The organism is Ruegeria sp. AG1 (assembly GCF_056541705.1).
This window is the reverse complement of sequence record NZ_JBQFYU010000015.1, coordinates 1-56,789: the sequence shown is the minus strand read 5'-3', so window position 1 is coordinate 56,789 and position 56,789 is coordinate 1. Positions and strand designations below refer to the sequence as shown.

Below are 56,789 nucleotides of genomic sequence, written 5' to 3'. Positions count from 1 at the left end.
GACGATGCCAAAGACCTCATCTGAGGCGAACCAATGGCCCAGCCTGCCAAAGCCGGTTACGACTTCATCCGAAATGTACAGAATGTCGTTTGCCCTGCAAATTTCGAGCGTGCGCTTGTGATAACCCGGAGGTGGAACGATCACGCCACCGGAACACAGGATCGGTTCCGCGATAAAGGCGGCAACACGGTCGGCGCCTACCTCAGCAATCAGGTTCTCAAGGTCAGCAACTTTGGCGTCGCACCAGGCTTCAACGCTAGTCCCTTCTGGCCGGTGGTAGGGATTCACGTCGGGCAGAAAACGCACCAGATCCTGAGCTTTTTCAAAGCTTGTTTCGAAACGTTCTTTTCCAGTGACAGTCGCGGCGAGAAAGGTTGATCCGTGGTAGCCTTTTTCCCGACCGATCACGATCCTCTTCTCCGGTCGGCCAAGCCGTTTGTTCATGAAAAGCGCGGTCCGCAGTGCGGTGTCAACGGCCGTAGACCCACCGGTCGTGAAGTGCACCTTGTTCAGATCGCCTGGTGTACGTTCCGCGATCATTCGCGCCAAAACCGCCGCGGGTTCGGTCGTAAACGACCACGGCGACGCATAGGGCATCTTCATAACCTGTTGGGAAATGGTATCGGCCATCTCTTGACGCCCGTATCCGATCTGTGTGCACCACATTCCGCCAGGGCCATCAATATATCGCTTCCCTGCAGCATCCCAGAGGTAGATACCATCCGCTGTATTTACTCGCATGTACTCGTCGGACCCAAAGCCGTCGGTTCCGGCCCAAGGATGTAGGTGATGGTCGCGATCCCAAGCGACAAGGTCGCCGTCGGTTGGTGTATTACCTAGGGTGTTCACGTCTGCTTCTCCTTTAGGTGCGGGCCGGTGGCGTAGCTCGTGCGCGGGGCGGTGCGAAAAAGGCTTTGGTGACAGGATTGAGGCGCGCCATCCTGGTACGCCATTTGCCTTCTTGCAGAGTGTAAATCTCGGCCTTTAAGCCAGATGACCGGCCAGCATCCGGCATACGGACATGTGCCAACGCGATGTTGCGCTTTGCGGTCGGCGACCAAATCCCGGATGTTATGTGCCCAACTTCTTTTTTGCGTCGATTGTAGATCAACGACCCTTCCGAGGGTTTGAATCCTTCGACATCGAAACGCATGAGGAGGCTTCTTGGTTTCTCTCGCTTGGACAGCAGCTCTCGCCGGCCATTGAAATGACCTTTGTTGAAGTCGACGAGCCGACCCAGACCAAGTTCGAATGGTGTTTGGCCTCGGTGCAACCGTTCGGTCGCATGAACCGGTTGAAAATCCACACCTGCGGTCAGAAAACCGGCTTCGATGCGGGCCAAGTTTACAGCTTCGTATCCAATGGCGCGCAGTCCCTGATGTTCGCCACCTTTCCAAATTGTGTCCCAAAGCGCTTCTGCCTGGTCACAGTCGCACCAGAGCTCGTAACCTAAATCACCGGTAAAACCCGTCCGCGAGATCATAAGATCATGATCAATTTGAGCGAGATCGAATGGCTTTAGCTTGCTGACATCTAAACCAGCGGCTTCCAAAACTGCGTATGAGGTCGGCCCCTGCAACGAAAGTCCAGCAACACTGTGAGTTTCGTCGACGACTGAAACGTCAAAACCCCATGCAGCGTCGAGTAGCCATGTCAGCATTTGTTCCTGACAACAAAGGCGCCAATCGTTGTCGCCAAGGTGGAAAAGAGTCCCGTCATCGATGACCATACCCTCTTCATCACACCAGACCGCGTACCCCACGCGACCAACGTTGATATTTCGGACGTCCCGTGTCACGAGGCGATTGAGCATCGCGGTCGTGTCTGGCCCGGTCAATCGGTATTTGTGCATTGGCGAGATGTCGAACAAGGATGCCTGATTTCGCAGCGCGAAGTACTCGAACTCGACACTGTCCAGAAAACCCGGGGCAGCAAAGCCGGCCCAATCGTACCAATTTTTTGCGCGATTTTGCTCTTCGAGTTTTTTGTGAAACGGCCCGGGTATCAAACCGAGTTTTGGATCGGTAAAGATGCTCATGGCTGAGCCTCCAGCGCCGCCAAGGCCGCATTGCGACCAGCGAGGCCCATGACATCGCCACCGGGATGCGTTGCTGCACCGCATTGGAACAGCCCTTTCGGCCCCATGGAGTATCTGGACATCCCGTTCGCGGGCCGAAGTGTAAGGAGCTGGTCCAAGGACATTTCTGCATGGTGCCAGTGCCCGCCGGGCGCTCCGGTTGCGCTTTCGATTTGATCCGGTGTTATGACCTGCATACCTGCAATTTGATCACCCAAGCCGGGCAGGGCGCGGCTAAGAGTTTCAACTGTAATTTCCGCAAGCTGTTCCTTTGCCTTCTTAGTCCAGCCGCCTTCAAGGTCAGATGGCGCATATTGCACTATCGTTGACAGCCAGCTTGCCCCGTCGGCTGTCTGCATTTTGAAAGCTTCAATCACAGGTGCTTTGGACATTTGACCATACTTAGCCGGATTGAACGCAGCTTCGACGTATTCCACAGAAGGAGCATAGATCAGACGTTCGTGTGCCAATTCGTCACTCAGGCTGGGCAGGGCGGAGCTATCCTTGAGCCGTAGATTGACCTTGGCCGTTGTTCCACGCGCCCGTATATTTCGCACTCGCCGCATCGTTTCGATGTCAAAGGCAGAGGGGCCGGTCATTCGGCTTGTTAGTTTTGGGGCAAGGTTGCTGAGCACATTAGGTGCGGCAATGGTTCGTCCATCGGTTGTTTCCACTCCGGAGACGGCATCGTTGTCCAACAGAATGCGGGATACTTCAGTGTCCGGCATCAGCACGCAACCCGTCTTTCGCGCAGCTTCCACCATCAAATCGGTCAGCGCGGACATACCGCCTGCTGGTCGAGTGATGGTCCCTCCGTGACCCAAACGATAGATCAGATTGAACACAGTGCCCGGAGATCTTGGACCGGTGGCTGTCCCCCAGATTGCATCAGCAGCAAGCATTCCAGCCACCGGTCCTTCCGACAGGTCATCCAGGACAATGTCGTGGACATTGGATAAGACGACCTGCAGGAAACGCCGCATTTCATATTTGCCCAGCTTTTTCAGGCCGATGCCCAGTTTTGCTAGGCGCAAAAACTCATTCAGCCCACCTCGGGAGAGGATGGCTTTTTGACCCCCAGGAGGTGGAGCCTCGGCGAGTTGGCGCAAAAGGTCTCCATACGTAGTCAATTGGCGTGTCAGATCAGACCAGGCATCTGATTCCCGGTGTTTTGTCCCGTCGCGCCAATACACGCCGTCGTTCTTGAAGACGATGTGCCGCCCATCCTCAGACAGAGAGACCGTTGAGACGGGTTTGCCGGACAGGACAGGGTGTCGAAGATCTATGCCGATGTCACTCAATGCCCGCGGGCTCAGGTTATATAGCGAATGTGCAAGGGTCGGACCGCCGTCCACAGAATAAGACGCCATGCCGCCGAACCTGTCGGATTTCTCAATGATACAGACATTCTTGCCGCGTCGACCAAGGAGTGTTCCGGCGATCAGGCCGTTTACACCGCCGCCAATGACAATCGCATCAAATTGGCTCATGCGGCATACCCCTTCATTCGGCCATGCCGTGTTTCTTTCCTGAGAATAGCGCGGGCAGCGTTTGCACCTGGGGCCCCCATAACCCCACCGCCAGGATGGGCGGACGACCCGCACAGATAAAGCCCCTTGATAGGTAAATTGTACTGCGACCAACCTGGGACAGGCCGATTGAAGAAAAGCTGATCAAAAGTTAGTTCGCCTTGGAAAATGTTGCCCTCTGTCAGACCGACCTCGCGCTCAATTTCCAATGGTGAACGAACTTCCATATGAACAACGCGCTCGCGAATGTCGGGACACGCCACAGACATCTGCTCGAGTACAGTTTCTGCCAGCGCGTTGCGCTGTTTGTCGTCCCAATTCTCGGCAGATCTAACGCCGTCGACTACTAAGTCATAAGGCGCATATTGGACGAAAACCGTCATCATGTGGGCACCTGTCGGCGCCATAGTCGGATCAATCTGGCTTGGGATGAGCATGTCGATATAAGGCTTTTCCGACCAGCGTCCGACTTTCCAATCATCATAGGCCTTTTCAAGTTCAAAGAGGCTCTGCGACACATGCAAATCACCCCTGAGGAAGCTGGTGTGCTCGTGTGCTGCAGGGAAATTTGGAAAGCGGTCAAGCGCAATATTGAGCTTTGCCGAGGACCCCCGAATTTTGAAGTTTCGCACCGCCTTGGTGAAATCATCCGGCAACTCGGCCATATCTAAATGGTGCAGAATTGTGCGTTTGATATCCATATTGGAGGCAACGACAGGGGCATGAAAAACCTTGCCGTCCTCCAAAGCTACGCCTTCAACGCGTCCGTCTTTGCTGAGAATTTTCTCAATCCCCGAACCCGTGTGGATGGTACCGCCGTGATCCTTGAAAGAGGCTGCAATGGCATTCGAAATTGCGCCCATCCCTCCACGCGCGAAACCCCATGCTCCGATGCCGCCATCAATGTCACCCATGTAGTGGTGCAGCAGAACGTAGGCTGTTCCGGGAGAATACACCCCGAGGCCGGTGCCGATAATGCCTGAGCCAGCCAAATGGGCCTTGATCAGGTCGTTTTCGAAGTGTTCATCCAGGAAGTCACCAATGGACATTGTCCAGAATTTCAGCGTTTCACCGAGCTCCCGACTACCCAACCCATGTGCTTTTTTTACGAGGTATGCCAGTTCGCCGAGATCGCGCGGATGGAGAGAAGCGGGGTCCGGTGCGTCCCGAAGTAAAAACGGACGTATAAAACGGCATTGCCGCATGATGGCTTGCGAATAGCGGCGATAGGCGTCGGCATCTTTTTCGGAATGACGCGCCATCTCACGCTTCAGTGCGTTGTGATCGGAATAGTAGGCGAAGTAATCCCCATCGCGCGTGAAACTCGCGCCGCCTTCATACGGAATAACCTGAAGTCCGTATTTTGGTAGCTCGAGGTCCCTGGCAATCTCGCGCCGCAGAAGAGAGCAAACGTACGAGCAGTTGGAGTATGTCCAACCCTCGTGTAGCGACCGGCTGACTGCCGCGCCACCGATCCAGTCGTTCTTTTCGACCACCAAAACACGCATGCCAGCGCGCGCCAAATAGGCGGCGGCGGTCATTCCGTTGTGACCAGCGCCGGCCACAATCACATCGTATCTGTTCTCAACCGTCAAATTTCTCCATCCCCTTCTCTCCCGTTTACAGATCGGGAGCGCATTCGTAAAGTTTATTTGAGCGCTCAAATAAATTTCAAGCTATTGACGCATCTTTTTTGCGCGCTGTAGATGGCTGCATTCGTAGGAGGAGCGACAATTGGTCGAAGCTGAGCGGAAACGTCCTCGCAAAGAGAGGAAGGAGAACGCAGATCGTCGTCGCCGGCAGCTGCTGGACGCAGCTTGCCGCTCAATATTGACCCATGGATTGGCAAAAACGACGCTTGCAACAGTCGCGTCTGAGGCGGAGCTTTCTCAGGGTGTCGCAGCGTTTTACTTCAAGTCAAAGCTAGGTCTTCTGACCGAAACTTTGCGTGACCTGTACCAGCGTTACGAAGAGCACTGGACAGCTTCTTTAGAACGAGCAGGGGACAAGCCCGCCGAAAAGATAAGGGCTTTAATAAAAGCTGACTTCCACTCTGATGCGTGTGGTCCCGATGTCTTGCCCCTTTGGTATGCATTTTGGGGCGAGCTTCGATTTCAGCTGCAGTATGACGAAGTTGCCGAGCATTTCGAGACACGTCGAAGAGAGACTTTGAGATTGATCTGGAATGAACTGCTCTCAGCAGACGACGCTATATCAGCAGATCAAATGGCTGAATGGATGGAGACATTGACGGATGGCTATTGGCAACGATTGCATCTAGCTCCGGAAGGCCTGAGCCGAAAGCAGGCGGAGCAAGCTGCCTGGGGATGCCTTGTTCGTTTGGTTCCAGAATTACTTGGAGATACGGCTTAGTCAATTTCGACTGAAAGGCCCCACAATATGACGCGAGTTCGGATATCGCAGCGGCCTCGGCCATCCTGGGGCGCCACCTTAAAAGAGGCGCGTTACCTTGCGCGGCTTGCTTTTCCGATAGTCATTTCTCTTGCTGCTGCTGCTTTGATTGGCGTCGTTGACACAGTGATGGTGGCCTCGTTGGGCACACTTCCTCTGGCGGCGGTCTCAATTACGGCCTCGGTGCTGATCATTTTCTATTCAGCGCTCTACGGCTTTGTGTCCGCAATTGGTGTGCGTATGGCCGAAGCTTTTGGGAAAACAAGTGACCAAGGGTTGGCAGCAGCAACAAACGCCGGGGTTTTTGTTTCCCTAGTCGTGGGGTCAGTTGGCGCTGTTGCAATGATCTGCCTTGAGCCTGCTCTTTCTTGGATTGGGCAGCCGCCTGAAGTGGTCAGTCTAATTGGCGGGTATTGGATTGCGATGAGCCTTCTTTTGGTGCCCTTCACGGTTTTCTACACGCTTAAGGCTCTTTTTGACGCCATGAACCGTCCCTGGATTGGGGTTGGTCTTGCGTTTCTTGCGGTCGGTTTCAACATCCCTTCGAACTATGTTTTGATCCACGGAGTTGGTGGCTGGCCAGGTCTGGGTCTTGTTGGCGCCGGGATTGCAAGTCTGTTGTCTCAGATAATGCCGTTGATAATGGCGCTCGTGATTATACGAGTATGGAAAAGAAAGAGAGGCCTTCTGAGGTCCGCGAGTTTCGACTGGCCCGAGGTCAAAGCGCAGGTCAAAGAAGGGTTCATTATTTCCGTTGGCTACCTAGGGGAGGGGGCCGCTTACGCTGTCGCCGGCCTTATGCTTGGTTGGTTCAGTGCCGCTGCGCTCGCCGCCCATCAAATCGTTTCTGCGGTCAGCGACGTTATCTACATGGTGCCGCTAGGGGTTTCGATTGCGATTTCGATACGTGTCGCTCAGGCACTTGGTGCGGATGAAACAGAACGGCTCAAGCCGATTGTGTTGGCGTCGCTGTTGGTCGTCGTCGGTTGGATGACCGTGGTCGTCACTGTTATTTTGTTTGGCCGTGCCTCTTTGGCAAATAGCCTGTCAGATGACACAGAGGTCGTTTCTCTTGCGATATCAATGTTCCTTGTGATTGCAGCAATGCAGATTGCAGATGGTGTGCAAGGGACAATGCTAGGCGCATTTCGGGGAATGATGGACAATCATGTTCCTGTCGCCATTACCCTGATTGCCTATTGGGTCTTTGCTTTGCCGCTTGGATATGTGCTGGGCTTTTGGCTTGGGTTCGGTCCCAACGGAGTTTGGATCGGATACGGCTCAGGTCTCTCATTGGCCGCTATCGCGTTGACCTATCGCTTCTTCTCCCAAAACCGCTAGGCGGCGCTGTTTGCTGGCCTTCTAAAGGCCCAACTTGTCTAAGAGTTTCAAGCGTAGGATTTCTGCTTCGACCAGAGTCTCTTTCGCAAAGGAGAAAGGCAGTGGTCTGAGGGCGGTGACAGGAAATTCCAGCTCGTCTGATTTGGTTCCAGTCGCCCATTTGGCGAGGACGCGCCCCATTGCCGTAGCGATGGCGACGCCGCGCCCATTGTATCCCAAACCTGTCATAATCCCTGGAGCGAGCTCATGCAGATGTGGATAGTGATCTTTTGTCAAAGCAACAAAGCCACCCCATTCATATTCCCACTGAACTCCGGACAATTGGGGGAAAAGTTCGACAGAGATGCGCTTCAAACGTTCGATTTGTTTGAGAGTGGAGTTGTCGTTGTAGGTGCCGCGACCTCCCATCAGAAAGCGACCTTCCGCGTCTTGCCTGAAGTACAGAAGTAGGCGTCGGGCGTCTGACAAAGCGTTGCCTTCTGTCAGAATTGTTTGGCGTATATTGTCGGACAAAGGTGAGGTAGCAACCTGAACTGACCGAACGGGCAAAACTGACTGAGCCAAGCGCGGATGTAAATCTCCGGAATAGGCGTTAGTGCAAATTAGCACTTTATCTGAGGTGATAGATCCTTTGGGAGTTTCAACACGAAAGCGGCCGGCCTCTGATTTAATCTGATTGGCAGGCGTTTCGCCGAAGATTTGCACGCCATTGCGGCGACCTGCTTCGGCCAGTCCAAGTGCATAATTCAGCGGGTGCAAAACACCACCGCGGCGATCCAGAACGCCGCCAAGGTAAGCTTCGGTCCCGGTCAGTCGCTGCATTTCGTTTTGATCAAGCTGTACCATACCCCCGCCGTGGTTGTCCCAATCCTCAGCTAGTTTGTGTAGTTCACTGAGTGTTTTGTGAGTATGCGCTGCACGCAGCCAGCCTGGGCGTTTTGCGTCGCACTCAATCCCGTGCCGAGTGATTAAGTCGAAAACAAGATCGGCGGCGTCACCAGCCATTCGGATCATTCTGGTTCCCCAGATTTCACCAAATTTGGTTTTGATGCCCGTCGGCTCGTCCTTTAGGCCTACATTGATTTGACCGCCATTGCGTCCAGAAGCTCCCCAGCCCGGATGTTGGGCATCCATCACAACAACATTGACGCCTTGCTCGGCCAGATGAAGTGCCGCCGAAAGCCCAGTGAAACCGGCTCCAATCACGGTCACGTCAGAGTGCTGTTCGCCAACCAGTTGCGGGCATTCTGACGAATAGCATGCTGTTGCTGACCACAGGCTATTTGCAATGACTGGGTTTTCGTTTCGGATCATCTAGTGGCCTCGCGCTTGCCTTGTGAGGGGAACTGCGTAGGTTCGGCTCGTGATACTTGCCGGATAGTATGTGACGAATGCCCAGACTATTGAACCAATTCGAATTGAAACCAACCGTCGAGCTAGACGCGTTCGAGCAGGCGTGGAACGCGTTTGTCGAACACTTGATCAAGACAGATCTGGCCGTGAAAGGGACGCCTTTGTGCAGACGCATCCCCGCTAGTGGTTACGATACTGACGAGCTGCGCGACCACACGCTTATGGCTGTTATAGAGTTCAGGGATCAATCGCAGGCCGATACGGCCTGGGCGGCCATTGAAGATCGAATTGAGCCTTTGGGGGCTTTGCATCGCAGGGTTATTTCTTTGGTGCACGATCCGGTTTTCACTTTTTGGTTGGAACTCTAGGTTTACGATTGCGTGCGTCCGGGCATTTTCAAATCACTCCCCCTTTTCCATTGAATGATTGTTCAATCAATGGCATTTATCTCTCATATGTCAATTGTCCACGCGCTGAAAAAGAACGGCTGTTGGGCGCAGGCAAGACCGATGAAGTGCTTTAGTAGATGGGATGCATTCGGGTGAGACAATCGCCAATCGAAAAAACAAACCCTGAAGGACGGCGGCGTACCGAGTCCAAAGAGGTGAGGCGTCAGCAACTCATCGACGCTACAATCGACTCGATTGCTCAGAACGGAATTGGCGGAACGACCATGTCCACCGTGACCGAGATTGCAGGTTTGTCACTGGGCATTGTCAACTTCCACTTCAAAAGCAAGCAGAACTTGCTGGAAGAAACGTTGCTGTTTCTAGCAAAGGAGCACCACGAACAGTGGTTGGAAGCCTTTGACAATGCAGGATTGTCAGCGCCTGAAAAACTGTTGGCGATCGTCGATGCGCACTTTCACCCCCAGATTTGCACGCCAAAAAAGCTAGCCGTTTGGTTTGCGTTTTTCGGAGAAGCAGGACGGCGCGAAGTCTATCGCAGTCTGATCAATGACATCGATCAGGAGCGGTACGACGTAGCACTGAGACTGTGTTCAGAGATTGCTGAAGACGGTGGGTATGAAGACATGCCGCCAAGGCAAGTCGCCAATATTTTGGAAGCTCTTTACGACGGAATCTGGTTGGAACTTTTGACCTATCCCGAGAATTTTCGGCGTTCTGTCGCCCGGGATCACATCGCCGCCTTTCTTGCCAAGGTCTACCCGGATCATTTTCAAATGCCCGCGTTCAACAACGGTGATTGAAGCAGAATGGCTCTCAGACCGGAAATTCCAGACAAGATCAGCCGGCGCATGGCGCAGCTAAATAAGGACAAATAAATGGACATGGACTCTCGCTACGACATCCTTTTCGAACCAGTCCAAATCGGGCCAGTTACTGCGCCAAACCGGTTTTATCAGGTGCCACACTGTACAGGTATGGGTTGGCAATACCCACGTACGCTTGCTGCTATGCGTAAAGTGAAGGCGCAAGGAGGGTGGGGCGTCATATGCACGGAATACAACTCGATCCACCCATCATCCGACGACCTTCCGCATCCCTACGCGTCGCTTTGGGATGACAGTGATGTTCGGGCGCACGCACTGATGACGGACGCGGTGCACGAATACGGCAGCCTTGCAGGTGCTGAACTATGGTACGGAGGCGCCAACTCGAACAACTTGTTCTCCCGGTTGCCGAGCATGGATGTGGACAGCCGGCCAAACACAAAAGGGCATCCATTTCAGACCCGCGCCATGGACAAGCAGGACATCCGGGATCTACGCCGTTGGCATCGAAAGGCCGCTTTGAGGGCAAGAGACGCTGGATTTGACGTTGTCTATGTTTATGCAACGCATGGATACCTGATCTCGAATTTTTTGCATCCGCGCGTGAACACGCGCGGTGACGAATATGGTGGCAACTTAGAAAATAGGGTGCGTCTCACACGAGAATTGATTCAGGAAACCAAGGAGGCCGTTGGCGACCGGTGCGCCGTGGCCGTTCGGTTCTCGGCTGACGAAGAGATCGGCGAGGATGGCCAGCCAATCTATGGTGAACGACGAGAGATGTTTGAGATGATCTCTGACCTGCCGGATTTGTGGGATATCAACATCGCAGATTATTCGGTTGAGATGGGTGTCTCCCGTTTTACCAAAGAAGCAGCTCTTGAACCCTACATGCATTGGGTCAAGTCGGTAACGGATAAGCCTGTCGTGACCGTTGGTCGCTTCACGTCACCGGATACCATGGTCTCGCAAGTCAGGCGGGGCGTAACCGATTTCATCGGGGCAGCGCGCCCGTCGATTGCTGATCCATACCTTCCAAAGAAGATTGAGGAAGGACGCTTGTTCGCGATCCGCGAGTGTATCGGATGCAATGTTTGTTACGCCAGTGACTCGATAGGGGTACCTATTCGATGCACTCAGAACCCAACAATGGGAGAGGAGTGGCGCAAAGGCTGGCACCCTGAAATCATTCGTAAGAAATCCTCAGATGCGCGCGTCTTGATTGTCGGGGCAGGCGCTGCCGGACTGGAAGCGGCACGGGCACTTGGCGTGCGTGGGTATGATGTCCAATTGGCGGAAGCTACTCGTGAGTTGGGTGGCAGGGTCTCGCGCGAAGCGGCTCTGCCTGGAATGAGCGAGTACATTCGCGTCAAAGATTATCGCGAGCAGCAATTGATGGAGATGCCCAACGTTGAAATCTACCGTGAAAGCCCGCTGACAGTTGACGATATCTTGGCCGTCGATGCTGACCACGTTGCGATCGCGACCGGCGCGACTTGGCGAAAAGAGTATTTTGACGAAGAACGTTTCGCCCCGGTCGCAAAAGGGTCAGCCTTAGGTCGGGTCTTTACTCCCGATGACATCATGGATGGGAATCTTCCCATTGGACCAACGCTCGTTTTTGATGGTGATGGCTACTACATGGCCAGTGTTGTTGCTGAAAAAATCAGAACGCAGGGACATGCCGTCACGCTGGTCACACCGTTTGACAGTGTTTCTGACTGGGCAAGAAATACGTCCGAACGTTGGCGCATCAGAACGCATTTGCTTCGCTTAGGGGTCGAGGTCCTGCCGTCAAAGTCGCTTAAGCAATTTGATGGCGAAATCGCAGAGTTGGAGTGCGCCTATGGCGGTCCAAATGTGAATGTTCCGGTTGCCAACATAGTGATGGTTACTGCTCGGAAGCCAAATGATGGTCTCTACAGGGGATTACTGGGGCGGGCGAGTTCCGAGGATTTGCCGTTCAGCCTTCGTCGCATAGGAGATTGCGACGCTCCGGCGATAATTGCGGCAGCGGTTTATTCAGGCCATCGATACGCGCAGGAATTGGACGAAGCAGTGGATGAGGACATTCCACTTAGACATGATCGTCTGGATGTCGAGCGGCAGCCGATTTGACTTCGCTGGGCGATCTCGGTTGTACGCACTCAAGGGAAAGCAGGAGAAATCACCCATGCCGGAAGGCTTAATCATCCGTCCGCTTGAATTGAAAGACAACGAAGAGTGGCGGCGCTTATGGACGGCATACTTGGATTTCTACGAGACCTCTGTCTCAGAAGAAGTCTACGAGGTTTCGTTCAACAGATTGTTGTCAACAGATGCAGGTGAATACAATTGCCTCATCGCTGAGTTAGAAGGGAAACCGGTTGGACTAGCGCACTACCTTTACCATAGGTTCATGTGGTCGGTGGAGGATACCTGTTATTTGATGGATCTCTTCGCTGATCAGCAGGTTAGAGGAAAAGGTGTTGGTCGAGCTCTAATCGAAACTGTCTTCCAGATCGCCAAGCAGGACGGTGTTCCGACCACCTACTGGACAACTCAAGAATTTAATTATCCCGGTCGAGTTCTGTACGACAAAGTCGCTAAGAGAACGCCATTTATAGTTTATGAAAAAGATGAATAATTGGTAGCGACTTGCCAGAAAAACTCGTCTTAGCGCTGGTCTTGTCAGAAGAACTTGTCTTGAGGCAGGCAGGACGGTTGCGTAGCTTTTGCCAATGACCAAACCTGCCTCTTTCAAGTACTTCAAAACCAGTCCCGAGGTCATCCGCCTTGCGGTGATGCTGTACATCCGTTTCCCGCTCTCGCTTCGAAATGTCGAAGATCTGTTGCACGAGCGAGGCATCGACGTGAGCCACGAAACTGTCCGATATTGGTGGAACAGGTTCGGGCCAATGTTTGCTGCTGAGATTAGACGGAAGCGTGTTCAGCGGTCTTGTCAGAAGAACTTTTCTTGAGCGGGGCGGGCGGTTGCATAGCATTTAGGAATGACCAAAGATGCCACCTTCAAGTACTTCAAAACCAGCCCCGAAATCATCCGCCTGGCGGTGATGCTGTACATCCGATTTCCACTCTCGCTTCGGAATGTCGAAGATCTCCTGCATGAACGTGGGATCGATGTAAGCCATGAGACAGTCCGCTATTGGTGGAATAGGTTCGGCCCGATGTTCGCCGCTGAGATCAGACGGAAGCGTGTGCAGCAACTCCGAACCTTTTCAAAATGGAAGAGGCACGTGGACGAAGTCTTTGTGAAAGTGAATGGCAAACGGCATTATCTTTGGCGCGCTGTGGATGACGAAGGCGAGGTGCTGGAAGCAGTTGTAACGAAGTGCCGTAACAAAGCTGCAGCACTGAAATTTCTCAAGAAATTGATGAAGCGGCACGGCTGCGCCGAAGAGATCGTCACAGATCGCTTCGCTTCCTACAAGGCAGCGCTCAGAGAAATGGGCGCGCTTGAAAAACAACAGACGGGCAGGTGGCTCAACAACCGCGTCGAGAATTCGCACCTCCCATTTCGACGACGCGAACGCGCGATGCAGCGTTTCAGGCGCATGCGAAGTTTACAGAAATTCGCCTCCGTCCATTCCTCTGTCTACAACCACTTCAACCAGGAAAGATCGCTAGCCAGTCGAGACACCTTCAAGCTGACCCGCGCCGCCGCACTTAGCGAGTGGCGTCAACTTTGTTCCGGATAGGTTCGCGGTTTCCGCGGCAAACTGAGACCGGTTCGAATTCGTCTGACAGCACCATTCAAGCTAACACGCACCGCCGCTCTTGCCGAGTGGCGTCAACTTTGTTCCGAATAGGTACGCAATTTACGCGGCAAACAAAGACTGGTTCGAATTCATCTGACAGCACCTTCGCGTCTATTGCAGACACAAAAGCTTGACCCGTCCCGAGCCTAAATCGAGCCACAGTCGTTTTCATGTATTCAATGGAAGGTTTGATGAATACTTGAGGATGTTTCCAGCAGAGCTCTTTCGATGCTTTCTTTTTGTCGCGCAAATCGCGTCGTTGGCACTGGAATTGAGATCGCGTGCAGGTCTCCGACCCAGTCGACGAAAGAAAACCCGATCGCCGACACGCCGGCGGAATGCTCGTCCAAATCATAGGCAAGGCCCTGTTCGCGGACCGTATTCAGTTCGGAAAGGAACTCATCCAAATTCCTTTGGATACCATTCCGTTCCCATTCGTTTTGAATGAGCTTTGTCGCATCTCCTTCATCGAGTTGAGCGAGACAAGCTTTCCCATTTGCAGTGGTGGTCAGCGGAAAAACCTCGCCCACTTGCGAAACGGTCGTCAATCGATAGACACCTGGGACCTGATCTAAGAAAACCATGCCGATACCGCGCATGACGGCGAGGTCTGTGGTTTCCCCGGTCTTTTGGGTCAGTTCCGTCAAAAGCAGCCGACAGTGTTCGACGATGCTGTACTGCGCGGCGCCCGCGAGAGCGCTCAGTTCGGGGCCGAGCCTCAAACCGCCCCCATTTGCATCCGCGATGACAAGTTTTTCTTCAGCAAGCGCACTTGTGATTCTCTGTACCGTAGAGCGGGGCAGGTCAACACGCTCGGCGATTTTCCCCAAGCTCATTCCGGATTGGTTTTCTTTTAGAACACGCAAAATCGAGGCCGCTCTGGAAATGACCTGAATGCCACCTTTATCCACTTTTTCAGACATTTAACCTATCCCATTCTGTCTTGGCATCGTAGCTCTGGATGCCTGGCGATTTTTTAGTGGTGTATCATAATGCGGTGCAAGTCAACCGTATAGTGAGTTTTTAGTTGACCATAATGCGGTGCGTATGCATCATCATACGGGACAGGTGGGGAGGCCACCCAGACAATTGAAAAGCGAACACCGCCGCGTTTCCGGCGAACAGAGGAGATATGCCCAATGGTCGAAATCCGCGGCATTGAGTTTCAGGCAAACACCGACAATGACATGGGGCTTGAGTTTTACAATCTGAGCCACAGATACGGGTTTCAGTGCCCCAACTGGCCGTATTTCAAGGACGTCCAGATCGACCGAAAGCACTATATGGCCAAGTCCGGCGTGTTGTCTCAAACGATTACTACGACTATGCACGTGACCACTCATATTGATGCACCAGCGCATGTCGTTCAGGGAACGCCGTTCATCGACGAGGTGCCGCTACCCCATTTCTTTGGCTCGGGTTTGGTGGTTTCTGTACCAAAAAAGAAATGGGAGCAAATCACCGGTGATGATCTGGAAAAGGCCTGTGGTCATGCAATCCGCAAAGGCGATGTGCTGATCATCAACACAGGTTGGCACAAGCAGTATGAAGACGGCGACTACTTTGCTTATTGCCCGGGTCTCGTTCCCTCTGCAGCTGAGTGGATGATTGAGAAAGGTGTGAAAGTCGTTGGCCACGATACCCAGGCGAACGATCACCCGCTGGCAACTGCCATTGGTCCGCAGCGAAACGGTCCGATCATGCCACACCTCGAAAAAGAGTATCTTGAGTGGTCAGGAGGGACGCCGTGGGAAGTTGATTTTCCCGAGTGGGAGCCGGTGCACAACATGCTGTTCTCCAAAGGTATTCTCGGAATTGAAAATGTCGGTGGGGATCTGGATGCGGTAACCGGAAAACGCTGTACCTTCGCGTTCTTCCCATGGAACTGGGATCGAGGCGATGGCTGCATCATCCGCTTGGTCGCGATGATCGACAAGAACCAATCCTACCGCATCGAAGCTGGCGAAGACTTCTGAACACTCACGGACCGGTCGTCGGTTCGCCGGCGGCCGCCAATAACCTTGAGCGGAGACGGACATGCATCTGAAGCGGTTTCAAGACGCGTCACCCTACGAAGCACCGAACCACTTCGGGTGTCATGGGCTTCGCTTGCAAGGGTTCGAAGAGGGTGGGCCGACAAATCAGTGGATCGGCTTCAGCCAGTTTTTACCAGGAGGTGGTGCTGGGCCGGATTCTACACCGTTCGAGAAAGTCTATGTGGTTTTGGATGGCGAGATGACGATCATCATAGACGGCAAAGAGACCACGCTTGGACACATGGACAGCTGCACGATCGCACCGGGCGAGGTCCGATTGATCGAAAACCGGTCGAACCACACCTGCAAGATGCTTGTGGTCATTCCGTATCCACCAGAAAGCTAAGGACAAAAAGAATGTCTGATCCACTCAAGATGTTTGACGTAAAAGACAACGTCGCACTGATCACCGGAGCATCCGGCGCGTTTGGCACGGTCGCAGCGCGCGTCTTGGCCGGAGCTGGGTGCAATCTGGTTCTGGCTGCGGGCAATCAGGACGCGCTCAACGAGATCGCCAAAGAGTGCAAGTCGCTTGGTGCGATCGTCGTTGCGGTGAATACGCGCCCGTCCGACGAGGCATCCTGCAGTGCGCTGGTAGAAGAAGCAGTCAATAATTTTGGTAGGCTCGATATTCTCGTTGTCGCGTCCGGTATGAACAAAGTTGCGCCGATCAACGAAATGGCGCCAGAGACCTTCGACGCAGTGATGGACGCCAATGTGAACCAAAGCTGGCTGTTGGCACGCGCGGCGGCGGCGCACATGAAGCAAAGCGAATACGGCAAGATCATTTTCGTCAGTTCCGCGCGCAGCATCCTGGGTCACCCAGCTGGCTACACGGCGTATTGCGCGTCAAAGGCTGCTGTGAATGGGATAACCAAAGCCTTAGGATGTGAGCTAGGTCCAACAGGGATCACCGTCAACGCGATCGCGCCAACGGTATTCCGTTCGCCTTTGACGGCTTGGATGTTCGAAGACACCGACGAAGCGAAGGCAGTGCGCGACGGTTTCCTGACCCGTGTTCCCAAAGGGCGACTTGGTGAGCCTGAAGACCTTGCGGGTCCTCTTTTGTTTCTCGCGTCGCGGGCATCTGATTTTTACACCGGGCATATCCTTCATGCCGACGGCGGATACACGGCGGGTTAAAGAATGGTGCGCAAAAAGCAGCAGATAGCGGTAATCGGCGCGGGTCTTATGGGGCACGGTATCGCCCTGACCTTAGCAAAAGCAGGTCAATATGTGGCCATCACAGATCCCGTTGAAGAGGCGCGCGCTACCGTGCCTGACCGCATTCGTGCCAGCATGGCTGCGATGGGGGATGACGAGGTCACAATCACGAAAACCCTCAAGATGATTGAGATTTTTGCGACGACGGAAGGTTCGGTTCGAAACGCCGACGCTGTGTTCGAAGCGGCACCGGAAAAGCTGGAGCTCAAGCAAGCGATTTTTGCTGAGATCGAGGCGCACGCACCAGAGACCTGCATCCTCGCTTCAAATACGTCGGTCATGCCCATCACTCAGATCATGTCTGGATTGCGGCTGAAAAGACGCGCGTTGGGGACGCATTGGTGGAACCCGCCGCATATGATCCCGCTAGTTGAAGTTATCAAGACGGAATGGACAGATCCCAAGATCGCGCAAACCATGTTCGATCTGCTGAAGGACGCAGGAAAAACTCCGGTGATGGTCGAGAAGGACGTGCCCGGTTTTATCGGCAATCGCCTTCAGCATGCGCTGTGGCGCGAAGCGGTCAGTCTGGTGGAAAACGGTATTTGCGATGCGGAAGCCGTTGATACCGTGATCAAGTCCAGCTTTGGGCGGCGATTGGCAGTCCTTGGCCCGTTGGAAAACGCAGATCTGGTTGGTACTGACCTAACACTCGATATCCACGAAAACGTACTACACGATCTTGAGGCGCATAAAGGCCCTTCATCCTACCTCAAGTCGCTTGTCGATGCGGGCAAGCTGGGCATGAAATCAGGCGAAGGTTTCAGGAAATGGGCCGAGGGCGAAGCAGATCAGGTTCGCCAACGTGTCGCGAAACATCTGAAAAATCTCGAGAAGACTTTGTAAGATCAATCAAACACTGGCGGGAGGCCGGTGAAGGGAGGACGCAATGACAAAGACTTTTAAGACGGCCACAAGGCGCGGTTTTATTGCCGGGGCTACGGCGGCAATCGCTGCTCCGGCCATCCTCCGGGCAACGCGTGCTTATGCGGCAAACCCGACGCTAAGGATTGGCAATGTCAGCCCGCGTACCGGTCCACTGGCTGGTTTCGCCGAGGCTGATGAATATGTGCTTCAAGCCATTCAGCAGGTCTTTTCGGCCGGGTTGGACAATAACGGAAAGACTTGGAACGTCGAGATCATCTCAAAAGACAGCCAGTCCAACCCCAACCGCGCAGCCGAGGTCGCCGCTGACCTGATCTTGGGCGATGAGGTCGATATCATCGTAGCGGCTTCAACGCCGGACACGGTGAACCCTGTTGCGGATCAGGCAGAGATCAACGAAGTTCCCTGCATCACGACTGATTGCCCTTGGCAGCCCTATTTCTTTGGCCGCAATGGTGTTCCGGGTGAGGGTTTTGAAACGACCTATCACTTCTTCTGGGGTTTGGAAGACGTGATCGCGGCGTTCCTTGATATGTGGGATAAAACGGGTGTCACAAAAACCGTCGGCGGTCTATTCCCCAACGATGCCGACGGTAATGCTTGGGGCGATGCGGAACTGGGCCTGCCTAAACCGCTCGCCGCAGCTGGCTACACGTTGACCGATCCCGGTCGCTATCAGCCTTTGTCCGACGACTTCTCAAACCAGATCGCAGCGTTCAAGGCTGCCGACTGCGAAATCGTCACGGGTAACATGATCCCACCTGATTTCGCTACGTTCTGGAGCCAGGCCGCCCAGCAAGGGTTCAACCCAAAGGTCGTGACCATTGGCAAGGCGCTTCTGTTCCCATCCGTCATTGAATCGCTGGGAGACCGCGGTGACGGGTTGTCGACCGAGGTCTGGTGGTCCCCGCATCATCCGTTCTCGTCCTCACTCACCGGCATTTCCTCGAAAGACCTAGCCGAAGGTTATACCGCAGAGTCCGGTCGCCTCTGGACTCAACCCCTTGGCTTTAAACACGCTCTGTTCGAGGTCGTCGCTGATGTCATCAAACGGGCGGATGATCTGGAAGACCCGTCTTCGATCATTTCGGCAATCACCTCAACCAACCTGAACACAATTGTCGGGCCGGTGAACTGGGGTGATGGGCCGATGAACAACGTCACCAAAACTCCGCTGGTCGGAGGCCAGTGGCAGAAGTCCGGAGACGCCTATGAGCTGCAGATTGTTGCGAACAGCACCGCGCCCGAAGTTCCGATCACGGCCGATATGAATCTGCTGGGCTGACCAGACATTCGGCGCCGATCTTGGTGCCGAACCCTCCATCCGAGAGAAGCATGACGACAATCTTGAGACTCCAAGACCTGAGCAAGGCATTTGGCGCGGTAACTGTCGCCGATGCCATGAGCTATGAGGTCCACAAAGGCGAGGCACTCGGGGTAATAGGCCCCAACGGCGCTGGCAAAACCTCGATGTTCAATCTGATCACTGGGACGCTCAAATCCAATTCCGGGGTGATAGAATTCAGTGGGCAAAACGTCACCAAATGGAGCGCGGCAAAGCGCAGCCATGCAGGCATCGCGCGTTCTTTTCAGGTCCCGCAGCCGTTTTTGGGCATGACTGTTTTCGAAAACGCGATGATCGCCGCCACGCAATCAGCTGGCATGCACGGACACCAGGCCGAAAACTTTTGTCTGGAGGTTCTGGACCAAACGGAACTGCTGCCCAAGGCAAACGTTCTTGCTGGTAGCCTGACTTTGCTGGAGCGCAAACGCCTGGAACTAACACGTGCGCTTTGCGCCAAGCCCAAACTGCTGTTGCTGGATGAGATTGCAGGTGGTTTGACCGAAGCTGAGTGCAAGTCACTGGTCCAAACCATCAAGGACATCCACGCCGCTGGCGTCACCATCATCTGGATCGAACATGTTGTGCATGCGCTGTTGGCCGTCGTGGATCGTCTGATCGTCATCGACTTTGGCAAAAAAATCGCGGAAGGCGAGCCACAGGCAATTATGGAAAGCGCTGAAGTAAAGGAAATCTATCTGGGGATCGAAGCCGATGCCTGACTCAATTCTTCAGACACGCGGTTTGAACTCCTACTACGGCGATTTCCAAGCGCTCTATGATGTCGAATTGGACGTCGGCGAGGGAGAAGTTCTGGCCATCATTGGTGCGAACGGCGCAGGCAAGACGACCCTGATGCGGTCAATCACCGGGTTGCTGACGAACGGGCGGGATCAGATTCACTACCGTGGTCAGGATATCAGCCGCCTTCGCGCAGACCAAGTTGCAGTACTTGGCCTCGCCATGGTTCCAGAAGGTCGCCAGTTGTTCCCATCGTTGTCAGTCAAGGAAAACCTGATGATCGGGGCTCAAGTTGGTCGCTCAGGCCCTTGGGATCTGAAAGCTGTTTATGATCTGTTTCCGATCCTTGAGGAGCGCAAAGATCAGGCCTCTACATCGCTGTCGGGCGGCCAACAGCAGATGGTCGCCATAGGGCGTGCCCTGATGTCCAATCCAGACCTCATCCTGTTCGACGAAATCAGCCTCGGGCTCGCGCCGATCATCATTAAAGGTATCTACGACGCTCTGCCCGGCATCATCGGCGAGGGCATGAGTGCGATCATCGTCGAACAAGACATCACCAAGGCACTGTCGGTCTCTAGCCGGGTCTACTGCCTTCAGGAAGGGCGCGTTTCGCTGGAAAGCTCGTCTAACACCGTTTCGCGCGAAGACATTTCGCGCGCGTATTTCGGGATCGAATAATATGGAATGGCTGAACGCTGTCGTGCAGGGAACTTTACTGGGCGGGCTATACGCGTTGTTTGCCGCAGGTCTTTCGTTGATCTTTGGGGTTATGCGGCTAGTCAATATTGCCCATGGCGATCTAATTGTGTTGGCTGCATATCTTGGGCTGACCGTGACGACCGCGACCGGGATGCATCCGATGGCCGCATTGGTGATCGTGGTGCCCGCTATGGCTCTGATTGGGTATGCCCTTCAACGCGGCCTACTGAACCAAACCCTGGGCGACGATATCCTTCCACCGCTGCTTGTGACCTTCGGGCTGAGTGTAATCATCCAGAACGGGTTGCTGGAGGTCTACACAGCCGACCCGCAAACACTGAATGCTGGTGCTCTGGAAACAGCCAGCGTTGCGGTAGGCGGTGTGACCCTCGGGATCTTGCCGCTGCTGACTTTCGGGATTGCAATCGCCGTGATCTGGGGGCTCCAATGGACCTTTTATCACACTGCTATCGGTCGCGCATTTCGAGCGGTGTCCGACAATCAAGACATTGCCCAGCTCATGGGCCTCGATCGCCGACACATCTTTGGCTTGGCCATGGCGCTGGCCCTCGGCGTGACGGCAATCGCCGGTATTCTGCTTGGCATTCGGACAAGCTTTGATCCCTCGATTGGCGGGGGCCGCCTGATCTTTGGCTTTGAGGCTGTCATTATCGGCGGGCTTGGCAACCTTTGGGGCACTCTCATTGGCGGCGTTATTCTTGGCGTCGCGCAAACCATCGGAGCTAAGATTGATCCGGGCTGGCAAGTACTAGCCGGCCATATTGCCTTCCTTGTTATTCTTGCCGTTCGTCCGAACGGCCTCTTCCCGAGGGTTTCCGGATGAACTTGCAGGACTACAGTGTATCTCGGTCATCAAAAGCAGCGCGCGTTGCAGCGATCGTGGCCGCAATCGGTTTGCTTGTTCTGATTGCAGCGCCCTGGTGGGCAGGCCGCGCCGACATGCGCTTGATGGGGGAGCTGTTTCTCTACCTATCCCTTGCCACCCTTTGGAACCTCATGGCGGGCTACGCCGGCCTCGTCTCGGTTGGGCAGCAAGCCTATGTGGGCTTCGGCGGCTATATGCTCTTCGCACTTACGATGCTGGGTGGGCTGAACCCCTTGGTTGCTATTGCAGCAGCGGGAGCGCTAGGGGCTTTGATCTCGATCCCGGTTGCTGTTCTGATCTTCAGGCTTCGGGGCGCATATTTTGCCATTGGCACCTGGGTCATCGCAGAGGTCTTTCGACTGAGCTTCGCGCAAATCTCAGCGCTTGGCGGAGGGTCAGGATCTTCGCTGCCCGTTGCCATCGTGAAATCACTGGCATCCGGGCGCGCGATGCGTGAGGCGCTGAGCTATTGGCTGGCACTCGGGGCCGCCGTGCTGGTTGTGACCGCCGTGTATCTCTTCCTGCGTTCGCGCCAAGGTTTGGCATTGACGGCAATTCGGGACAACGAACTGGCCGCCGGTAGCCTTGGCATCGATATCTGGCGAACGAAGTTCATAGTGTACGTCGTCACGTCGGCATTCACGGCGATGATCGGCGCGCTGATCTTCTTGCAAAAGCTGCGCATATCGCCGGATGCGGCGTTCAGCGTCAATGATTGGACTGCCTTCGTCATCTTCATCGTAGTGATCGGCGGCATCGGTACCATCGAAGGACCGATCATCGGCACACTCGTCTTCTTTGCGCTACGCGAAACGCTGGCTGACCTTGGAACAACATACCTGATCGTTTTGGGCGTGGTCGCGATTGTCGTCATGCTTAAGGCACCGAAAGGTATCTGGGGCGTAATCCGCAGCCGCTATGATCTGCAACTTTTCCCGCTGGGCTATCGCGTAAAGCACACCGGACAATCCAAGGAAAACTGAACCAATGGCCCGTCAGAAAAAGACCATCATCACATGTGCTGTAACAGGAGCGATCCACACACCAACTATGTCGGATGCACTTCCGTACTCCTATGACGACATCGCGCGGCAGGCGATCGAGGCCGCCGAGGCCGGAGCGTCGATCCTCCACCTGCATGCGCGAAATCCCAAGGACGGGTCGCCATCCGTCGACCCAAATGACTTTGCGCCATTTCTGCCTCGCATAAAACAGGCGACCGATGCCGTTGTGAACCTATCGACTGGAGGATCGCTGACACTATCCATTCAAGACCGGATCAACCCGGCCAAGACTTTCAGCCCCGAGATGTGCTCGATGAATATGGGTTCGATGAACTTCTCGTTTCACCCATTGGCCAACCGGTATGGCGATGATGATTGGAAATTTGATTGGGAGAAAGACTATGTCGCGAACTCCGATCAGAACATCTTTCGCAATACGTTCCGGGACATTCGCGAAGCGGCAGAAACGCTCGCGCCGCATGACATCAAATTCGAACATGAATGCTACGATGTTGGCCACTTGTATAACTTAAAATTCTGCATGGATATCGGGTTGTTCAAAGCACCTATTTTCGTTCAATTCATCTTTGGAATCCTCGGTGGTATCGGGCCTGAGGTCGACAACCTGATCTTCATGAAACGCACAGCAGATCGCCTGTTCGGTGATGACTACCGCTGGTCCGTTCTCGGAGCCGGCGGTGCGCAGATGTCGCTTGCTACCACTGCAAGTCAGATGGGCGGCAATCTTCGCGTTGGTCTAGAAGACAGCTTGTTCATCTCACGTGGAAAGTTGGCCGAAAGCAACGCTCAGCAAGTCGCTAAAATTCGACGTATTGTAGAAGATCTGGGCACTCAGGTCGCGACCCCAGATGAAGCAAGGGAAATCCTAGACTTAAAGGGAGGAGACCGCGTCGCCTTCTGAAGGTAGGATGACCAAAAACAACTCTCATCATTAACATTTTTTGGAATTTCCGAAAGCCCAAGGAGATTGAGCAATGCGATTGAAAGTATTGATAATCAGTGCGCTTCTGACAGGATTTATGACCCTGCAGGCTCATGCGCAAAACGTAACCCAAGACATCACCAATCTTTTGTTCAGCAACCGGTCCGGAGACTGCGCGGATTATGCAGGAGTGTATTCCGCTTCGGTGGAAGACGTCACGCGCCAACAACGGTTTAACTCCGAAATCGAAATCTCGGCAGAAAGCCAGCACTGTACCCTCAAGACCAATGGCATTCCTAACCATGATTTCAATGGGCCTACAGCCAACTTCGCTAACAATGTACGCGAATTGCCTGGCACTTTTCGGATTCCCAGAAATCCGGAGAAGGCCAGCAACCAAACCGCGCTGTCGCAACGGAGTTATGATGCCATTTTGTTGAATGGCGTGCCGGTCGATTTGCTTTCGGCTGGGTGTTATCGCCCGAGCGGCCCGCGAGCAGACAAGAACGGCAATGTATTGGCGGGGTGTCGAGACACTGATCCATGGCTGCTTGATCCGCCGTCCTACGATCAGTATTTTGGTGTAGATCTGCACAATGCCCATGCCCAGCCCGATGGCAGGTATCACTACCATTCCAATCCAAATGCACTGTTTTTGGATCACGACCTTGATAAGCCGTCTCCAGTTATTGGTTTTGCAGCTGACGGCTTTCCGATCTACGGGACGATATTCAAAGACAGCAATGGTGCGATAAGACCTGCGATTTCCGGCTACCAACTCAAAACTACGCCTCGGCCTGCGCCGCCTAACGGGCCGGGCGGTACTCCGGACGGCACATATATAAACGACTACGAGTTCACTGGGGCTGGCGATCTAGATAAGTGCAATGGCATGACTGTGGATGGCCAGTACGGATACTATGTCACGACAAGCTACCCGTGGGTACTGAACTGTCTGGTAGGAGAACCTGATCGCTCATTCGAAAAAAGGCGGTAGATTAGTTCGGGTCTTAGGTTTGTCCAACTGCGGTTTGTCCAACGGTCTTGTCAGAAAAACTTTGCTCGAGCGGGGCAAGGTGGTTGAGTAGCTTTTTCCGATGACCAGATCTGCCTTTTTCAAATACTTTAAAATAGTCCCGAAATCATTCGCCTTGCTGTGATGCTGTACATCCGTTTCCCGCTCTCGCTTCGGAATGTCGAAGATCTGCTGCATGAGCGAGGCATCGATGTGAGCCCGAAACTGTCCGAAATTGGTGGAACAGGTTTGACCCGAAGTTTGCTGCTGAGATCAGACGGAAGCGGGTGCAACAACTGCGCGCGTTCTCGAAATGGAAGTGGCACCCGGATGAGGTTTTCTTGAAGGTGAATGGCAAGCGGCATTATCTTTCGCGGGCTGTTGGCCATGAAGGCAAGGTGCTGCAAGCTGTTGTCACCAAACACCGAAACAAGCAGGCGGTATTGAAATTCTTCAAGAAATTGATGAAACAGCCATGGCTGTTCAGAAGAGATCGTAACGGATCGCTTCGCGTCGTGTCGGGCTGCTCTCAGAGAACTAGGCGCTACCGAAAAACAGCAGACGGGCAGGTGGTTCAACAACCGCGTCGAGAACTCGCACCTTCTTTTCCGACGACGCGGACGCGCGATGCAGCGTTTCAGGCGCATGCGAAGTCTACAGAAATTCGCCTCTGTCCATTCCTCCTTGTGCAACCAATTCAACCAGGAAAGATCGCTAGCCAGCCGAGACACCTTCAAGCTGACCCGCTCCGCCACTCTTAGCTTGTGGCGTCAACTTTGTTCCAGATAGGTTCGCTGTTTCCTAGGCACACTGAAACTGGTTCGAATTCGTCTGACGGCACCCAGATCTGTATATTTTCGGAGATTTATGCTGCAAATTCCCTGATCCCCAACAACGAAAAAAAACGCTAAGAATAACGAGCATCCGGCCGGCACGATAGGCACTTTGTCGGCGCCGGATATTGAATGAAGTTAGCGGTACGAGTTTCCGAACTTATTCAAAGTACTCGGGATGGCGTTCATGAATAAACGCGATAGTGTCGTCGAGGCGGGATAAGTGTTTTCTGACTGCGTTTTGCGCTTTTGACAGATCCCGCGAGGCAAGCCCATTTGCGATCTCATAGTGGTCTTCCAAAATGGAATTCGCCTCGCGATCTTTCTCAAGACCAAGCATACAGAGACGATCTACTTTTTGTTTGCATTCCAGCATAACTTCGAACGCTAACGGGTTGCCGCCAAGGACGTAGATTAGTTTGTGAAAATCGTAATCGAGCGCGTGAAAGGCAGATAGATCCCCTTGCGTCAGAGCATTCTCCTGAAGGGCTAAGTTTTCGCTTAGCTTCGCATCCCGATCTGAATCCCAAGTCTCAACCGCCATGTAAACTATTTCAAGTTCGACGGCCCTTCGCACCAAACGAGCAAGCTCTAGGCGATCCATTGAAAAGCCGCGCACCACGGTTGCTTTTTGAGGTCGGATAAGTAGCAAATCCTCATTTCCAAGCCTGGTGAAGGCGTTGCGAACAGGTTGGCGAGATACGCCGAATCGACGTGCGACTTCCGTCTCGGACAATTTTGTACCGGGAAGAATTTCGAGCGAAACGATCTGATCGTGCAGTGTTTCGTAGACGGCATCAGTGGTTGTTCGGGTTCTAATTCCGTCCACGATTTTTTCTTTCATCCTCTGATTCATAATCCTGCCACCACGATCTGATGGGTGGTTAAGGCACTGTTTTATATATCTAAAAGCCATACTTCGTACGTATTTCAGCAAGGCTTTTTCGGTTAATATCAAAGAGCCTGTAACCATTGAAGTCAAGGCCGTCACATGTTTCAAACGAGTTGTTGACACAACTTGGATACTAGTGTCCTTATGAGTGCAGCAGTGATTCCGGCTCTGGGAGGAAGCAGGAAGTTTTGCGACTTTCATCCTCCAGACGACACCTTTTGGCCTGTTGCTGCTCAGAAAAAACGGGAGGAGACCCATGACTTCTACGAAATCGCTTTTTGCAGCAGTAACCGTTGCACTGATCGCCTCTTCAGCATCGGCTGAAAGCTGGCGCGCTTGGAACATTCACAATGACGGCCACCCCAATACGGCGGCGATGGACAAATTTGCTGAGCTTGTTGACACAGCCACAGATGGTGAAGTCACGGTAGATGTTTTCCACGGCGGCGTTCTTGGCTCGCAGCCCGATGCGCTGGAGCAAGTGCGAATTGGAGCCATCGAGGTTGGCAACTTCAACCTTGGCCCGATTGGTCCGATGGTCAAAGAGGCAAACCTTGTATCGCTTCCATTCATCTTCAAAAGTGTGCCGCACATGTTCCGCGTGATGGAAGGTGAAGCTGGTGCGGTCGTTGCCGAAGCGATGGGTGAGGCTGGAGTTCTTCCCCTTGCATATTTTGATGCTGGAGCCAGGTCATTCTACAGCCAGAAACCAATCAACTCTCCAGCCGATGTGGAAGGCCTGAAGATCCGAGTTATGAACAACGATCTCTACACTTCGATGATTTCGGCGATGGGTGGAAATCCGTCTCCCATGGCTTTTTCGGAAGTACAACAGGCACTGAAAACAGGCGTTGTTGATGGGGCGGAGAACAACTTCCCGTCGTTCAAAAATGTCGGCCATTACGAAGTGACGTCGCACTATTCCCTGTCTGAGCATTTGATCATCCCCGAGTGCATCTGTGTGAATACAGCCAAGTTCAACGCGCTTAGCCCCGAACTACAGGAAGCTGTACGTAGTGCGGCACAAGAAGCGGCTCTGTATCAGCGCGAACTGTGGGCTGTTGGATCTGAGCAAGCGCGCTCTGACGTTGAAGCGGCTGGCATCACAGTCAACGAAATCGCAGACAAGGGCCCGTTCCAGTCCGCGATGGACGTAGTCTATGCCGACTACCTCGCTGCCAACCCAGATATGAAAGCGTTGGTAGAGATGGCTCAGGCCACTGAGTGATTTGCCAAAGCGAAAACAGTTAAGCGCGTCCGGTTTCCTTCAAAGAAGCCGGACTCGTAAAACCAAAAAAGGGGGCGGCATGCAAGTTTCAGGCAAGACATCAGAGTTTCTACGGAGGATGGATTTCTTCCTCGACCTGCTCGCCCGCCTTTGTACCGTGTTGGCCGGCGTCGCCATCGTGACTATGACCGCCATCTTCGCGTGGCTGGTCTTTGGCCGGTACGTCCTCAATGACACGCCCACCTGGGTTGAACAGGTATCGCTTTTACTTGTCATGGTTATTGCCTTCCTCGGCGCAGCAGCCGGAGTGCACAACCATACCCACCTCTCTGTTGTTCTTCTTCGGGGGATGGTGCCGCCGAAAGTACGAACAGTCTTTGTCTGCATCACAGATATGCTGCTAGCCGGATTTGGCGCGATGATGTTCTGGTATGGGCTTGAATTGACCGAATTCAAATGGGGCACGTTGATCCCGCTTATTCAATGGCCCGAGGGCCTGAGATCCCTGCCTATGACAATTAGCGGAGCATTGGTCCTTCTGTTTTCCACCGGTCATCTGATCCGCCTGTTTCTGGGCGAGGATGCGCGTCAAGACAGTATAGATCAGGGTTAATCATGGGACTTGCAGTTCTTCTCGGGGTCTTTGCCCTTTCTGTCATAATCGGCACTCCGGTCGCTTACGCACTTGGGATTTCTGCCTTGGCTGCGTTTTGGTATGAAGGTTTGCCGTTGTTCGTCGGCTTTCAACGAATAGTGGCGGGAATCAACGTTTTTTCGCTTATGGCGATCCCGTTTTTCATTTTCGCTGGCGAGCTGATGTTCCACGGCGGGATAGCCGTTAGATTGGTCAGGTTCGCGCAAGCTGCTGTCGGTGCCGTGCGCGGCGGGCTTGGCATTGTAAACGTGTTTTCCTCCATGCTTTTTGGCGGGATTTCAGGTTCGGCGATCGCGGACATCTCCGCGCTGGGCTCAATTCTCATCCCCGTTATGAAAGACAAGGGATACGATGCTGACTATGCGGTAAATGTGACGGTGACGTCTTCTATCGCCGGGATCATCATTCCACCCAGTCACAATATGATCATCTTTGCTCTTGCAACGGGTGGTGTGGTGTCAATTTCCAAGCTGTTCTTGGCGGGCGTGGTCCCCGGCATCCTGATGTGCTGTTGCTTGGCAATTGCTGCATATGTGGTCGCAGTAAAGCGCGGCTATCAGGCTGAACGGTTTCCAGGATGGACGGCGCTGGCGTACGCGTTTATCGGCTCCATCCCCGGCTTGCTGACTGCCGTCATTATCGTCGGAGGTGTCCTGTCAGGCATCTTTACTGTGACAGAGTCCGGTGCGTTCGGGGCTATGTATGCCTTTGTTGTCACGCTGATCGTCTACCGCAGCCTGTCATGGGATGCCTTTAAGACGGCTGTAATTTCCTCAGTGCGCACAACGTCGATGGTCATGATCCTGATCGCCTGTGCCGGGGCCTTCGCGTACATGCTGACCTACAACCGCGTACCAACCAAAACGGTCGAGTTCCTTTTGGGTATAACCGAGAACCCGATCCTGATTTTGCTGATGATCAATGCCGTTCTTTTGCTGCTTGGCATGATTATGGATATGGCAGCTTTGATCCTCATCTGCACGCCGATCTTCTTACCGGTGATGAATATGCTGGGGATCGATCCGCTGCAATTTGGCATGATCCTTCTGGTGAACCTTGGTCTGGGGCTTTGCACGCCTCCGGTCGGGACCTGCCTGTTTGTAGGCTGTGCGGTTGGCCAGTTGCCGATGGAAAAAGCCATTAGAACGATCTGGCCTTTCTACCTTGCGATCTTCGCAGCGCTGATGCTGATCACCTTCGTTCCTGCCATCTCCCTCACACTTCCCACTCTCCTAATCGGCCCATAAAGCCCAAAGGACGCCGCTATGTTGAATATCAAACGATTGGACATTGAAGAGGCGCGACGGCTGATCGCGGTCGCTAGGCTCAAAGCCGAAGATATCGGGGTACCTATGTGCATCGCTGTTACCGACGAGAGCGGTATCCTCATCGCATTTGAGCGAATGGATGGCGCCAAGACTACCAGCGTCAATCTGGCGATCGACAAGGCTTATACCGCAAGCGGCATCAAAAAGAGCACGCAAGCCTTGGGTGAAGTCAGTCAACCGGGAATGCCAGCGCATGGCATCGCCTCGGCCTTAGGCGGACGTATGGTGACCGTTGCCGGCGGATTTCCAGTGCTTGCTGGTTCTGATGTCGTCGGCGGCATTGGTGTTAGCTCAGGCTCGCCTGCGCAAGATCATGACGTCGCCCAAGCTGGGGCCGATGTCTTTTCCAAAATGAAAAACCTAAACGCTTAGGAGGCGCATATGTCGAATCCAAAAATCGGTTTTATTGGCCTAGGCCAAATGGGCAGCAAGATGGTTGAATGCCTCCAAAAAAATGGTTTTGATCTTATGGTTATGGGCCGCAACAAAGCGGCGGTTGCCCAAACCGTTGCGCGCGGAGCGGTCGAGGTGAGCACCCCTAGGGAACTCGCCGCGGCCAGTGATATCGTCATGCTCTGCGTGACAACATCTGACGTGGTCGAAAGCCTGATCTACGGCGAGAATGGTATTCTCGCCGGGATCAAAGAAGGCGCGGTGGTCATAGATTTCGGAACGTCCATTCCAGCGTCAACAAAGAAAATTGGCGCTGACCTTGCGAAAAAAGGGGCGGGGATGCTCGACGCGCCGTTGGGGCGTTCACCTATGCACGCCAAGGACGGTTTGCTGAACATTATGGCAGCGGGCGATATCGAAACGTTTGAAAAGGTCAAACCTGTGCTCGACGTGCAGGGCGAGAACGTGTTCCATCTTGGCACACTCGGCGCGGGACATACGACCAAGCTGATCAACAACTTCATGGGTATGACAACAGCGTGTACCATGAGCCAGGCATTTGCAGTTGCAAAACAAGCGGGCATCGATGGCCAGCAGCTTTTTGAGATCATGTCTGCGGGCCCGTCCAATTCTCCATTCATGAAATTTTGCAAGAATTACGCCGTCGACGGCGTAAGTGATCTTGGGTTTTCGATCAGCAATGCCAACAAGGACATCGCCTACTTCGTTCAGATGATTGCTGACATTGGAACGCGCTCCGAAATCGCTGAAGGCACTTCCGCAAATCTTCAAACGGCGCTTGATGCAGGGATGGGCGAAGGCAATGTACCCGAAATCTACGACATGTTCGTCAAACGCGGTGCAGCTTAGGCGACCCACAATGGCACACGACTACTTTCAAAGCTGAGCAAAGATGAGGGATGCCCATGAAACTCGCTGGAAAATCGGCAATTGTAACTGGAGCCGGCCGCGATATCGGTGCAGCAGTCGCTCTCAAGCTTGCCTCCGAGGGCGCAAACGTCGCAATAAACTATTTTGCCAGCAGCGCAGGCGCTGAGGACGTTGTGGCCAAGATCAAAGCAAATGGCGGGACCGCGTTCGCGCTTCAAGGAGACCTAACGCAGAAAAGCGACGTTGACGCATTGGTGGCGCGATCTCTCGCGGAATTCGGCAGTATTGACGTTTTGGTCAATAATGCGGGCGGTTTGGTTGCCCGCAAAACAGTCGCAGAGTCCTCACTTGAACATTGGCGGTATGTGATGGACTTGAACCTGACCAGCAACTTCATGATGACCAACGCCTGTTTGGCTCATATGAAAAGCGGTGCAATTGTCAACTTGGCAAGCCAAGCTGCTCGCGATGGTGGTGGCCCCGGCTCAGTTCCCTATGCGACCTCAAAGGGCGCGATCATGACGCTGACGCGGGGTTTGGCCAAAGAGCTGGGCCCGGATATCAGGGTCAATGGGCTGTGCCCTGGGATGATAGATACCGATTTTCATAACATCCACACACCGGACGCGGGACGTCGCGGCTTCGAAGCCGCTGCGCCAATGAAACGTCAGGGCTCCATTGAGGATGTCGCAAACCTTGTCCTATTCCTAGCCTGCGACGACAGTGCTTTCATTACAGGAGCTAATGTCGATCTGAATGGTGGAATGCTTTTCTCATAGCGTAGTGGAGGTACACCTTGCCTGAATTTCCAGTTGTCTCGACAGGAGAGAATGTCACACGGCAAGTTCTCTCTGATCATCCCAATCTCATGGTTGTTGCCTTTCGGTTTAGCAAAGCAGGTGCGATAGGCGCGTTGCACAGCCATCCGCATGTCCAGTCAACCTATGTCGAAAGTGGCCGGTTCCGGTTCACTTTGGGCGAAAGTGACCAAGAGTTCGGGCCAGGAGACAGTTTTATCATTCCTTCAGATCAAACCCACGGATGTGTTTGCCTCGAACCAGGAAAGCTCGTAGATAGCTTCACTCCGCGGCGTAACGATTTTTTGTAGAACCCATGCGTATCTTAGCAATAGGCGAGTGCATGGCGGAACTTGCTCCCCTGGGCGGTCCAGGGGAGTTCAAGATCGGGTACGCTGGTGATACGTTCAACACGGCTTGGTATTTAGCGAATATATCACCAAATACAGAGGTCGCTTATTTCACGACAGTTGGTGACGACAAACTGTCTCGCGAAATGCGAGCCTTCATTGACAGAACAGGCATCGATGCCTCTCACATTTGCGAAATTTCGGAAGGAACCGTGGGTCTCTATATGATCCACCTTTCCAACGGCGAGCGTAGTTTTTCCTACTGGCGCAACAGCTCTGCAGCCAAACGGCTTGCGGACGACCCAGATGCGCTTGACCGTGCTATCGAAAAAGCGGATTTGATCTATTACTCAGGAATTACGCTGGGAATTCTTGGTCCTCAATCGCGTGAAAATCTACTTGGTGCTCTCCAAAGGGGTCGCGATGTAGGGAAAACCGTGGCTTTCGATACGAACATCAGACCCAAACTTTGGTCGAGTACCGAAGAAATGAAGCGTTCAATCATGCGCGCTGCTGAGCTCTCGGATATCGTGTTGCCGTCTTTTGACGATGAAAGCGCGTGGTTTAATGACGACTGTCCGACCGCGACTCTTGAACGATATGCAAGACTTGGTGTGGAGCGGATCGTCGTAAAGAACGGCGAGCATTCTGTGGTTTATAAAGATGGGAATATTAGAGGGGAGGTGCCTACTAAGCCGGAAACTACCGCTATTGATACAACAGCCGCTGGTGACAGCTTCAACGCTGGCGTTTTGCTCAGCGTATCGGAGAAAAGTGATTTCCGCGCAGGGATATCGTTGGGCTGCAAATTGGCCAGCTACGTGATCCAAGCCAAAGGAGCGCTAGTTCCTGTCGATGCACTGCGTGTTACAGCTTGAGGCGGTAAATCCCGACTTGTGTTTAAGGTGGAATATGCGCGTCGCACGGCCACTATCTGAAGAAAGGTAACTCTAACACTGAAACAATAAAGGCACTAGAAAAGCTCATTCGCTTAAGCCCAATCAAACGACCGCAATACGCAGTGTGCCATTGGTCGTCATAGTAAAAAGCAGATGTGAGTGTGCCCTAGCTTCAGCGATAATCTCTATGGCAATTGACGCGGGCGTCGGCCAGTTGAGGTGCAAGATTGCTTCAACAATATCCGCGTAGGCTACAAACTGCGTGTTATGTTTCGCCGCAAGATAGCGCATGTGGCGGTTTTCCTTCAGGCACATCATTTGGATAGTCCGGACGCCTCTGTTCTGCGCCATCGCGTACATCTGTTGAACCAAAGCGTCGCCAATCCCAAGGCCTCGGCACTCGGCTTCGACAGAGAATGCAGCCTCTGGCTTTGATGGCCATGAATGAAAGAGGCCGCGCAGTTCCACAAGGCCCCTCAATTGGCCCCAGACAAACGCCCCACAAGCGATACTGTCATGCCGAAGGATGTTCTGTGCGTAGCTCAAGACGTAATTGGCGTTGACGACTCCAAAAAACCGTGCTCGCCGCGTTTCGATATCTAACTACAGAAAATGATTACAGATGTTACTTTGATCGCCAGAACGGAGACGACGAACGATCGGGTCCTGTAGTGCTCTCATGACTTTCAATTTTCGCGTTTCCTGTTTGGCAGGTTGGTATGGGCCAGCATTTTCGGGAGGAGGTGAAAATGCTGGCCCTTTGCGATGGCGCTCCCCGTTGGCTTTTTCGCCGCCGCTTATGCTGGCTTACTCTGGGAGGAGCGAGGACCAGCAAACTTGTGCAATCTTCTGACCTGAAGACCCACTTCTCTATTCTTCAGCCATTAGTTTTTCGGCATATTCCGGGATCTCAGATCGCGAAATTCCGATCTGAGCGAGTTGGTAGTCACTCATATTCGAAAGCGCAGAGAGCATCCGGGCCATTTTCAGTGCCTTCAAGGCGGCTTTAGTTGTGGATCTGATCCACACCAAGAATGCGATTGATTGGGCGATCGCGTGATCGCGATACGTAGCAGGGGCTTGGGTGTTAACAGCCATAGGCGGCCTCCAACGCAAGATTTTTGATGCTGCTTCGCGAGATACCCAAATCTATTAAGTCACGGTCAGATAGCACCGAGAGTTCATAGTAAGTTTCGCGATAAACCCTGCGTTTGGCCTGTGCCTTGCGTATCGTGTCCAGCTTTTGATGAAAGAACGTGCGGCCAGCTTCGAAAACGACATCCAGCGCGCTGTTTGATCGAGTAATTGCCATGATATTGCCTCGTCCATTGCTGCAATGCAGTATTTATTCTGCAATGCAGAGATAAGGGCATTTGGTAGCGCTCACAACTCGCCATTTTGGCAAAGGCCCCATGCCATATTGGAACAGCAAAGGTCATGACATGGACATTTCTGCGCAAATGCTAATCTTTGCGACGGTTGTCGAGCAGGGCAGTATTTCTGCGGCTGCAAGATCAATGGGGCAAACCCCATCAGCAGTAAGTAAGCAGATCGGGTTACTTGAAGATCAGGTGCACTACCGACTTCTGAATCGTACCAGAACGGGTGTCTCTCCAACGCGGGAAGGCCAAGATTTCTATGAAAAATGCAAAGCGATGGCTGACAAATTCAATGAAGCCAAAGCAATGATCCACAGCTTTGACGGTGTCCCACGCGGAGAACTCAGGATCGCATCCACTGTTGCATTCGGTAAGTCCCAACTGATTCCTGCTCTGCCAGAGTTCATGAAAGAGAACCCTCAGGTTCAAATGTCTTTGGATTTGACCGACCGAGAAATTGATCTTCGGAGTGAAGGCTTCGATGCGGCGATCTGCTTTGCGGAACAACGCAAGAATCCAGATATGGTCATCAGGCGCGTTATGCAGAGTCGAAGGGTACTATGTGCCTCACCTGAATACCTTGCGCGTTGTGGAACACCGTCGAATTTTGCCGAATTGGCTGAGCACAATTGCTTGAGAGTTGCTGGGAGAAGCCAGCGGAACGCTTGGAACAGCATCGAACCGAACGCAGGCGAAAAATTTGAAGCAACGGGCAGCTTTGAGGGGAACAGCACCGATGTCGTCTTTAGAGCCGCTCTGGCTGGTATCGGGATCGCACGGCTGCCCTGCTATATGGCAAACAGGAAGTTTCTCTCCGGCGAACTTGTCCATGTCATGCCGGAGTATGCACCTCCCAGCACGGATATCGTCGTAATGTTTGCCGAAAGGCGGAATCTGGCACCAAAAACGCGCGCGTTTGTGGATTATCTCGCGCGGCGGTTTCGGGATACCGAATAGAACCAAAGGAACGGCTAACCACGCATAAAAGTGATAATACTTTTGACCCGCAGATGAGCTGAACACTTAACGATGGATCGCTTCACCTAAAACCGTTGCGACAGTATCCTTCCATCGTTTCGACACGTTAAAAAAGTTAATAGTAGGCATAGCGGGCCGAGACCTTGTCGCAGAATTTCTAACTCCAAAGTTCAAGTTTCCGGGGCTTCCAAGGGCTTGGCCAAGATGGGCCGAGGATTTCAACGAAAAGATATCAACGCATGACTGGCTTGGTAGCTTGTACCAATTACTTCAGATAGGTTTTGAACCAATCAATTGTGCGGTCCCAGGCTAGGTTTGCCATTTCCTCATCATAGCGTGGCGTACTGTCGTTATGAAAACCGTGGTTGGCGTTTTCGTATATATATGCCTCGTATACTTTGTCGTTGGCCTGAAGAGCAGCTTCAAAATCCGGCCACCCTGCGTTGATGCGCTCATCAAGCTCTCCCATTTGAATCAGTAATGGCGCCTGAATTTTAGCCACATCCTCAGCTGCCGGCTGGCGACCATAGAACGGCACGCCCGCTGCCAATTCCGGATAGGCCACAGCAATTGCGCTGACTACGCCGCCACCGTAGCAGAAACCCACTGCGCCGACCTTTCCAGTACTGTCATCTCGGTTCAGTAGGTATTCAAATCCATTGAAGAAATCGTTCATCAACTCGACCCGGTCCACTGTCTTTTGCAGTTCGCGCCCATCTGCGTCGTTGCCGGGGTATCCTCCCACCGATGTCAGGCCGTCTGGAGCCAGAGCCATAAACCCGGCTTTCGCCAATCTGCGCGCGACATCTTCGATGTACGGGTTAAGGCCGCGGTTTTCGTGGACTACCAGCACCGCGGGCAGGGGTTCTTCAACGCCTGCGGGCCGGACCAGGTAGCCCCGCACGTCACCGGTTCCATTTGGTGAGGGATAGGTGATGTAGTCTGCATGGATATCGGGATCGTTAAATGACACCTGCTGTGCTAGGGCATAGTTCGGACTAAGCATTTTCAGCAACGCGACCGCTGATAAACCGCCAACCGCAAATTTGCTGGCGCGGTCCAGAAATTGGCGTTTAGTGATTTTGCCGTGCGCATAAAAGTCATACAGATCAAGAAGTTCCTGGTCGAAGTCTTTTGCCGTCATACGGGTCATGGTGAAGCTCCTAAAGAGTTTGGTGATCCGGAGGTTTGGTAATTTCCAGTCAATGGGACTCGGTTGCGCTATTGGAGGCTCAGATTGGATTTACGCGGCCTTGAGATGCTCCAAGGCAGCCTGCGTGCCACCTGCTGTATGAGGCACGCCGCTCTTGGCGAGACCCATTTCTACGCCTGACAGTGTGGCCATCAACATCAGGTCGTTGAAATCGCCCAAGTGACCTATGCGGAAAACCTTGTCGGCTACTTTGGACAGGCCATTTCCAAGTGAGATATCATAGTGCTCTAGCGTAGTTGCGCGAAATACATCAGCAGAATGTCCTTCAGGTACTTTAACAGCGGTCAGTACGCCCGACTCCTGACCTTGGCGAGCACACAATACCTCAAGCCCCCATGCTTGCACCGCAGCCCGCGTCGCGGCGCCATGGCGGGAATGCCGTGCGAACACGTTCTCCAGCCCCTCTTCGTGCAACATATCGATGGCCTCATTTAGTCCATAGAGGAGATTGGTACCGGGCGTATAAGGGAAGAACCCTTTCTGGTTGGGTTCGATCATATCATGCCAATCCCAATAACTTCGTGGCATACTCACGGATTTTGAATGTTCCAGTGCACGGTCGCTTACAGCGTTAAAGCTCAGTCCAGGCGGTAGCATCAGTCCTTTTTGCGAACCAGAGACACAGACATCAACGCCCCAGTCGTCGAACCTAAAATCGATCGACCCTAGGCCAGAAATGGAATCAACAATGAGGAGCGCAGGGTGCTTTGCCGCATCTATAGCTCTGCGCACTTCCTCAATCGACGAGACTGACCCAGTAGAAGTTTCATTGTGGACGACGCATACCGCCTTGATCGCGTGCTGACTATCTTCGCGCAGGCGGTCTTCGATCTGATTAGGATCCGCACCGCCACGCCAATCTCCTTCAATCAGTTCTGGCTGCAATCCCAGTTTTCCTGCCAAGTTGCACCACATGAAGGCGAAATGTCCTGTTTCGAACATGAGAACTTTTTCGCCTGGCGACACACTGTTCACAAGTGCTGCTTCCCATGCACCGGTGCCGGATGAGGGGTAAATAAAGACGTTCTGCTTTGTCTTGAAAATGGTTTTTATCCCACTGAGGGCCTTGTTCCCTACTTCAGCAAAATCGGGCCCACGGTGATCAATGGTCTGTGTGCTGATGGCCTTTAGGATGCGCTCTGGCACAGCACTTGGCCCTGGAATCTGTAAAAAGTGCCTGCCCGCCTGACGCATTTGAAACGATCCTTATGCTGGTGCCAAAAGAGTGGTGCTATTAATCATTGCAAAAGTTAATTATGAATTCATTATTCAGTCAATGGGCAAGTAGAGCCTGAATGGGCTTACTGGGAATGGAAGGCGAACCTGATGGTAAAGAATGGATCGTTGTACCGCCGACTGTTGTCTGATGTGCGGGGAGAGGTGATGTCAGATCCGGCGTCGCTTGCTCGGTACTCGACCGATGCCTCAATCTATCAGATGATACCTGACGCTGTTGTGATCCCCCTATCCAAAGAAGATGTGAAAGCCGTGATGTCTGTCGCGCGGGGCGAGGGATTTTCGGTCCTTCCTCGCGGTGGCGGCACGTCGCAATGCGGGCAAACGGTCAATCAGGGTGTTGTGCTGGACAACACAAAATACTTGAATCGTATTCTAGACATAGACGTTGAGAAACGTATTGCGCGCGTTCAGCCAGGTGTTGTGTTGGATCAATTGAACGACGCGTTGAAGAAGCATGGCCTTTGGTTTCCCGTGGATCCCTCAACAGCGTCTCGTTGCACTCTTGGGGGGATGGCAGCAAACAATTCTTCAGGCGGGAAGTCTCTGCGGTACGGGATCATGCGAGATAACGTCCGTGCAATAAACGCAATTCTTGTTGACGGAAGCGAAGCGCGGTTCAGCGCTGAAACGCCCGCGTCTAGCGATTATGCGGATCTTGTTGGCGACATGCGCGCACTTGGGCGTCGTGAGGCGTCTGAAATTGACGCCCGTTTTCCCAAGGTCCAGCGCCGTGTGGGCGGTTACAATATCGACGCGCTCGTCGGTAGCGACATCAACATGTCCCATTTGTTGGTGGGGTCAGAAGGCACGCTGGCTTATTTCACTGAATTGGAATTGAACTTGGCACAGTTACCGGGTGAGAAAGTTACCGGCGTGTGCCATTTCTCGACATTTCGTGCTGCAATGGAGGCCACCCAGCACATCGTGACGCTCAATCCTCAGGCGGTAGAATTGATCGACGAGACAATGATCGCGTTGGGGCGCGATATTCCATTGTTTCGCGACACTATAGAGGCCTTTGTCACAGGCAAACCCGAAGCCCTGCTACTAGTAGAATTCGCCGAGGGCAACGCTGAGGACAATGCCGCAAAACTGGTTAAGCTTTCCCAACTAATCGGAGATCTCGGCTTGTCTTTTACCGGAACGAAAAACCGGTGGGGTGGAGTTGTTTCAATTACAGACGCCAAGCTACAGAATTCTATCGCCGAGTACCGGAAATCCGGCTTGAATGTCATGATGTCGATGAAGGAGGCAGGCAAGCCGATATCCTTCGTTGAAGATTGCGCTGTTCCGTTGACCGACCTCGCCGATTACACCGCGGGCCTAAACGAAATATTCGCCCGGCATGGCACCAAGGGAACATGGTACGCGCACGCCTCCGTCGGGTGCCTACATGTTCGTCCTGTCCTAAATATGCGGCAGGACAAAGACGTCAGCACAATGCGGGCGATTGCCGAAGAAACATTTGATCTGGTTAAGCGATACAAGGGCTCTCATTCAGGTGAACACGGTGACGGGATCGTACGTTCTGAATTTCATGAAAAAATGTTCGGTCAGCGTATTATTTCTGCCTTTGAAGAGGTTAAGAACCGGTTTGACCCAATCGGGATGCTCAATCCTGGAAAGATTGTGCATGCGCCCTCAATGGATGATCGCCGTCTATTCCGCTACAGCCAAAATTATTCAGTCCCGGATTTCGAAGCAGCGCTGGATTGGTCAGCTTGGCCGGGTACCGGAGGAGGATTTCAGGGTGCCGTTGAGATGTGCAATAACAACGGTGCGTGCCGCAAGCTAAAGGGCGGAGCTATGTGCCCTTCGTTCCGTGCCACCCGAAACGAGCGTGATTCCACGCGTGGGCGTGCAAACACTTTGCGTTTCGTGATCAGCGGGCAGTTGCCGGGCGGTTTAGAATCCGATGCGATGTTGGACGCGATGAAGTACTGCGTATCCTGTAAGGCGTGCGCTCGGGAGTGCCCGACTGGCGTCGACATGGCGCAAATGAAGATCGAAGTATTGTCAGCGAAACGTAAAAAAGATGGGCTGACATTGGCAGATAAATTGATAGCTTACTTGCCCCGATATGCACCAAAAGCTGCAAAAGTCGCGTGGCTTATGAATATTCGAAACAAAATTGGACCCTTGCGTAAGCTTTTGGAAAGCCCGACCGGTATTGCCGCACGACGTGATCTTCCAGAATGGTCTTCCGTTCCGTTCCGAGATGACGAGGCCCAAGATAGTGATCCGCAGGTTCTTCTGTTTGCAGATGTGTTCAACCGTTATTTCGAGCCTGACAATCTGCGCGCCGCGGTCCGGGTCCTGCGTGCGCTAGGGCTGCGTGTCGCCGTAGCACGGGATAACCACACTAAAAGAGCGTTGGATTGCGGACGTACCTTGTTGGCTGTGGGTTGTGTGGAAGAAGCGCGACACGAGGCTCAGCGCGTGATTGACGCGACACGAGATATGGTTGCCAAAGGCATACCGGTCGTCGGACTTGAACCTTCCTCTATCCTCACTTTCCGGGACGAGTATTTGGCTCTTTGCCCGGGACCGCAAACGGAGATGTTGGCGAAGGCCACACATACAATTGAGGAGTTTCTGGTCGAACAGCCGAGCTTGCCTTTGAAGCCGATAGATCGACCGATCTACGTCCATGGACATTGTCATCAAAAGGCACATGACGTCGTCACGCCTATGCTCAATCTCCTGAAGCGTATTCCTGAGGCGCAGGTTAACATGATCGAAAGCAGTTGTTGTGGTATGGCTGGGGCGTTTGGATATGCCCCGGAAACTGTCGATGTCTCGATCGAGATGGCAAAGCTAGACCTATTTCCAGCTTTGGACGCGGCACCAGTGAATGCAATTGTTGTGGCAGATGGGACATCATGTCGGCACCAAATCACTGAGGGTACCCGACGGCAGCCCATGCATGTCGCTCGCTTGTTGGAAATGGTACTTGATGATTAGGACGTGGTTATGAATCTAACGGATGGCATCAAGCGCACAACACTACATGAAGAACTGGTCGAACGTCTGCGCAACCTGATTGTCGAAGATGTTCTGAAGCCGGGAGAGAAAGTGCCCGAGAAACAGCTCTGCGACTCGTTGGGGGTCTCAAGGACACCATTGCGGGAAGCCCTAAAGGTGCTTGCATCAGAAGGCTTTGTGGTACTCCAAGCCAACCGAGGTGCGCGCGTTGCCAGTGTCACGCGAGAGGAATTGGAGAACACGTTTCCAGTTCTTGCGACGCTTGAGCAACTGGCAGGAGAGTTGTCATGTCAGAGCATGAACTCCACGGAAATTAAACAGATTGAACGTCGCCACGCCGATATGTTGAAAGCCTATAGGTCACGTGATCGACAGGCCTATTTTAAAGCCAATCAGGACATCCATCAGGCACTGATACGTGGCGCGCGAAACGACATTCTTGAAACCCACCACAAGCTGTTGGCGGCGCGGGTCCGCCGTGCACGTTTTGTGGCCAATCTGTCAGACGAACGCTGGGCGCAGGCAATTCGCGAACATGAAGCTATGATGGAGTTGCTTAAGGCTCGCGATGCAGATGGGCTTGGCAAAACTATGAAGCTACACATGATGAACAAGCTTTCTGCTCTTGTGAAAGCGCTTGAGGCCGAGGACGAGGCGTTTCGCTGACTTCTGTTCCAAAGCGCTTACAAACTTTTCACGGATCGACCGCTAGTCAGTGCTGAGACTTGGAAATGGGGGTGTCAGCCCACAGTCCAGGGCTAGTTTGTTGAGATCACGACAAAGAGCGGGGTTAAGCCTTACACCGTCTTTACGACGGGCTTCAGCTGCGGCCGTTTTGCCATCTCCGGGCAAGCGCACCGGGTCATGACCGGGCAGTGGGGCTGATGCGCGCATTTCGGAAAAGACGCGGGCCGCATTGGAAGCAAAGTCTTTTTCCATCCCAAACGCTGCCGGATTTAGCGCCATTACGAATTGCCCTGTGTTTGTGGATGAGGTCGTGTCTGAGGTAAAGTTGACCACGTCTGAGCCGAAGGCCGCGCCGTTCAAGACCCCGGCCATTAATCCGATAGCTACAGAAAGACCGAATCCTTTTGGACCGCCGATCGGCAAAAGAAATCCTTCTGACTTGCGGGCAGGGTCCGTCAATGGGTTTCCATCGCGCCCGACCATCCAACCCTCAGGCATAGGCTTACCTTGCTGCAACAGGGTCTTGATCTTGCCCATAGCGGCAACAGTCGTCGCCATATCAAATACAAACGGGTCAGGGCCATCGGCAGGCGCAGAGAAAGCGATGGGATTGGTGCCAAGAAGCAGGTCGCTTCCGCCATAGGGCGGAACGTGGTTCGCACTGCCCACCGCTGCGGCCATGCCAAGCATCCCAGCCTCGGCTTGTGGACGCACGTATAGTGCGAGTGGTCCTGCATGGTTGCCACGTCGAACACCGACCCATCCGATTCCGGCCGCTTTTGCCTTTTCAATTGCAAGATCGCGCGCCGCCGACATAGCCAAATGGCCAAGACCGTCATCTCCGTCGATCAAAGCGGTTGCAACAGTCTCATGTTCTACCGTGACTCTTGGCGTAGGATTAGAACCGCCGCCCGCCAACCGGGCAAGGTACTGGCGCAGGCGAAATACACCGTGTGTGCCGTAACCATAGATGTCGGCCTCCACCATCGTCGAGGCCACCTGAACAGCGTCCGCTTTTGGCACACCTCGCGTTTCGAGTGCGCTCGCCACAAACTCACGCAGGGCCTGGCAGTGTATTTTCACAGGTTCAGAAGTCATCCCTGCCGACCTGCTCTTTATGCCAGAACACGAGTTTACGCTGTGTCCAAACCACCGTTGCAAAAACGGCCAGGCCGACGAGGCTGAGATACAGGATCAACGAGAACACCCGAGGTGTATTGAGCTGCGAGGCTGCAACACGTATCAGCTCACCAAATCCCTTTCCGCCGCCCAGGAACTCTCCTGTAATTGCACCTGCCATCACGCCAACTGCACCGATCTTGAGACCGGTGAATATCTGCGGCAGGCCAGTTGGCAGCTTCATCTTGATCAATGTCTGCATCCGGCTCGCGCCCATCGTCTTGAACAACATGCGCGCGTTTTCGTCGGCGGCGTGAAGCCCAGCGGCTGTTCCAACCACAATTGGGAATGTCGCAATAAATGCGGCAAGTGCCACCTTGGATTCAATGCCGAACCCCAGCCACGCCACAAACAGCGGGGCGAACGCGACTTTTGGCATAGTGTCGATGGCCACGAGGTAAGGCATCACTGCTTTTTCGCCAAATGCGGTTTCCCCGACTAGCACGCCCAGCGAAAAACCGATCGCGATCGCCAAGGCAAAGCCATAGATGACCTCCTTGAAAGTGATCCAAAGCGCACCCAGCATGTAACCTCCGGTCAAAAGGTTTTGTCCGACGAAAATCATGTCCCTAAGGGTCTCCATCGGGGTGGGCAGGATGATTGGCGATACAAGCCCCAAGCTTGTCACAATCTGCCAAGTGCCTACGAAAACGACGAAAACAAACGTCATCGCAATCCAACGGGGAACCGAGTCGATAAAGTGAACTTTCTGCTCCCAAACAGTGTCTTCTGCGGGGTCAGCGTCCTTTACGGAAGGCGAGTAGTCCTGAACTTGGCTCACATTTCTTCTCCCTTATCCAGGAGGCTGCGAATGTAGTCTACAATAGCGCCGAACTTAGGAGTCGTCATCATATCGAGCGTACGCGGGCGAGGCAGGTCGACTTCAACAATTTCAGCAATCCTGCCTGGACGTGGCTTCAACACGACGATTTCATCGGACAAAATCACCGCCTCTTGAATGGAGTGCGTCACAAGAAACGCGGTCGCTTCCTGTTCCCGGCAAATCCGCTGCAACTCCATATTCATCATGTCGCGCGACAACTCGTCGAGAGCGCTGAACGGTTCGTCCAACAAAAGCACGGCTGGTTCGGTTATCAGCATTCGACAGATCGACGCGCGTTGTGCCATCCCGCCCGACAATTCGTTCGGATATACGTTTTCAAAACCTTTCAAGCCTACGACATCCAAAAGTTCGTGAGCCTTTGCCATGGCTTGCTTGGCTGCTGCCTTTCCATCTCGGATCTCGATCGGCAGGACGATATTTTCCACAGCTGTTTTCCATGGGAAAAGTGTCGCTTGCTGGAACATCATACCAATATCACGGCGGGTCCCAGTGACCGGCAACCCCTGCAGGATCACACGTCCTTTAGTTGGCGGGATCAGACCCGCCATGATCTTTAGCAGAGTTGACTTGCCGCACCCGCTGGACCCGATGACAGATGTGAAGCTTCCTTTCCGAAGCGTCAGATTGATGTCCTCGAGAGCGACCACCAGATTGCGCGCATAGGTCTTGCTTACGTGTGTCAACTCGTAGACCGGCGTGCCCAAGGGCGCGCCGGAAAACTCATGGGTGACTTCAGCGTTCATTTACTGACAGCCTCGTTGCCAATGGCAGCAAACTCATTGGTCCACGCAGCGCTCAGGTCATCAAGTGGTCCTGGAATTTCGCCACCTGCGACCAGCGCGTCTTGCCATTCTTGCCAGACTTCGGCGGGATACCATCCCAGACCATTGCTTGGATCCGCCGCTATGGTTTTTGAACGCACGGCATCGAAAAGTGCCGACTGGAACTCCTTGTCTTCGCCTTCCTGCGGATTGCCGTCGGCCAAGTGCTTTAACACGGCTTCGCGGTTGGCATCATCGAGCGCAAAGGCATGGCCACGAGCGAATGCGCGGCTCCAGGCCTCGACCAGTTCCCGATCATTGGCGATTGTGTCGGCCATAGTGGCGATGCCGTTGCCGAAGAAACGCCCAAATTCTGCCGGCGTAATGTCGCGCACTGCCATTCCGCGCTGGTTCAGAATTGCCGTGTCAGCTGTCGATGCGGAATATGCGCCGATTTCACCGTTCAGGAAAGCCGCAGTTGCCGGGCCACCGTCGCCGACAGTCAGGAAAGTGAAGTCTTCACCCTCTTTCATGCCTGCTCCGGTCATCACATTGCGTGCAAAGCCGACTTCCGCGCCATCAGCCGTACCTGTTCCGATAACTTTACCTCGAAGCTCTTCAACACTTTGGATGTCAGAGTCTTCTGGCACGGCGATGCCGAAGTTGCTGCGTGCAGCAACGTTGTAGATATGTACTGCGTCCACATCCCGCGATCGCGCTGCGATTAGGGGGCCAGGTCCGGGGCGACCGAAATGCGCCTGCCCTGCAGACAAAGCCTGAAGCACAGCTCCCGAACCGTTGATCGCCTCGACGGTCACGTCCAAACCTTCGTCTGCGAAGTAACCTTCTCCAATGGCGACAAAAACAGGAAATGAGTTGATCGCCGATGGGCTCGGCTGCACAAAAGTGATCTTACGCAAGTCCTGCGCAAAACCTTTCGTTCCCATTGCTCCCGCTACCGGAACTGCCGAAAGCAAGGACGCTGTGAAAGTCCTTCTGTTCATCATTTTAGTCTTCCTCCCTTGCATGGTTGGCTTCCAGCAGCTTCAGAGATGCAGGAGCCACTTACACGGCGCGCACGGTATTCCTGAGCGTGCCAATTTCTGAAATTTCACAAACCACTGTGTCCCCGTCTTTCAGGAACTGAGGCGGGTCCATTGCGTATCCGACGCCTGACGGCGTGCCGGTCGCAAGTACGTCCCCGGGTTCTAGGGTCAGGCCTTCTGATAGGGATGCGATCAGTGTCGGAATGTCGAAAATCATGTCCGACGTAGTTCCGTTTTGGCGCTGTTCGCCATTGACGGTTATTCCAATTGACAAAGACTGCGGATCGCTTACCGCATCAGCAGTCACTATCCAGGGACCCAATGGGCAAGACCCATCTAAACCTTTGCCTTTGAAATACTGCCCACCATGTCGGCGTTGGATGTCACGTGCGGTGATGTCGTTGAGGATCGTATAGCCGTATACGTGGTCGTATGCGTCAGCCTTGGCTATGTTTCGTCCCGGTTTTCCAATCACAACTGCCAGTTCCACTTCGTAATCGATGGCTTGTGAGACCGATGGGAAAATCAGAATGTTTGCCTCCGGTGCCACAATCGAGGTTGGCGGTTTTGTGAAGAAAACCGGATGCTCTGTTACACCAATTTTTTGATTTTGTGCCCGTTCGCCCTCGGCAATGTGTTCAGCGTAATTGCGCCCTACACAAAACACGTTCTTACTCGGACTGGGAATTGGCGCCAGAAACGGCGCGTCATCCCAAACCAGTGCGTCCTTTAGACTACCTGCTTCAGCCGATGAAACGAGGGATCTCAAAACTTCAAGTGTATCTTCTCCACCCGCGATTAATTGCTGCATTGAACCGGCGTTCAGCGTTTTGCCAATCATTTGCGCTGCGCGCAAAATGTCCAACTTGCTGCCATCTTCAAGTATTGCCACGCAAACGGCGTGACCCTCTACGGAAACAGTTGCTAACCGCACTCGGCACTCCTCCCTCGTGCTTATGTCAAGCCGTGGTCACGGAACCTGTCCTGCGACTCGTTTCTTGCTTTCCTCTTGCCCTTGAGTTTTTTCCGACTTGGCGTTTCAATCAATCAACCAATCACTAAATTGGGTGGAGATATGAGCGCACCAACCGAACTCGCGCACCGTGTACGCGATCTTATTAACAATGCGGGATACAGGCATAACGACAGGCTCCCACCTGAACGTGAGCTGTGTTCAAAACTTGGGACAACTCGCAATCAGTTGCGAAGAGCGTTGGCAGAGCTCGAGGCCCAGGGACTGATCTGGCGTCATGTGGGGCGGGGAACATTTGTTGGTTCCAGACCGGTTCTCAACCTCACCGACGTAACTTATTTGGGCAATCAAATTAAACCTGAACAGGTTGTGTCGGTGCGATTTACGATCGAACCGCAGCTTAGCCGGCTGGCAGCACTCCATTCCACTCGTTCCGACCGTGAGCAAATGAGGCTTTGCGCTGACAAATGTCGCACGGCGGAAGATTGGCGCACCTACGAAGCGTGGGACAACAATTTGCACTACGCCATAGCCCGCTCTACTCGAAACCAACTTTTTCTGTACTTTTTCGAAACTTTGAATTCGGTTCGTAGGTCGATTGTTTGGGGGCAACCACGCGAAACCCTGAAGCCCGCTGAAAATTACTCCAGTTTTCGGGAACATGATGCGATCGTATCTGCCATCGCAAAGGGCGACGCGGAACTTGCCGCCAGTGCCATGGTGAATCACCTGAAATCCGTTTATTCGCGCGTACTACCCAAAAGCATGCAATCTGACGGCTGATGTAGAATACGCGCCCAACCAATTCTAGAAATGGTCGGGCTGCAACGAGGTTGGGGCTCTTGCATACTCACCCCAATTTTGGCGATGACTTCATAAGAAGCCGCGTTTGATCGTATCTGGCGTGGCATCGATCGGAAGGTCTCTGGCCGTTTGGAAATCCGATCATTGGCAATTATACGCTGAGGAGGAAAGCGATGTCCGGTCATGTCATTCCCGCGCCGCAGGTGCATACTATACCCGTAGCGGGGGGCGGCACATTCCCAGTGCGTCGCGTTTATTGCATCGGCCGAAACTACGCCGCACATGCAATTGAAATGGGTCATGACCCTAACCGGGAACCTCCGTTTTTCTTTCAGAAGAATCCTAACAATCTGGATTCCTCGGGTGAATTCCCGTACCCACCGCACAGTTCCGACGTGCATCACGAAGCAGAAATGCTCATTGCGCTCAAGTCCGGCGGTACGAATATCTCGGTGGACGATGCATTGGATCATGTCTTTGGATATGGTCTCTCGCTTGATATGACCCGACGCGACCTGCAGGGGCAGATGAAAAAAATGGGCCGTCCTTGGGAAATTGGTAAAGCGTTTGAACGCTCTGCGCCATGCGGGCCTATTCACAAGGCATCAGAAGTTGGGCATCTCGACCATGGTCCAATTACTTTGACGGTGAATGGTGACGTTCGGCAAGAGGGTGATTTGAACCAGATGATCTGGAAGGTCCCAGAGATGATCTCCTACCTGAGCGACTACTTTGAGCTCGCTGCCGGAGACGTCATCCTTTCTGGAACACCTTCTGGCGTTGGCCCTGTGAGCCGTGGCGATGTTATGGTTCTGGCCGTCGACAAACTGGGTAGCATAACGGTCAACGTAACTTAGCAAGTACTACAACAAACCCTCTCCGCGAATTAGGCCAATGCTTTTGTGAACGGATCCCGGATGCCCCATCTAGTCGCTGAATTGATTGCTCCCCATTCCGGCACTGCAAATGCTATCGGTGCTCCCGGCCGATCTTGGTTGAACTACCGTGGGCTCCGCGAGCTTTGCGCAAAGGTCAAAGCGGATCTATACCAGATCGGAGTAGGTCGTGGAGATCGAGTTGCGATCGTTTTGCCCAACGGTCCAGAGATGGCGACGGCTTTCATATCCGTTGCCCAAGTGGCTACGACGGCACCTCTGAACCCTGCCTACACTTATGAAGAGTACGTATTTTACCTCAAGGACCTGCGGGCTAAGGCACTTCTTGTAACTGAAAACGAAGATGGACCTGCGGTAAAAGCGGCAACGGACCTCGGCATCGCTATATTGCGGGCGTCTTCCGATAGCTTCCAAAAGGCCGGGCAGTTTTCGATTTTGTCCCGCGACCCAATTGGAGTCGCTGATACCTCTGCGCCGCGTGAAGATGATGTTGCCCTGATACTCCACACTTCGGGAACGACGTCGCGCCCAAAGATCGTCCCTCTGACGCAGGCAAATATCTACGCATCTGCGAGAAATGTGGCTTCGTCTTTGAAACTGACAATCGATGATCGTTGTCTAAGCATCATGCCGCTGTTCCATATCCATGGGCTGATCGCAGCAGTCGCGGCTTCTTTAGGCGCCGGATCGCAAATTAGCTGCGCCCCTGGGTTCAACGCTCTAAGCTTTTTTTCGCAGGTCGCTGAAGTTGATCCGACTTGGTATACGGCAGTTCCGACGATGCACCAGGCTATTCTGACCCGAGCTGCACGAAACCAATCAATCATTGATCAATCGCGGTTACGCTTTCTTCGATCTTCCTCTGCTTCGTTGCCCGCACCAGTTATGGAAGAGTTGGTTGCAACATTTAGTGCCCCCGTCATCGAAGCCTACGGCATGACAGAGGCCGCGCACCAAATGTGTTGCAACCCGCTTCCTCCGCAAAAGCTAAAGCCCGGATCTGTTGGAATAGCTGCAGGACCCGAAGTCAGGATTGCACACGAAACGGAAGATGTGTTGATCGCTTCGCGGGATGTCGGAGAAATCGTTATCAGCGGTCCGAACGTGACACCGGGATACGAGAGCAACCCGCAGGCAAATGCAGATAATTTCTTTGAAGCGGATGGAGAACTTTGGTTTCGCACCGGTGATCAAGGGTCGTTCGACGAAGAGAATTACCTGCGGCTGACCGGACGCCTTAAAGAGCTGATCAATCGCGGTGGAGAAAAAATCAGCCCGCTCGAAGTCGATGCCGTCCTTCTGAGCCACCCGGACGTTGCTCAGGCAGTTTGTTTTGCCGTCCCACACGAAAAACTGGGAGAGGATATCGCGGCGGCGGTGGTACTGTCCGACGACGCGGCGATCGCGGGCGCAGAGGTACGGGATTTTGTCGGCGAACGGCTCGCAAAATTCAAGGTGCCGACATCAGTGGTCATTCTCGAAGAGATTCCAAAAGGCGCGACTGGTAAGATACAACGGATTGGGCTGGCCGCTAAACTGGGGCTGACAAAGGCTTAGACACATGAAAGTTTGCATCTTTGGTGCCGGAGCTATCGGAGGTTACGTTGCCGCGAAGCTTGCGCAGACTGACGTCGACGTCAGTGTGATTGCGCGTGGCGCCCATCTGGCTGCAATGCAGGAAAATGGGTTGACCCTCCTTGAGGGTGGGCGGGACCCGATCAACGTGCCGGTACGCGCCTCAGGCAATGCCACCGATCTTGGCCCACAAGATTATGTCTTTATCACTCTAAAGGCGCACTCTGTTCCAGCGGTTGTAGATTCAATGCAGCCGCTGATTGGCGCCGAGACAACACTAGTAAATGGGGTGAATGGTGTGCCTTGGTGGTACTTCCACAAACTGGAAGGTCCCTACGAAGGGAAGAGGCTGCGGTCTGTGGACCCGGGTAACGTGCAATGGAATGGTTTCGGGCCAGATCGGGTTCTTGGGTGCGTCGTCTACCCAGCCGTAGAAGTCGTTACTCCGGGAACTATCAAGCATGTCGAGGGCAATCGTTTTTCTTTGGGCGAGCCTGATGGTTCCAAATCAGACCGCGCTGCCAAGTTTTCGGCGGCACTATCCGCCGCTGGGTTGCGTGCGCCCGTGAGACCAAGAATTCGGGACGAAATTTGGCTGAAGTTGTGGGGTAATCTGTCATTCAACCCGATTTCCGCTCTTACCCACTCAACACTTGATGTATTGTGTACTGATCCTGGTACACGGTCTGTGGCGCGCGGAATGATGCTAGAGGCTCAGGAAATCGCCGAGAAACTTGGGATCAGGTTTCCGGTAGATGTTGAAAAACGTATTGACGGAGGGGCAGCAGTTGGCGCCCACAAAACCTCTATGTGGCAGGACTTGGAGTTGAGCCGACCAATGGAAATTGATGCACTGGTCACTTCGGTGCAGGAATTGGGGCAACTGATCGGGATCGCAACACCCACAATCGACACTGTTGCATCACTGATAAAACTGAGGGCAAAGGTCGCGGGTCTTTATTAAGCTGCTGCCAGCGATCATCTGGCCTTGTCAGAAGAACTTTGGTTGAGCAGGGCAGGGGTGTTGCGTAGCTTTTTCCGATGACCAGATCTGCCTTTTTCAAATATTTTAAAATAGTCCCGAAATAATCCGCCTTGCTGTGATGCTGTACATCCGTTTCCCGCTCTCGCTTCGGAATGTCGAAGATCTGCTGCATGAGCGAGGCATCGATGTGAGCCCGAAACTGTCCGAAATTGGTGGAACAGGTTTGACCCGAAGTTTGCTGCTGAGATCAGACGGAAGCGGGTGCAACAACTGCGCGCATTCTCGAAATGGAAGTGGCACCCGGATGAGGTTTTCTTGAAGGTGAATGGCAAGCGGCATTATCTTTCGCGGGCTGTTGGCCATGAAGGCAAGGTGCTGCAAGCTGTTGTCACCAAACACCGAAACAAGCAGGCGGTATTGAAATTCTTCAAGAAATTGATGAAACAGCCATGGCTGTTCAGAAGAGATCGTAACGGATCGCTTCGCGTCGTGTCGGGCTGCTCTCAGAGAACTAAGCGCTACCGAAAAACAGCAGACGGGCAGGTGGTTCAACAACCGCGTCGAGAACTCGCACCTTCTTTTCCGACGACGCGGACGCGCGATGCAGCGTTTCAGGCGCATGCGAAGTCTACAGAAATTCGCCTCTGTCCATTCCTCCTTGTGCAACCAATTCAACCAGGAAAGATCGCTAGCCAGCCGTGACACCTTCAAATTGACACGCAGCGCCGCTCTCGCCGAGTGGCGTCAGCTTTGTTCTGGATAGGTTCGTGGTTTATGCGGCAAACTGAGACTGGTTCGAATTCGTCTGACATCACCATCCAAAACCTATGAGCCGTTGCTGGCATCGGCCTCTGCTGTGAATGTCTGCTCCGTCCGCAGAGTGCTTGTTCGGATCTACTGCAACGAAGGTCCGCTTCGAGCATAGAAAGGACACTTGGATTTGTCCGCGACTTTATCCCACCGCGAAGGCTTTGCCTCGGGCAGCAATCGAGTGTCACTCATCATCGGAAATTAGCTGGTTTGACCCATTTGTGGTATTCTTCTGGTATCATAAAGGGGGAAGACATGACTGCTAAATCACCAAGTGAGCTTCGCGACCTTGTTCATGGTGCCGTCTTCACGCCGGAAGACGATGGCTATGATGACGCCCGCAGCGTTCATAATGGCATGATCGACAAGCGTCCTGCAGTGATTGTTCGTGTGGCGAATGCTGGCGACGTTATGATGGCGGTAAGATATGCGAGCGACAACGATCTAAAGCTAGCCATCAGAGGTGGCGGGCACAGCGGGCCGGGTTTCGGTACCGTTGATGATGGTGTCGTCATCGACTTCTCTGGGATGCGTGGAGTAAGGGTGGACCCTGTGAAACGCACGGCACGGGCTGAGGCGGGCGTGACATGGGGCGATATCAATGCCGCTACACACGCATTCGGACTTGCCACTCCCGGTGGGATTATCTCGACAACGGGTATAGCCGGTCTGACCCTTGGTGGCGGCGTGGGCTATCTAACCCGCGGCTTCGGTCTTTCGGCCGACAATCTGATTTCGGTGGATGTCGTGACGGCCGATGGCAAATTGGTGATCGCGAGCGACGACGAAAATGCCGATCTGTTCTGGGCGATCCGAGGCGGCGGCGGTAATTTCGGCGTATGCACCTCGTTTGAATATCGGCTGCACCCGGTCGATACGGTCTATTGGGGACCAATGTTTTATGAAGTGTCCGAGACCGAAAACATCCTGAAGTTCTTCCGCGAGTACATCAAAGACGCGCCGGAACAGATGGGTGGATTTCCAGCGTTCCAAGTTGCTCCCCCGCTCCCGTTTATTCCTGAGGACCGACACGGAGATATGTTTGTCGCACTTGTAGCCTGTTGGGCGGGTGACCCTGCAGAGGGTGAGAAGATGTTCAAGCCCTTCCACGACGTTGCAGAAGTCAAGGCAGAACATGTTGGCCCGGTACCGTTCCCGGCAATTAATGCGGCATTTGACGGTCTCTTCCCAAAAGGGATCCGCCAATATTGGAAGGGCAACTACGTCAAAGAATTGACCGACGCGGCTATTGCTGAGCATGTAAGACACGGACCGAACGCCCCGGGTGTCAGCGCCTCGATGCACCTTTATCCGATTGATGGCGCGTGCAAGCGAGTTGCACCCGATGCGACCGCTTTCGGGCACCGCGATGCAAACTTCTCGATGGTGATGTTGGCTGCTTCGAATGATCCCGCGGATGACGAAAAGAACATCAAATGGGTACGTGATTATTCTGATGCCTTGGCGCCGCATTCCGAACTGGGAGGCTACATCAACTTCATGGACGATGATGACGGAGATCGGGTGAAGGCTAACTATGGTACGAACTACGACCGGCTTCTCTCGATCAAGCGGCAATATGATCCTGGCAACCTGTTTAGCGTGAACCAGAACATTGTGCCGTAGCTGGCATTTAGCAGGATTCGACGCACCTAAAACGCCAAGCGGAGTCTCGTCAGATTAACAGTGCTTAAGCAGGGCAGCGCGGTTGCGCAGCGTTTAGAAATGAAAAAACCTGCCTCTTTCAAGTACTTTAAAACCAGCCCTGAGATAATCCGCCTTGCGGTGATGCTTTACATCAGATTTCCGCTCTCGCTTCGGAATGTCGAGGATCAGGTGCATGAGCGAGGTATCAACGTGAGCCACGAAACTGTCTGGTGTTGGTGGAATAAGTTTGGCCCAATGTTTGCTGCTGAGATCCTAAGAAAGCGTGTTCAGCATTTGAGAGCATACTCCAAATGGAAGTGGCACGTGGATGAGGTTTTTGTGAAGGTGAATGGCAAGCGGCATTATCTTTGGCGCGCTGTTGATCACGAAGGTGAGGTGCTGGAAGCTGTTGTCACCAAACATCGAAACAAGCGGGCCGCGTTGAAATTCCTCAAGAAATTGATGAAGCGACACGGTAAAGTGGAAAATGTCGTCACGGATCGCTTCGCCTCATACAGAGCCGCGCTCAGAGAAATGGGCGCGCTTGAAAAACAACGGACGGGCAGGTGGCTCAACAACCGCGTCGAGAATTCGCAACTCCCGTTTCGACGACGCGAACGCGCGATGCAACATTTCAGGCGCATGCGAAGTTTACAGAAATTCGCCGCCGTCCATTCCTCCGTCTACAACCACTTAAACCAGGAAAGATCGCTGATCAGCAGAGATTCTTTCAAGCTGACCCGCGCCGCCGCTCTTAGCGAGTGGCGTCAACTTTGTTCCGGTTAGGATCGCGGTTTCCGCCTCACACTGAGACCAGTTCGAATTCGTCTGACAGTGCCTCGGAAATTGTCAACCAACTGGGCGCCGACTTCATTCTTGAAGGGACGCAATATTATGATGGAGAACGGCGGCAGATCACGGTGCATCTGATCGATGGCGAAACCAGAGAAGCAGGCAGAGTCAGACGCCCTATCTGATTCACAGGCTTGTTTTCAAGAGCAGCCGCCTCCGCGCGCCGGGGTTATCGGGAAGAACCAACGCCGAATTTGCTGCGAAACGGCCCGTATAGGGACCACTGAACAAAACCCGCTGGTCTTGAAACGGCGCAAGGTTTAGGTTTCTTGCAAAACTGTGCCCCAATCCGGCGATCCGAAAACCGGGAGCTGCACTGGTTGGTTCCAACCAGCCTTCGACAGACAGTGATTTGAGCGGCCCTGCAGCGCCGGTAAAGCGGTCAAATTCAATTTTCTGCGCGTCCATCGTGCCCTTCGCCGGATTAAAGTGCCCGAGAACCGTCGCAAATCGCCCGCTTTGCCCCAAGGTCGTTGCTCCGCTGGAAAGCTGCACACCCGAGACATAGCCGCGACCAACCGTTCCTGCCACCAAATCCAAAAGGCCCGGAGCCTTGGAAATGCGACTGGCAACAACAGTATCCCCGCGCCACAAACCAGAAACAGCCACTCGGTCTCCAATGCCAAACCCCGTGATCCGCGTTTCTACGAAAACAGCGACACCATTGACTGCTAGCGTGCCCTCGCTGGGGTCAAACGCGGTCACCGCCCCGACAAGCGGGTAAGTCAGCTCGACTCGCCGCGCGATCACCTTGCCCGAGGCAAAACGCTCGGCCTCAACTGTCAGGCTGTCCCCCGCACGTAACTGATCAACGGGCAAAGGTCCAAATCGCGTCTCGACGCGGGTCTGTTCGTCTGTTTGAACGGTCTGACCGGCTAGGATCAAACTGCCAAAATCTACCAGAACACCAACAATCCCAGTGCCCCCAAGACCACCTTCGACATCGCGTTTTGTCGACTGCGCCCACCCCGCGCCCGGCAACAGAGTTGCGCACAACCCGGAAGACATGAATGTTCTGCGATTGGGGCGACAACTGGTCATCGTAGTAAACTCACTCTTCTTCGTCTTCTCGATAAAAATAGATACCAAATCGAAAACGGTGTGTGGCCGACTTTCTTTCGTGGTCGACCTGTTGATATGAGGCGGCCTCTTGCGCCACTTTGCGCAGCGCCTCTGCACCGGTCTTGCGGGCCTCAGCCTCGAGCGCGTCCAATGATGTTTCTGCAAGGCAGTTGAAGAATGCGGCCCTTTCGAAATGAGGCGGGGTCTCAGCCAAAAGGTTATCGACCGCGGCCTCCATATGATCACCAAGGTTACGGGCGAAAAAATCGAGCTTCTGATCCAGATCTTCGGGGCCGAAAACGGCCTTGGGATTAAGCGTAAGGAAAGCGTCGTCATCGGTTACAAGACCCTGACGCTGAAGTTCGTCTAGGATAGTTCTGGGGCGAATGTCGCGGTTGGTTTGGGCGGCCAGCTGATCAAACTCGGCCCGAGTCATCGGCCTTGGAAGGCCCGATTCATCCGTGAGTTTCGGATCAGTCATCCAGCGTCCAACAACAGTCGCCAGTGTAGAAACGCGCCGCTGAACCGGTTTGATGTCGGACGTATCATGGGCCCGCATCGCCTTGACGTCGCGACGATGAACACCTGTCATCACGCTGACCCGACTGTCCGTTGCCTCGAGGCCCAGCTCTTCTAAGGCAGTGTCCACATAGCTTTGTTTTACAAAGCGGTAGAGCTGTGGCGCGGTCATCCCCTGCGCAATCAGCGCACGCGTCAAAGGGCGCAATAGCGCCTTGATCGCATGTTCGAACAGAACCGACTTGGTAAGAGAATGCTTGCCGCTCATGATGAAACACTATGGCTTCGTGTGAAAAAATTCCACGCCTCCCCTTGTCATTTTTCAGCATCGCGACATTTCGTCCGTCAACTGTGTGAAAATTACACACGCAATTTGGACACACCCGGAGGAACACGTGATGGCGACTTACAAATTTACCGCTTTTGAGAATGCAGACCTTTTTGGGTCAGGACGCATCGAACTGAACGCGGAATTCACGTTGCCACTTAGCCCGACGGTGGAAGTTTCGGTCTCGGACAATGACGAGAACCTTTCAGGCGATGCGAGGTTCAATGAATTCGGGGATGACTTGTCTGGGCAAATCGCAACGCTGACCAGGGCCGATAGCGACGAGACTGTCGGCTACAACGGCCGGATCTACGCCGAGAACGTGTGGGAGATTTCGGGCGACGATGGTCAGATTTACAAGCTGGTGGAAGTCGAACAACCCGGTTTTTTGCCTGACAATTTCACCTTTCTCGGCAACGTTCCTCCTGCGGGCACATCTTTGACAGTTGTCAGCGCGTCGAACGTCAAAGGGGCCGGTTTGGCGTATGACGATCTTGGCGCAGGCGATATTCCCCCCAACATCGTGGACATCGCGGCCGGTTCGGATGACTTCAACATCCTTGTGATGGCCCTGCAAACGGCCGGTCTAGACGGCCTCGTGCGGGACGCCGACGACATCACCGTCTTTGCTCCGACCGATGCGGCCTTCACGCAGCTGGCGGTCGATCTGGGTTTTGACGGAGACGCAACCGACGAAGGCGCTGTCTTCGGCTTCATCGCCGGCGCTCTGACCGATCTTGCCCCAGACGGAGACCCGATCCCGCTGTTGCAGAACATCCTGTCCTACCACGTCTCTCCCGGTGCCAAAACGGCGGCCGAGGTCGATGCTGCGGATCAGGTCACGACCCTGCTGGATGGTGCGACTTTCGGCTCGGAGGGCACTGAGCTGGTCGATAATGAACCCGATATCGACAACCCCAACATCGTTGCACCGGACATCGCGGCCTCCAACGGCACCATTCAGGTCATCGACCGCGTCCTGCTGCCCATCGACATTCCCGGCAATGAGCCCAACATCGTGGACATCGCGGCCGGTTCGGATGACTTCAACATCCTTGTGATGGCCCTGCAAACGGCCGGTCTGGACGGCCTCGTGCGGGACGCCGACGACATCACCGTCTTTGCTCCGACTGATGCGGCCTTCACGCAGCTGGCGGTCGATCTGGGCTTTGACGGAGACGCAACCGACGAAGGCGCTGTCTTCGGCTTCATCGCCGGCGCTCTGACCGATCTTGCCCCAGACGGAGACCCGATCCCGCTGTTGCAGAACATCCTGTCC

Annotated in this window: 55 protein-coding genes and 3 pseudogenes (1 of these 58 running past the window's edge); 39 read left to right on the top strand and 19 right to left on the bottom strand. The window is 53.6% G+C overall.

All coding sequences use genetic code 11. From position 1 onward, the window contains the following. The 4 genes in view from ACR0B5_RS20350 to ACR0B5_RS20335 are tightly spaced (at most 13 nt apart) and all read right to left on the bottom strand, a layout consistent with a single transcriptional unit that may run on beyond the window. Nucleotides 1-849: the 5' portion of an aminotransferase gene (locus ACR0B5_RS20350; protein WP_480542979.1), read on the bottom strand. 531 nt of this gene lie to the left of the window's left edge; the window shows 849 of its 1,380 coding nt (coding positions 1-849); the start codon lies at nt 847-849; its stop codon lies off the left edge, out of view. Between the two features lie 13 nt (nt 850-862). Beyond that, on the bottom strand, nt 863-2,038 hold the full coding sequence (locus tag ACR0B5_RS20345; protein WP_480542977.1) for an aminomethyl transferase family protein: 1,176 nt from the start codon (nt 2,036-2,038) through the stop codon (nt 863-865). Continuing rightward, a complete protein-coding gene (locus tag ACR0B5_RS20340) occupies nt 2,035-3,567 on the bottom strand; it encodes a phytoene desaturase family protein (protein ID WP_480542975.1) in 1,533 nt (510 codons plus the stop codon). Before ACR0B5_RS20340 ends, ACR0B5_RS20345 begins: the two co-directional genes overlap by 4 nt. Then, nucleotides 3,564-5,201, bottom strand: a complete 1,638-nt coding sequence (locus tag ACR0B5_RS20335) for a phytoene desaturase family protein (protein WP_480542973.1) — start codon at nt 5,199-5,201, stop codon at nt 3,564-3,566. The genes ACR0B5_RS20340 and ACR0B5_RS20335 overlap by 4 nt, the downstream gene beginning before the upstream one ends. A gap of 139 nt (nt 5,202-5,340) precedes the next feature. On the opposite strand from ACR0B5_RS20335, the gene ACR0B5_RS20330 reads away from it, so the two are divergent. Together ACR0B5_RS20330 and ACR0B5_RS20325 are read left to right on the top strand one after the other, a co-directional pair. After that, entirely contained in the window at nt 5,341-5,979 is a 639-nt protein-coding gene (locus ACR0B5_RS20330) for a TetR family transcriptional regulator C-terminal domain-containing protein (protein ID WP_480542971.1), read from the top strand. Nucleotides 5,980-6,006: 27 nt separating this feature from the next. Further along, nucleotides 6,007-7,359, top strand: coding sequence for an MATE family efflux transporter (locus ACR0B5_RS20325; RefSeq protein WP_480542969.1), 1,353 nt, complete (start codon nt 6,007-6,009; stop codon nt 7,357-7,359). Between the two features lie 21 nt (nt 7,360-7,380). Here ACR0B5_RS20325 and ACR0B5_RS20320 read toward each other — a convergent pair whose 3' ends face one another. Next, a complete protein-coding gene (locus ACR0B5_RS20320) occupies nt 7,381-8,673 on the bottom strand; it encodes an NAD(P)/FAD-dependent oxidoreductase (protein WP_480542967.1) in 1,293 nt (430 codons plus the stop codon). A gap of 77 nt (nt 8,674-8,750) precedes the next feature. On the opposite strand from ACR0B5_RS20320, the gene ACR0B5_RS20315 reads away from it, so the two are divergent. From ACR0B5_RS20315 to ACR0B5_RS20290, 6 genes and pseudogenes are all read left to right on the top strand, one after another. After that, nucleotides 8,751-9,080: a DUF6614 family protein gene (locus ACR0B5_RS20315; RefSeq protein WP_170758864.1), complete on the top strand. Its 330-nt coding sequence runs from the start codon at nt 8,751-8,753 to the stop codon at nt 9,078-9,080. A gap of 158 nt (nt 9,081-9,238) precedes the next feature. Beyond that, nucleotides 9,239-9,922, top strand: a complete 684-nt coding sequence (locus ACR0B5_RS20310; RefSeq protein ID WP_480542965.1) for a TetR/AcrR family transcriptional regulator — start codon at nt 9,239-9,241, stop codon at nt 9,920-9,922. Nucleotides 9,923-9,997: 75 nt separating this feature from the next. Then, nucleotides 9,998-12,064, top strand: coding sequence for an oxidoreductase (locus ACR0B5_RS20305; protein ID WP_480542963.1), 2,067 nt, complete (start codon nt 9,998-10,000; stop codon nt 12,062-12,064). Next, on the top strand, nt 12,030-12,572 hold the full coding sequence (locus ACR0B5_RS20300; RefSeq protein ID WP_480542961.1) for an N-acetyltransferase family protein: 543 nt from the start codon (nt 12,030-12,032) through the stop codon (nt 12,570-12,572). The genes ACR0B5_RS20305 and ACR0B5_RS20300 overlap by 35 nt, the downstream gene beginning before the upstream one ends. A 94-nt stretch (nt 12,573-12,666) precedes the next feature. After that, nucleotides 12,667-12,879: pseudogene (locus tag ACR0B5_RS20295) on the top strand (IS6 family transposase); the annotation flags it as partial. A gap of 57 nt (nt 12,880-12,936) precedes the next feature. Continuing rightward, nucleotides 12,937-13,644, top strand: coding sequence for an IS6 family transposase (locus tag ACR0B5_RS20290; RefSeq protein WP_480542959.1), 708 nt, complete (start codon nt 12,937-12,939; stop codon nt 13,642-13,644). Between the two features lie 236 nt (nt 13,645-13,880). Here the strand turns inward: ACR0B5_RS20290 and ACR0B5_RS20285 are convergent, their stop codons facing one another. Further along, the gene (locus ACR0B5_RS20285; RefSeq protein WP_480542957.1) at nt 13,881-14,627 is read right to left on the bottom strand and encodes an IclR family transcriptional regulator; all 747 of its coding nucleotides are present in this window, start codon (nt 14,625-14,627) and stop codon (nt 13,881-13,883) included. Between the two features lie 216 nt (nt 14,628-14,843). Here ACR0B5_RS20285 and ACR0B5_RS20280 point away from each other — a divergent pair, with 216 nt between their 5' ends. From ACR0B5_RS20280 to ACR0B5_RS20225, 12 genes and pseudogenes are all read left to right on the top strand, one after another. Further along, entirely contained in the window at nt 14,844-15,680 is an 837-nt protein-coding gene (locus ACR0B5_RS20280; RefSeq protein ID WP_155150267.1) for a cyclase family protein, read from the top strand. Nucleotides 15,681-15,741: 61 nt separating this feature from the next. After that, nucleotides 15,742-16,086 carry a cupin domain-containing protein gene (locus tag ACR0B5_RS20275; RefSeq protein ID WP_480542954.1) on the top strand — a complete coding sequence of 115 codons (345 nt, stop codon included), beginning with the start codon at nt 15,742-15,744 and terminating at the stop codon, nt 16,084-16,086. A gap of 11 nt (nt 16,087-16,097) precedes the next feature. Next, nucleotides 16,098-16,883, top strand: a complete 786-nt coding sequence (locus ACR0B5_RS20270) for an SDR family oxidoreductase (protein WP_170681658.1) — start codon at nt 16,098-16,100, stop codon at nt 16,881-16,883. A 3-nt stretch (nt 16,884-16,886) separates the two neighbouring features. Further along, entirely contained in the window at nt 16,887-17,810 is a 924-nt protein-coding gene (locus tag ACR0B5_RS20265; protein ID WP_170722999.1) for a 3-hydroxyacyl-CoA dehydrogenase NAD-binding domain-containing protein, read from the top strand. Between the two features lie 43 nt (nt 17,811-17,853). Beyond that, on the top strand, nt 17,854-19,134 hold the full coding sequence (locus ACR0B5_RS20260; RefSeq protein WP_480542952.1) for an ABC transporter substrate-binding protein: 1,281 nt from the start codon (nt 17,854-17,856) through the stop codon (nt 19,132-19,134). Nucleotides 19,135-19,196: 62 nt separating this feature from the next. After that, on the top strand, nt 19,197-19,913 hold the full coding sequence (locus tag ACR0B5_RS20255) for an ABC transporter ATP-binding protein (RefSeq protein WP_480542950.1): 717 nt from the start codon (nt 19,197-19,199) through the stop codon (nt 19,911-19,913). Further along, nucleotides 19,906-20,613, top strand: a complete 708-nt coding sequence (locus ACR0B5_RS20250) for an ABC transporter ATP-binding protein (RefSeq protein WP_480542948.1) — start codon at nt 19,906-19,908, stop codon at nt 20,611-20,613. The genes ACR0B5_RS20255 and ACR0B5_RS20250 overlap by 8 nt, the downstream gene beginning before the upstream one ends. Before the next feature lies 1 nt (nt 20,614). Continuing rightward, entirely contained in the window at nt 20,615-21,478 is an 864-nt protein-coding gene (locus tag ACR0B5_RS20245) for a branched-chain amino acid ABC transporter permease (RefSeq protein ID WP_480542946.1), read from the top strand. Further along, nucleotides 21,475-22,503 carry a branched-chain amino acid ABC transporter permease gene (locus tag ACR0B5_RS20240; RefSeq protein ID WP_425083493.1) on the top strand — a complete coding sequence of 343 codons (1,029 nt, stop codon included), beginning with the start codon at nt 21,475-21,477 and terminating at the stop codon, nt 22,501-22,503. The genes ACR0B5_RS20245 and ACR0B5_RS20240 overlap by 4 nt, the downstream gene beginning before the upstream one ends. A gap of 4 nt (nt 22,504-22,507) precedes the next feature. Next, nucleotides 22,508-23,446 (top strand): 3,5-dioxohexanoate:acetyl-CoA acetone transferase, encoded by a 939-nt coding sequence (gene kce, locus ACR0B5_RS20235; protein ID WP_480542944.1) that lies wholly within the window; start codon nt 22,508-22,510, stop codon nt 23,444-23,446. A 73-nt stretch (nt 23,447-23,519) separates the two neighbouring features. Then, on the top strand, nt 23,520-24,464 hold the full coding sequence (locus ACR0B5_RS20230; RefSeq protein ID WP_480542942.1) for a YHYH protein: 945 nt from the start codon (nt 23,520-23,522) through the stop codon (nt 24,462-24,464). Between the two features lie 100 nt (nt 24,465-24,564). Then, nucleotides 24,565-25,271: pseudogene (locus ACR0B5_RS20225) on the top strand (IS6 family transposase). Between the two features lie 204 nt (nt 25,272-25,475). Here ACR0B5_RS20225 and ACR0B5_RS20220 read toward each other — a convergent pair. Further along, nucleotides 25,476-26,159, bottom strand: coding sequence for a GntR family transcriptional regulator (locus tag ACR0B5_RS20220; protein ID WP_480542940.1), 684 nt, complete (start codon nt 26,157-26,159; stop codon nt 25,476-25,478). A gap of 274 nt (nt 26,160-26,433) precedes the next feature. On the opposite strand from ACR0B5_RS20220, the gene ACR0B5_RS20215 reads away from it, so the two are divergent. The 8 genes from ACR0B5_RS20215 to ACR0B5_RS20180 all read left to right on the top strand — a co-directional run bounded on the left by ACR0B5_RS20215 (nt 26,434) and on the right by ACR0B5_RS20180 (nt 32,727). Next, entirely contained in the window at nt 26,434-27,435 is a 1,002-nt protein-coding gene (locus ACR0B5_RS20215; RefSeq protein ID WP_480542938.1) for a TRAP transporter substrate-binding protein, read from the top strand. 79 nt (nt 27,436-27,514) lie between these two features. After that, nucleotides 27,515-28,048 carry a TRAP transporter small permease gene (locus tag ACR0B5_RS20210; protein ID WP_480542937.1) on the top strand — a complete coding sequence of 178 codons (534 nt, stop codon included), beginning with the start codon at nt 27,515-27,517 and terminating at the stop codon, nt 28,046-28,048. A 2-nt stretch (nt 28,049-28,050) separates the two neighbouring features. After that, on the top strand, nt 28,051-29,337 hold the full coding sequence (locus ACR0B5_RS20205; protein ID WP_170375920.1) for a TRAP transporter large permease: 1,287 nt from the start codon (nt 28,051-28,053) through the stop codon (nt 29,335-29,337). 18 nt (nt 29,338-29,355) lie between these two features. Next, complete coding sequence (locus tag ACR0B5_RS20200; RefSeq protein WP_480542935.1) at nt 29,356-29,790, top strand: GlcG/HbpS family heme-binding protein; 435 nt, start codon at nt 29,356-29,358, stop codon at nt 29,788-29,790. 9 nt (nt 29,791-29,799) lie between these two features. Next, nucleotides 29,800-30,681: an NAD(P)-dependent oxidoreductase gene (locus ACR0B5_RS20195; protein ID WP_480542933.1), complete on the top strand. Its 882-nt coding sequence runs from the start codon at nt 29,800-29,802 to the stop codon at nt 30,679-30,681. Nucleotides 30,682-30,737: 56 nt separating this feature from the next. Beyond that, complete coding sequence (locus ACR0B5_RS20190; protein ID WP_480542931.1) at nt 30,738-31,481, top strand: SDR family NAD(P)-dependent oxidoreductase; 744 nt, start codon at nt 30,738-30,740, stop codon at nt 31,479-31,481. A 17-nt stretch (nt 31,482-31,498) separates the two neighbouring features. Next, nucleotides 31,499-31,810 carry a cupin domain-containing protein gene (locus tag ACR0B5_RS20185; protein WP_480542929.1) on the top strand — a complete coding sequence of 104 codons (312 nt, stop codon included), beginning with the start codon at nt 31,499-31,501 and terminating at the stop codon, nt 31,808-31,810. Nucleotides 31,811-31,815: 5 nt separating this feature from the next. Then, nucleotides 31,816-32,727 (top strand): sugar kinase, encoded by a 912-nt coding sequence (locus ACR0B5_RS20180; protein WP_480542927.1) that lies wholly within the window; start codon nt 31,816-31,818, stop codon nt 32,725-32,727. Nucleotides 32,728-32,850: 123 nt separating this feature from the next. Here ACR0B5_RS20180 and ACR0B5_RS20175 read toward each other — a convergent pair whose 3' ends face one another. The 3 genes from ACR0B5_RS20175 to ACR0B5_RS20165 form a co-directional block, all read right to left on the bottom strand. Continuing rightward, complete coding sequence (locus ACR0B5_RS20175; RefSeq protein ID WP_480542925.1) at nt 32,851-33,294, bottom strand: N-acetyltransferase family protein; 444 nt, start codon at nt 33,292-33,294, stop codon at nt 32,851-32,853. 324 nt (nt 33,295-33,618) lie between these two features. Further along, a complete protein-coding gene (locus ACR0B5_RS20170) occupies nt 33,619-33,846 on the bottom strand; it encodes a DUF1127 domain-containing protein (protein WP_480542923.1) in 228 nt (75 codons plus the stop codon). After that, nucleotides 33,836-34,060 carry a DUF1127 domain-containing protein gene (locus ACR0B5_RS20165; RefSeq protein ID WP_170375908.1) on the bottom strand — a complete coding sequence of 75 codons (225 nt, stop codon included), beginning with the start codon at nt 34,058-34,060 and terminating at the stop codon, nt 33,836-33,838. The genes ACR0B5_RS20170 and ACR0B5_RS20165 overlap by 11 nt, the downstream gene beginning before the upstream one ends. Before the next feature lie 130 nt (nt 34,061-34,190). On the opposite strand from ACR0B5_RS20165, the gene ACR0B5_RS20160 reads away from it, so the two are divergent. Then, complete coding sequence (locus ACR0B5_RS20160) at nt 34,191-35,084, top strand: LysR family transcriptional regulator (RefSeq protein WP_170662727.1); 894 nt, start codon at nt 34,191-34,193, stop codon at nt 35,082-35,084. A gap of 286 nt (nt 35,085-35,370) precedes the next feature. Here the strand turns inward: ACR0B5_RS20160 and yghX are convergent, their stop codons facing one another. Continuing rightward, the gene (gene yghX, locus ACR0B5_RS20155; protein WP_170662645.1) at nt 35,371-36,258 is read right to left on the bottom strand and encodes a YghX family hydrolase; all 888 of its coding nucleotides are present in this window, start codon (nt 36,256-36,258) and stop codon (nt 35,371-35,373) included. 90 nt (nt 36,259-36,348) lie between these two features. Beyond that, nucleotides 36,349-37,512, bottom strand: coding sequence for a pyridoxal-phosphate-dependent aminotransferase family protein (locus ACR0B5_RS20150; protein WP_480542920.1), 1,164 nt, complete (start codon nt 37,510-37,512; stop codon nt 36,349-36,351). 132 nt (nt 37,513-37,644) lie between these two features. Here ACR0B5_RS20150 and ACR0B5_RS20145 point away from each other — a divergent pair, with 132 nt between their 5' ends. Further along, nucleotides 37,645-40,521 carry an FAD-binding and (Fe-S)-binding domain-containing protein gene (locus ACR0B5_RS20145; protein WP_480542918.1) on the top strand — a complete coding sequence of 959 codons (2,877 nt, stop codon included), beginning with the start codon at nt 37,645-37,647 and terminating at the stop codon, nt 40,519-40,521. Nucleotides 40,522-40,530: 9 nt separating this feature from the next. Beyond that, the gene (locus tag ACR0B5_RS20140; RefSeq protein ID WP_170467812.1) at nt 40,531-41,208 is read left to right on the top strand and encodes a GntR family transcriptional regulator; all 678 of its coding nucleotides are present in this window, start codon (nt 40,531-40,533) and stop codon (nt 41,206-41,208) included. A 42-nt stretch (nt 41,209-41,250) separates the two neighbouring features. On the opposite strand, the gene ACR0B5_RS20135 is transcribed toward ACR0B5_RS20140, so the two are convergent. From ACR0B5_RS20135 to ACR0B5_RS20115, 5 genes are read right to left on the bottom strand one after another with little or no spacing between them, the layout of a single operon-like run. Next, the gene (locus tag ACR0B5_RS20135) at nt 41,251-42,327 is read right to left on the bottom strand and encodes an Ldh family oxidoreductase (RefSeq protein WP_480542916.1); all 1,077 of its coding nucleotides are present in this window, start codon (nt 42,325-42,327) and stop codon (nt 41,251-41,253) included. After that, a complete protein-coding gene (locus ACR0B5_RS20130) occupies nt 42,317-43,189 on the bottom strand; it encodes an ABC transporter permease (RefSeq protein WP_170375895.1) in 873 nt (290 codons plus the stop codon). Before ACR0B5_RS20130 ends, ACR0B5_RS20135 begins: the two co-directional genes overlap by 11 nt. Then, nucleotides 43,186-43,995, bottom strand: a complete 810-nt coding sequence (locus ACR0B5_RS20125; protein ID WP_170467807.1) for an ABC transporter ATP-binding protein — start codon at nt 43,993-43,995, stop codon at nt 43,186-43,188. The genes ACR0B5_RS20130 and ACR0B5_RS20125 overlap by 4 nt, the downstream gene beginning before the upstream one ends. Beyond that, nucleotides 43,992-45,041, bottom strand: coding sequence for an ABC transporter substrate-binding protein (locus tag ACR0B5_RS20120; RefSeq protein ID WP_480542913.1), 1,050 nt, complete (start codon nt 45,039-45,041; stop codon nt 43,992-43,994). Before ACR0B5_RS20120 ends, ACR0B5_RS20125 begins: the two co-directional genes overlap by 4 nt. 37 nt (nt 45,042-45,078) lie before the next feature. Next, nucleotides 45,079-45,993, bottom strand: coding sequence for a fumarylacetoacetate hydrolase family protein (locus ACR0B5_RS20115; RefSeq protein ID WP_170642883.1), 915 nt, complete (start codon nt 45,991-45,993; stop codon nt 45,079-45,081). A gap of 141 nt (nt 45,994-46,134) precedes the next feature. Between ACR0B5_RS20115 and ACR0B5_RS20110 the strand changes: the two genes are divergently transcribed. From ACR0B5_RS20110 to ACR0B5_RS20080, 7 genes and pseudogenes are all read left to right on the top strand, one after another. Continuing rightward, nucleotides 46,135-46,815 carry a FadR/GntR family transcriptional regulator gene (locus tag ACR0B5_RS20110; RefSeq protein ID WP_170768538.1) on the top strand — a complete coding sequence of 227 codons (681 nt, stop codon included), beginning with the start codon at nt 46,135-46,137 and terminating at the stop codon, nt 46,813-46,815. Nucleotides 46,816-47,009: 194 nt separating this feature from the next. Continuing rightward, nucleotides 47,010-47,693: a fumarylacetoacetate hydrolase family protein gene (locus tag ACR0B5_RS20105; protein WP_170375887.1), complete on the top strand. Its 684-nt coding sequence runs from the start codon at nt 47,010-47,012 to the stop codon at nt 47,691-47,693. 60 nt (nt 47,694-47,753) lie between these two features. After that, a complete protein-coding gene (locus ACR0B5_RS20100) occupies nt 47,754-49,289 on the top strand; it encodes an acyl--CoA ligase (protein WP_480542911.1) in 1,536 nt (511 codons plus the stop codon). Nucleotides 49,290-49,293: 4 nt separating this feature from the next. Further along, the gene (locus ACR0B5_RS20095) at nt 49,294-50,271 is read left to right on the top strand and encodes a 2-dehydropantoate 2-reductase (RefSeq protein WP_480542909.1); all 978 of its coding nucleotides are present in this window, start codon (nt 49,294-49,296) and stop codon (nt 50,269-50,271) included. Between the two features lie 77 nt (nt 50,272-50,348). Further along, nucleotides 50,349-51,055: pseudogene (locus ACR0B5_RS20090) on the top strand (IS6 family transposase). Nucleotides 51,056-51,357: 302 nt separating this feature from the next. Continuing rightward, the gene (locus tag ACR0B5_RS20085) at nt 51,358-52,728 is read left to right on the top strand and encodes an FAD-binding oxidoreductase (protein ID WP_480542907.1); all 1,371 of its coding nucleotides are present in this window, start codon (nt 51,358-51,360) and stop codon (nt 52,726-52,728) included. A gap of 99 nt (nt 52,729-52,827) precedes the next feature. Further along, on the top strand, nt 52,828-53,535 hold the full coding sequence (locus ACR0B5_RS20080; RefSeq protein WP_480542905.1) for an IS6 family transposase: 708 nt from the start codon (nt 52,828-52,830) through the stop codon (nt 53,533-53,535). Nucleotides 53,536-53,727: 192 nt separating this feature from the next. Here ACR0B5_RS20080 and ACR0B5_RS20075 read toward each other — a convergent pair whose 3' ends face one another. Together ACR0B5_RS20075 and ACR0B5_RS20070 are read right to left on the bottom strand one after the other, a co-directional pair. Further along, entirely contained in the window at nt 53,728-54,609 is an 882-nt protein-coding gene (locus tag ACR0B5_RS20075) for a DUF5666 domain-containing protein (RefSeq protein WP_480542903.1), read from the bottom strand. Nucleotides 54,610-54,652: 43 nt separating this feature from the next. Beyond that, nucleotides 54,653-55,450, bottom strand: a complete 798-nt coding sequence (locus ACR0B5_RS20070; RefSeq protein WP_170692028.1) for a DUF6502 family protein — start codon at nt 55,448-55,450, stop codon at nt 54,653-54,655. Between the two features lie 130 nt (nt 55,451-55,580). Between ACR0B5_RS20070 and ACR0B5_RS20065 the strand changes: the two genes are divergently transcribed. Further along, on the top strand, nt 55,581-56,789 hold a 1,209-nt coding region (locus ACR0B5_RS20065), incomplete at its 3' end, for a fasciclin domain-containing protein (RefSeq protein ID WP_480542901.1).

Bases quoted from the DNA above. Each gene is read 5' to 3' on its own strand.
- ACR0B5_RS20285 (WP_480542957.1), bottom strand. From the start codon at position 14,627: ATGTCTGAAAAAGTGGATAAAGGTGGCATTCAGGTCATTTCCAGAGCG.
- ACR0B5_RS20270 (WP_170681658.1), top strand. From the start codon at position 16,098: ATGTCTGATCCACTCAAGATGTTTGACGTAAAAGACAACGTCGCACTG.
- ACR0B5_RS20250 (WP_480542948.1), top strand. From the start codon at position 19,906: ATGCCTGACTCAATTCTTCAGACACGCGGTTTGAACTCCTACTACGGC.
- ACR0B5_RS20070 (WP_170692028.1), bottom strand. From the start codon at position 55,450: ATGAGCGGCAAGCATTCTCTTACCAAGTCGGTTCTGTTCGAACATGCG.
- ACR0B5_RS20135 (WP_480542916.1), bottom strand. From the start codon at position 42,327: ATGACTTCTGAACCTGTGAAAATACACTGCCAGGCCCTGCGTGAGTTT.
- ACR0B5_RS20095 (WP_480542909.1), top strand. From the start codon at position 49,294: ATGAAAGTTTGCATCTTTGGTGCCGGAGCTATCGGAGGTTACGTTGCC.
- ACR0B5_RS20140 (WP_170467812.1), top strand. From the start codon at position 40,531: ATGAATCTAACGGATGGCATCAAGCGCACAACACTACATGAAGAACTG.
- ACR0B5_RS20260 (WP_480542952.1), top strand. From the start codon at position 17,854: ATGACAAAGACTTTTAAGACGGCCACAAGGCGCGGTTTTATTGCCGGG.
- ACR0B5_RS20105 (WP_170375887.1), top strand. From the start codon at position 47,010: ATGTCCGGTCATGTCATTCCCGCGCCGCAGGTGCATACTATACCCGTA.
- ACR0B5_RS20315 (WP_170758864.1), top strand. From the start codon at position 8,751: ATGCCCAGACTATTGAACCAATTCGAATTGAAACCAACCGTCGAGCTA.
- ACR0B5_RS20200 (WP_480542935.1), top strand. From the start codon at position 29,356: ATGTTGAATATCAAACGATTGGACATTGAAGAGGCGCGACGGCTGATC.
- ACR0B5_RS20180 (WP_480542927.1), top strand. From the start codon at position 31,816: ATGCGTATCTTAGCAATAGGCGAGTGCATGGCGGAACTTGCTCCCCTG.
- ACR0B5_RS20100 (WP_480542911.1), top strand. From the start codon at position 47,754: ATGCCCCATCTAGTCGCTGAATTGATTGCTCCCCATTCCGGCACTGCA.
- ACR0B5_RS20080 (WP_480542905.1), top strand. From the start codon at position 52,828: ATGAAAAAACCTGCCTCTTTCAAGTACTTTAAAACCAGCCCTGAGATA.
- ACR0B5_RS20230 (WP_480542942.1), top strand. From the start codon at position 23,520: ATGCGATTGAAAGTATTGATAATCAGTGCGCTTCTGACAGGATTTATG.
- ACR0B5_RS20110 (WP_170768538.1), top strand. From the start codon at position 46,135: ATGAGCGCACCAACCGAACTCGCGCACCGTGTACGCGATCTTATTAAC.
- ACR0B5_RS20165 (WP_170375908.1), bottom strand. From the start codon at position 34,060: ATGGCAATTACTCGATCAAACAGCGCGCTGGATGTCGTTTTCGAAGCT.
- ACR0B5_RS20245 (WP_480542946.1), top strand. From the start codon at position 20,615: ATGGAATGGCTGAACGCTGTCGTGCAGGGAACTTTACTGGGCGGGCTA.
- ACR0B5_RS20290 (WP_480542959.1), top strand. From the start codon at position 12,937: ATGACCAAAGATGCCACCTTCAAGTACTTCAAAACCAGCCCCGAAATC.
- ACR0B5_RS20220 (WP_480542940.1), bottom strand. From the start codon at position 26,159: ATGAAAGAAAAAATCGTGGACGGAATTAGAACCCGAACAACCACTGAT.
- ACR0B5_RS20120 (WP_480542913.1), bottom strand. From the start codon at position 45,041: ATGCAAGGGAGGAAGACTAAAATGATGAACAGAAGGACTTTCACAGCG.
- ACR0B5_RS20145 (WP_480542918.1), top strand. From the start codon at position 37,645: ATGGTAAAGAATGGATCGTTGTACCGCCGACTGTTGTCTGATGTGCGG.
- ACR0B5_RS20210 (WP_480542937.1), top strand. From the start codon at position 27,515: ATGCAAGTTTCAGGCAAGACATCAGAGTTTCTACGGAGGATGGATTTC.
- ACR0B5_RS20190 (WP_480542931.1), top strand. From the start codon at position 30,738: ATGAAACTCGCTGGAAAATCGGCAATTGTAACTGGAGCCGGCCGCGAT.
- ACR0B5_RS20205 (WP_170375920.1), top strand. From the start codon at position 28,051: ATGGGACTTGCAGTTCTTCTCGGGGTCTTTGCCCTTTCTGTCATAATC.
- ACR0B5_RS20310 (WP_480542965.1), top strand. From the start codon at position 9,239: ATGGGATGCATTCGGGTGAGACAATCGCCAATCGAAAAAACAAACCCT.
- ACR0B5_RS20340 (WP_480542975.1), bottom strand. From the start codon at position 3,567: ATGAGCCAATTTGATGCGATTGTCATTGGCGGCGGTGTAAACGGCCTG.
- ACR0B5_RS20265 (WP_170722999.1), top strand. From the start codon at position 16,887: ATGGTGCGCAAAAAGCAGCAGATAGCGGTAATCGGCGCGGGTCTTATG.
- ACR0B5_RS20125 (WP_170467807.1), bottom strand. From the start codon at position 43,995: ATGAACGCTGAAGTCACCCATGAGTTTTCCGGCGCGCCCTTGGGCACG.
- ACR0B5_RS20320 (WP_480542967.1), bottom strand. From the start codon at position 8,673: ATGATCCGAAACGAAAACCCAGTCATTGCAAATAGCCTGTGGTCAGCA.
- ACR0B5_RS20280 (WP_155150267.1), top strand. From the start codon at position 14,844: ATGGTCGAAATCCGCGGCATTGAGTTTCAGGCAAACACCGACAATGAC.
- ACR0B5_RS20305 (WP_480542963.1), top strand. From the start codon at position 9,998: ATGGACATGGACTCTCGCTACGACATCCTTTTCGAACCAGTCCAAATC.
- ACR0B5_RS20275 (WP_480542954.1), top strand. From the start codon at position 15,742: ATGCATCTGAAGCGGTTTCAAGACGCGTCACCCTACGAAGCACCGAAC.
- ACR0B5_RS20170 (WP_480542923.1), bottom strand. From the start codon at position 33,846: ATGGCTGTTAACACCCAAGCCCCTGCTACGTATCGCGATCACGCGATC.
- ACR0B5_RS20085 (WP_480542907.1), top strand. From the start codon at position 51,358: ATGACTGCTAAATCACCAAGTGAGCTTCGCGACCTTGTTCATGGTGCC.
- ACR0B5_RS20150 (WP_480542920.1), bottom strand. From the start codon at position 37,512: ATGCGTCAGGCGGGCAGGCACTTTTTACAGATTCCAGGGCCAAGTGCT.
- ACR0B5_RS20325 (WP_480542969.1), top strand. From the start codon at position 6,007: ATGACGCGAGTTCGGATATCGCAGCGGCCTCGGCCATCCTGGGGCGCC.
- ACR0B5_RS20345 (WP_480542977.1), bottom strand. From the start codon at position 2,038: ATGAGCATCTTTACCGATCCAAAACTCGGTTTGATACCCGGGCCGTTT.
- ACR0B5_RS20195 (WP_480542933.1), top strand. From the start codon at position 29,800: ATGTCGAATCCAAAAATCGGTTTTATTGGCCTAGGCCAAATGGGCAGC.
- ACR0B5_RS20160 (WP_170662727.1), top strand. From the start codon at position 34,191: ATGGACATTTCTGCGCAAATGCTAATCTTTGCGACGGTTGTCGAGCAG.
- kce (WP_480542944.1), top strand. From the start codon at position 22,508: ATGGCCCGTCAGAAAAAGACCATCATCACATGTGCTGTAACAGGAGCG.
- ACR0B5_RS20240 (WP_425083493.1), top strand. From the start codon at position 21,475: ATGAACTTGCAGGACTACAGTGTATCTCGGTCATCAAAAGCAGCGCGC.
- yghX (WP_170662645.1), bottom strand. From the start codon at position 36,258: ATGACCCGTATGACGGCAAAAGACTTCGACCAGGAACTTCTTGATCTG.
- ACR0B5_RS20300 (WP_480542961.1), top strand. From the start codon at position 12,030: ATGATCGTCTGGATGTCGAGCGGCAGCCGATTTGACTTCGCTGGGCGA.
- ACR0B5_RS20075 (WP_480542903.1), bottom strand. From the start codon at position 54,609: ATGTCTTCCGGGTTGTGCGCAACTCTGTTGCCGGGCGCGGGGTGGGCG.